Source organism: Lactobacillus sp. ESL0237 (assembly GCF_003692985.1).
GTDB lineage: Bacteria > Bacillota > Bacilli > Lactobacillales > Lactobacillaceae > Lactobacillus > Lactobacillus bombicola.
Genome location: NZ_REHE01000005.1, coordinates 1 through 57516 on the forward strand (window position 1 = coordinate 1; position 57516 = coordinate 57516).

58 protein-coding genes, 5 tRNA genes and 1 rRNA gene (1 of these 64 only partly in view) are annotated in these 57516 nt (G+C 34.9%); 52 read left to right on the forward strand and 12 right to left on the reverse strand.

The annotated features are described in order from the left end of the window. Nucleotides 1-8: 8 nt before the first annotated feature. The 6 genes from rrf (at nucleotide 9) to F5ESL0237_RS01175 (ending at nucleotide 3495) form a co-directional block, all read left to right on the forward strand. Nucleotides 9-125 (forward strand): 5S ribosomal RNA (rrf, locus tag F5ESL0237_RS01150). An 11-nt stretch (nucleotides 126-136) separates the two neighbouring features. Then, a tRNA-Asn gene (locus F5ESL0237_RS01155) sits at nucleotides 137-209 on the forward strand. A gap of 149 nt (nucleotides 210-358) precedes the next feature. Further along, nucleotides 359-1369, forward strand: coding sequence for a mannose/fructose/sorbose PTS transporter subunit IIA (locus tag F5ESL0237_RS01160; protein WP_122024412.1), 1011 nt, complete (start codon nucleotides 359-361; stop codon nucleotides 1367-1369). Between the two features lie 11 nt (nucleotides 1370-1380). Further along, entirely contained in the window at nucleotides 1381-2187 is an 807-nt protein-coding gene (locus tag F5ESL0237_RS01165; protein WP_122021280.1) for a PTS mannose/fructose/sorbose transporter subunit IIC, read from the forward strand. 26 nt (nucleotides 2188-2213) lie between these two features. After that, nucleotides 2214-3128: a PTS system mannose/fructose/sorbose family transporter subunit IID gene (locus tag F5ESL0237_RS01170; protein ID WP_090093517.1), complete on the forward strand. Its 915-nt coding sequence runs from the start codon at nucleotides 2214-2216 to the stop codon at nucleotides 3126-3128. Between the two features lie 4 nt (nucleotides 3129-3132). Then, nucleotides 3133-3495: a DUF956 family protein gene (locus tag F5ESL0237_RS01175; RefSeq protein WP_122021334.1), complete on the forward strand. Its 363-nt coding sequence runs from the start codon at nucleotides 3133-3135 to the stop codon at nucleotides 3493-3495. A 43-nt stretch (nucleotides 3496-3538) separates the two neighbouring features. Here the strand turns inward: F5ESL0237_RS01175 and F5ESL0237_RS01180 are convergent, their stop codons facing one another. Next, nucleotides 3539-4903: an amino acid permease gene (locus F5ESL0237_RS01180; RefSeq protein ID WP_122024413.1), complete on the reverse strand. Its 1365-nt coding sequence runs from the start codon at nucleotides 4901-4903 to the stop codon at nucleotides 3539-3541. Nucleotides 4904-5067: 164 nt separating this feature from the next. Between F5ESL0237_RS01180 and F5ESL0237_RS01185 the strand changes: the two genes are divergently transcribed. Continuing rightward, nucleotides 5068-5616, forward strand: coding sequence for a GNAT family N-acetyltransferase (locus F5ESL0237_RS01185; RefSeq protein ID WP_122021283.1), 549 nt, complete (start codon nucleotides 5068-5070; stop codon nucleotides 5614-5616). A 37-nt stretch (nucleotides 5617-5653) separates the two neighbouring features. Here F5ESL0237_RS01185 and galE read toward each other — a convergent pair whose 3' ends face one another. Beyond that, nucleotides 5654-6643 carry a UDP-glucose 4-epimerase GalE gene (gene galE / locus F5ESL0237_RS01190; RefSeq protein ID WP_122024414.1) on the reverse strand — a complete coding sequence of 330 codons (990 nt, stop codon included), beginning with the start codon at nucleotides 6641-6643 and terminating at the stop codon, nucleotides 5654-5656. 142 nt (nucleotides 6644-6785) lie between these two features. Here galE and F5ESL0237_RS01195 point away from each other — a divergent pair, with 142 nt between their 5' ends. The 5 genes from F5ESL0237_RS01195 to F5ESL0237_RS01215 all read left to right on the forward strand — a co-directional run bounded on the left by F5ESL0237_RS01195 (nucleotide 6786) and on the right by F5ESL0237_RS01215 (nucleotide 10065). After that, nucleotides 6786-7544, forward strand: coding sequence for an NADPH-dependent oxidoreductase (locus tag F5ESL0237_RS01195; protein ID WP_122024415.1), 759 nt, complete (start codon nucleotides 6786-6788; stop codon nucleotides 7542-7544). Between the two features lie 69 nt (nucleotides 7545-7613). Beyond that, nucleotides 7614-7686 (forward strand) — tRNA-Thr (locus F5ESL0237_RS01200). A 454-nt stretch (nucleotides 7687-8140) separates the two neighbouring features. After that, on the forward strand, nucleotides 8141-8830 hold the full coding sequence (locus F5ESL0237_RS01205; protein ID WP_122024416.1) for a hypothetical protein: 690 nt from the start codon (nucleotides 8141-8143) through the stop codon (nucleotides 8828-8830). A gap of 55 nt (nucleotides 8831-8885) precedes the next feature. Then, nucleotides 8886-9026 carry a hypothetical protein gene (locus F5ESL0237_RS08515; RefSeq protein WP_233551838.1) on the forward strand — a complete coding sequence of 47 codons (141 nt, stop codon included), beginning with the start codon at nucleotides 8886-8888 and terminating at the stop codon, nucleotides 9024-9026. Nucleotides 9027-9114: 88 nt separating this feature from the next. Next, on the forward strand, nucleotides 9115-10065 hold the full coding sequence (locus F5ESL0237_RS01215; RefSeq protein ID WP_122024418.1) for an alpha-L-rhamnosidase C-terminal domain-containing protein: 951 nt from the start codon (nucleotides 9115-9117) through the stop codon (nucleotides 10063-10065). Between the two features lie 206 nt (nucleotides 10066-10271). Here the strand turns inward: F5ESL0237_RS01215 and F5ESL0237_RS01220 are convergent, their stop codons facing one another. After that, entirely contained in the window at nucleotides 10272-11042 is a 771-nt protein-coding gene (locus tag F5ESL0237_RS01220) for a MerR family transcriptional regulator (protein WP_122024419.1), read from the reverse strand. Between the two features lie 173 nt (nucleotides 11043-11215). On the opposite strand from F5ESL0237_RS01220, the gene F5ESL0237_RS01225 reads away from it, so the two are divergent. Then, the gene (locus F5ESL0237_RS01225) at nucleotides 11216-11899 is read left to right on the forward strand and encodes a dihydrofolate reductase family protein (protein WP_122021289.1); all 684 of its coding nucleotides are present in this window, start codon (nucleotides 11216-11218) and stop codon (nucleotides 11897-11899) included. Nucleotides 11900-11936: 37 nt separating this feature from the next. Here F5ESL0237_RS01225 and F5ESL0237_RS01230 read toward each other — a convergent pair whose 3' ends face one another. Further along, nucleotides 11937-12899 (reverse strand): D-2-hydroxyacid dehydrogenase, encoded by a 963-nt coding sequence (locus tag F5ESL0237_RS01230; protein ID WP_122024420.1) that lies wholly within the window; start codon nucleotides 12897-12899, stop codon nucleotides 11937-11939. Nucleotides 12900-13193: 294 nt separating this feature from the next. Between F5ESL0237_RS01230 and F5ESL0237_RS01235 the strand changes: the two genes are divergently transcribed. The 5 genes from F5ESL0237_RS01235 to F5ESL0237_RS01250 all read left to right on the forward strand — a co-directional run bounded on the left by F5ESL0237_RS01235 (nucleotide 13194) and on the right by F5ESL0237_RS01250 (nucleotide 18344). Beyond that, nucleotides 13194-14024 carry a zinc ribbon domain-containing protein gene (locus tag F5ESL0237_RS01235; protein ID WP_122024421.1) on the forward strand — a complete coding sequence of 277 codons (831 nt, stop codon included), beginning with the start codon at nucleotides 13194-13196 and terminating at the stop codon, nucleotides 14022-14024. A gap of 11 nt (nucleotides 14025-14035) precedes the next feature. Further along, nucleotides 14036-15409 carry a zinc ribbon domain-containing protein gene (locus tag F5ESL0237_RS01240; protein ID WP_122024422.1) on the forward strand — a complete coding sequence of 458 codons (1374 nt, stop codon included), beginning with the start codon at nucleotides 14036-14038 and terminating at the stop codon, nucleotides 15407-15409. A gap of 426 nt (nucleotides 15410-15835) precedes the next feature. Continuing rightward, on the forward strand, nucleotides 15836-15985 hold the full coding sequence (locus F5ESL0237_RS08380) for a hypothetical protein (RefSeq protein WP_158592373.1): 150 nt from the start codon (nucleotides 15836-15838) through the stop codon (nucleotides 15983-15985). 267 nt (nucleotides 15986-16252) lie between these two features. Next, nucleotides 16253-17332, forward strand: a complete 1080-nt coding sequence (locus tag F5ESL0237_RS01245) for an AEC family transporter (RefSeq protein ID WP_122024423.1) — start codon at nucleotides 16253-16255, stop codon at nucleotides 17330-17332. A 13-nt stretch (nucleotides 17333-17345) separates the two neighbouring features. Then, entirely contained in the window at nucleotides 17346-18344 is a 999-nt protein-coding gene (locus tag F5ESL0237_RS01250) for an NAD(P)-dependent oxidoreductase (protein ID WP_122024424.1), read from the forward strand. A gap of 43 nt (nucleotides 18345-18387) precedes the next feature. Here the strand turns inward: F5ESL0237_RS01250 and F5ESL0237_RS01255 are convergent, their stop codons facing one another. Beyond that, nucleotides 18388-19074 carry a response regulator gene (locus F5ESL0237_RS01255; protein WP_122024425.1) on the reverse strand — a complete coding sequence of 229 codons (687 nt, stop codon included), beginning with the start codon at nucleotides 19072-19074 and terminating at the stop codon, nucleotides 18388-18390. Between the two features lie 2 nt (nucleotides 19075-19076). Beyond that, nucleotides 19077-20663, reverse strand: coding sequence for a sensor histidine kinase (locus F5ESL0237_RS01260; protein ID WP_122024426.1), 1587 nt, complete (start codon nucleotides 20661-20663; stop codon nucleotides 19077-19079). Between the two features lie 730 nt (nucleotides 20664-21393). On the opposite strand from F5ESL0237_RS01260, the gene F5ESL0237_RS01265 reads away from it, so the two are divergent. The 7 genes from F5ESL0237_RS01265 (at nucleotide 21394) to F5ESL0237_RS01295 (ending at nucleotide 28384) form a co-directional block, all read left to right on the forward strand. Further along, complete coding sequence (locus F5ESL0237_RS01265) at nucleotides 21394-22149, forward strand: DeoR/GlpR family DNA-binding transcription regulator (protein WP_122024427.1); 756 nt, start codon at nucleotides 21394-21396, stop codon at nucleotides 22147-22149. A gap of 23 nt (nucleotides 22150-22172) precedes the next feature. Further along, nucleotides 22173-22601, forward strand: coding sequence for a galactose-6-phosphate isomerase subunit LacA (gene lacA / locus F5ESL0237_RS01270; protein ID WP_122024428.1), 429 nt, complete (start codon nucleotides 22173-22175; stop codon nucleotides 22599-22601). Nucleotides 22602-22614: 13 nt separating this feature from the next. Continuing rightward, the gene (gene lacB / locus F5ESL0237_RS01275) at nucleotides 22615-23190 is read left to right on the forward strand and encodes a galactose-6-phosphate isomerase subunit LacB (protein WP_090093551.1); all 576 of its coding nucleotides are present in this window, start codon (nucleotides 22615-22617) and stop codon (nucleotides 23188-23190) included. A gap of 274 nt (nucleotides 23191-23464) precedes the next feature. Further along, nucleotides 23465-23821 carry a PTS lactose/cellobiose transporter subunit IIA gene (locus F5ESL0237_RS01280; RefSeq protein ID WP_122024429.1) on the forward strand — a complete coding sequence of 119 codons (357 nt, stop codon included), beginning with the start codon at nucleotides 23465-23467 and terminating at the stop codon, nucleotides 23819-23821. A gap of 18 nt (nucleotides 23822-23839) precedes the next feature. Then, nucleotides 23840-25594, forward strand: coding sequence for a PTS lactose transporter subunit IIBC (locus tag F5ESL0237_RS01285; RefSeq protein ID WP_122024430.1), 1755 nt, complete (start codon nucleotides 23840-23842; stop codon nucleotides 25592-25594). Between the two features lie 22 nt (nucleotides 25595-25616). Beyond that, complete coding sequence (gene lacG, locus F5ESL0237_RS01290) at nucleotides 25617-27035, forward strand: 6-phospho-beta-galactosidase (protein ID WP_122024431.1); 1419 nt, start codon at nucleotides 25617-25619, stop codon at nucleotides 27033-27035. A gap of 356 nt (nucleotides 27036-27391) precedes the next feature. After that, entirely contained in the window at nucleotides 27392-28384 is a 993-nt protein-coding gene (locus tag F5ESL0237_RS01295) for a tagatose 1,6-diphosphate aldolase (RefSeq protein ID WP_122021308.1), read from the forward strand. 44 nt (nucleotides 28385-28428) lie between these two features. Here F5ESL0237_RS01295 and F5ESL0237_RS01300 read toward each other — a convergent pair whose 3' ends face one another. Further along, nucleotides 28429-29190, reverse strand: a complete 762-nt coding sequence (locus tag F5ESL0237_RS01300; protein ID WP_122024432.1) for a MurR/RpiR family transcriptional regulator — start codon at nucleotides 29188-29190, stop codon at nucleotides 28429-28431. A 120-nt stretch (nucleotides 29191-29310) separates the two neighbouring features. Here F5ESL0237_RS01300 and pfkB point away from each other — a divergent pair, with 120 nt between their 5' ends. From pfkB to F5ESL0237_RS01360, 11 genes are all read left to right on the forward strand, one after another. Further along, on the forward strand, nucleotides 29311-30240 hold the full coding sequence (gene pfkB, locus F5ESL0237_RS01305; protein ID WP_122024433.1) for a 1-phosphofructokinase: 930 nt from the start codon (nucleotides 29311-29313) through the stop codon (nucleotides 30238-30240). 1 nt (nucleotide 30241) lies between these two features. Next, on the forward strand, nucleotides 30242-32161 hold the full coding sequence (locus F5ESL0237_RS01310) for a fructose-specific PTS transporter subunit EIIC (protein ID WP_122024434.1): 1920 nt from the start codon (nucleotides 30242-30244) through the stop codon (nucleotides 32159-32161). Nucleotides 32162-32821: 660 nt separating this feature from the next. Beyond that, nucleotides 32822-33502 (forward strand): SLAP domain-containing protein, encoded by a 681-nt coding sequence (locus F5ESL0237_RS01320; protein ID WP_122024446.1) that lies wholly within the window; start codon nucleotides 32822-32824, stop codon nucleotides 33500-33502. A 195-nt stretch (nucleotides 33503-33697) separates the two neighbouring features. Then, nucleotides 33698-34780, forward strand: coding sequence for an SEC10/PgrA surface exclusion domain-containing protein (locus F5ESL0237_RS01325; protein ID WP_122021311.1), 1083 nt, complete (start codon nucleotides 33698-33700; stop codon nucleotides 34778-34780). A gap of 63 nt (nucleotides 34781-34843) precedes the next feature. Next, nucleotides 34844-35359, forward strand: coding sequence for an N-acetyltransferase (locus tag F5ESL0237_RS01330; protein WP_122021312.1), 516 nt, complete (start codon nucleotides 34844-34846; stop codon nucleotides 35357-35359). Nucleotides 35360-35440: 81 nt separating this feature from the next. Then, nucleotides 35441-35512: transfer RNA gene (locus tag F5ESL0237_RS01335), tRNA-Gln, on the forward strand. A gap of 149 nt (nucleotides 35513-35661) precedes the next feature. Next, nucleotides 35662-36843 carry an aminotransferase class I/II-fold pyridoxal phosphate-dependent enzyme gene (locus F5ESL0237_RS01340; RefSeq protein ID WP_122024435.1) on the forward strand — a complete coding sequence of 394 codons (1182 nt, stop codon included), beginning with the start codon at nucleotides 35662-35664 and terminating at the stop codon, nucleotides 36841-36843. Nucleotides 36844-36900: 57 nt separating this feature from the next. Further along, a tRNA-Tyr gene (locus F5ESL0237_RS01345) sits at nucleotides 36901-36982 on the forward strand. A gap of 7 nt (nucleotides 36983-36989) precedes the next feature. Next, nucleotides 36990-37061, forward strand: a tRNA-Gln gene (locus F5ESL0237_RS01350). Between the two features lie 165 nt (nucleotides 37062-37226). Beyond that, nucleotides 37227-38345, forward strand: a complete 1119-nt coding sequence (locus F5ESL0237_RS01355) for a hypothetical protein (protein WP_122021314.1) — start codon at nucleotides 37227-37229, stop codon at nucleotides 38343-38345. Nucleotides 38346-38405: 60 nt separating this feature from the next. Beyond that, the gene (locus F5ESL0237_RS01360; RefSeq protein ID WP_090093596.1) at nucleotides 38406-39104 is read left to right on the forward strand and encodes a GntR family transcriptional regulator; all 699 of its coding nucleotides are present in this window, start codon (nucleotides 38406-38408) and stop codon (nucleotides 39102-39104) included. Nucleotides 39105-39140: 36 nt separating this feature from the next. Here the strand turns inward: F5ESL0237_RS01360 and tagD are convergent, their stop codons facing one another. Continuing rightward, nucleotides 39141-39527, reverse strand: a complete 387-nt coding sequence (gene tagD / locus F5ESL0237_RS01365) for a glycerol-3-phosphate cytidylyltransferase (protein ID WP_090093597.1) — start codon at nucleotides 39525-39527, stop codon at nucleotides 39141-39143. Between the two features lie 119 nt (nucleotides 39528-39646). Here tagD and F5ESL0237_RS01370 point away from each other — a divergent pair, with 119 nt between their 5' ends. The 11 genes from F5ESL0237_RS01370 (at nucleotide 39647) to trxA (ending at nucleotide 51070) form a co-directional block, all read left to right on the forward strand. After that, on the forward strand, nucleotides 39647-40384 hold the full coding sequence (locus F5ESL0237_RS01370; RefSeq protein ID WP_090093599.1) for a WecB/TagA/CpsF family glycosyltransferase: 738 nt from the start codon (nucleotides 39647-39649) through the stop codon (nucleotides 40382-40384). After that, a complete protein-coding gene (locus F5ESL0237_RS01375) occupies nucleotides 40381-41478 on the forward strand; it encodes a glycosyltransferase (protein ID WP_122021316.1) in 1098 nt (365 codons plus the stop codon). Before F5ESL0237_RS01370 ends, F5ESL0237_RS01375 begins: the two co-directional genes overlap by 4 nt. Before the next feature lie 65 nt (nucleotides 41479-41543). Then, nucleotides 41544-43022, forward strand: a complete 1479-nt coding sequence (locus F5ESL0237_RS01380; protein ID WP_122021317.1) for a nicotinate phosphoribosyltransferase — start codon at nucleotides 41544-41546, stop codon at nucleotides 43020-43022. Further along, a complete protein-coding gene (gene nadE / locus F5ESL0237_RS01385) occupies nucleotides 43019-43849 on the forward strand; it encodes an ammonia-dependent NAD(+) synthetase (protein WP_122024436.1) in 831 nt (276 codons plus the stop codon). The genes F5ESL0237_RS01380 and nadE overlap by 4 nt, the downstream gene beginning before the upstream one ends. Before the next feature lie 28 nt (nucleotides 43850-43877). Continuing rightward, complete coding sequence (locus F5ESL0237_RS01390; protein WP_118896639.1) at nucleotides 43878-44315, forward strand: GNAT family N-acetyltransferase; 438 nt, start codon at nucleotides 43878-43880, stop codon at nucleotides 44313-44315. A 269-nt stretch (nucleotides 44316-44584) separates the two neighbouring features. After that, a complete protein-coding gene (gene alaS / locus F5ESL0237_RS01395; protein WP_122024437.1) occupies nucleotides 44585-47224 on the forward strand; it encodes an alanine--tRNA ligase in 2640 nt (879 codons plus the stop codon). A 52-nt stretch (nucleotides 47225-47276) separates the two neighbouring features. Next, complete coding sequence (locus F5ESL0237_RS01400; RefSeq protein ID WP_090093608.1) at nucleotides 47277-47534, forward strand: IreB family regulatory phosphoprotein; 258 nt, start codon at nucleotides 47277-47279, stop codon at nucleotides 47532-47534. Beyond that, on the forward strand, nucleotides 47534-47962 hold the full coding sequence (gene ruvX / locus F5ESL0237_RS01405) for a Holliday junction resolvase RuvX (protein WP_090093610.1): 429 nt from the start codon (nucleotides 47534-47536) through the stop codon (nucleotides 47960-47962). The genes F5ESL0237_RS01400 and ruvX overlap by 1 nt, the downstream gene beginning before the upstream one ends. Before the next feature lies 1 nt (nucleotide 47963). Continuing rightward, nucleotides 47964-48269, forward strand: coding sequence for a DUF1292 domain-containing protein (locus F5ESL0237_RS01410; RefSeq protein WP_090093612.1), 306 nt, complete (start codon nucleotides 47964-47966; stop codon nucleotides 48267-48269). A gap of 49 nt (nucleotides 48270-48318) precedes the next feature. Next, nucleotides 48319-50673 carry an endonuclease MutS2 gene (locus F5ESL0237_RS01415; protein ID WP_122024438.1) on the forward strand — a complete coding sequence of 785 codons (2355 nt, stop codon included), beginning with the start codon at nucleotides 48319-48321 and terminating at the stop codon, nucleotides 50671-50673. Between the two features lie 85 nt (nucleotides 50674-50758). Continuing rightward, nucleotides 50759-51070, forward strand: coding sequence for a thioredoxin (gene trxA / locus F5ESL0237_RS01420; RefSeq protein ID WP_122021322.1), 312 nt, complete (start codon nucleotides 50759-50761; stop codon nucleotides 51068-51070). Between the two features lie 77 nt (nucleotides 51071-51147). Here the strand turns inward: trxA and mscL are convergent, their stop codons facing one another. Then, nucleotides 51148-51522: a large-conductance mechanosensitive channel protein MscL gene (gene mscL / locus F5ESL0237_RS01425; protein WP_118896636.1), complete on the reverse strand. Its 375-nt coding sequence runs from the start codon at nucleotides 51520-51522 to the stop codon at nucleotides 51148-51150. Between the two features lie 67 nt (nucleotides 51523-51589). Continuing rightward, entirely contained in the window at nucleotides 51590-51997 is a 408-nt protein-coding gene (locus tag F5ESL0237_RS01430) for a YslB family protein (protein WP_122024439.1), read from the reverse strand. A 79-nt stretch (nucleotides 51998-52076) separates the two neighbouring features. Between F5ESL0237_RS01430 and murI the strand changes: the two genes are divergently transcribed. Then, a complete protein-coding gene (gene murI, locus F5ESL0237_RS01435; protein ID WP_122024440.1) occupies nucleotides 52077-52865 on the forward strand; it encodes a glutamate racemase in 789 nt (262 codons plus the stop codon). A gap of 14 nt (nucleotides 52866-52879) precedes the next feature. Beyond that, nucleotides 52880-53494 (forward strand): XTP/dITP diphosphatase, encoded by a 615-nt coding sequence (locus F5ESL0237_RS01440; protein WP_122021324.1) that lies wholly within the window; start codon nucleotides 52880-52882, stop codon nucleotides 53492-53494. A 42-nt stretch (nucleotides 53495-53536) separates the two neighbouring features. Here F5ESL0237_RS01440 and F5ESL0237_RS01445 read toward each other — a convergent pair whose 3' ends face one another. Further along, complete coding sequence (locus F5ESL0237_RS01445) at nucleotides 53537-54346, reverse strand: mechanosensitive ion channel family protein (protein ID WP_090093625.1); 810 nt, start codon at nucleotides 54344-54346, stop codon at nucleotides 53537-53539. Between the two features lie 111 nt (nucleotides 54347-54457). On the opposite strand from F5ESL0237_RS01445, the gene F5ESL0237_RS01450 reads away from it, so the two are divergent. Together F5ESL0237_RS01450 and F5ESL0237_RS01455 are read left to right on the forward strand one after the other, a co-directional pair. Then, nucleotides 54458-54883: a DUF948 domain-containing protein gene (locus tag F5ESL0237_RS01450; RefSeq protein ID WP_122021325.1), complete on the forward strand. Its 426-nt coding sequence runs from the start codon at nucleotides 54458-54460 to the stop codon at nucleotides 54881-54883. A gap of 27 nt (nucleotides 54884-54910) precedes the next feature. Then, a complete protein-coding gene (locus tag F5ESL0237_RS01455) occupies nucleotides 54911-55300 on the forward strand; it encodes a DUF1269 domain-containing family protein (RefSeq protein WP_122021326.1) in 390 nt (129 codons plus the stop codon). 61 nt (nucleotides 55301-55361) lie between these two features. Here the strand turns inward: F5ESL0237_RS01455 and F5ESL0237_RS01460 are convergent, their stop codons facing one another. Then, nucleotides 55362-56468 (reverse strand): aminopeptidase P family protein, encoded by a 1107-nt coding sequence (locus F5ESL0237_RS01460; RefSeq protein WP_122021327.1) that lies wholly within the window; start codon nucleotides 56466-56468, stop codon nucleotides 55362-55364. 145 nt (nucleotides 56469-56613) lie between these two features. Here F5ESL0237_RS01460 and F5ESL0237_RS01465 point away from each other — a divergent pair, with 145 nt between their 5' ends. After that, nucleotides 56614-57516, forward strand: partial view of a substrate-binding domain-containing protein gene (locus F5ESL0237_RS01465; RefSeq protein WP_122024441.1) — the 5' portion only. 99 nt of this gene lie beyond the right edge of the window; 903 of the gene's 1002 nt are visible here — the first part of the coding sequence; its start codon is at nucleotides 56614-56616; the stop codon falls past the right edge of the window.

Below are 57516 nucleotides of genomic sequence, written 5' to 3' on the forward strand. Positions count from 1 at the left end.
AAAAGAAGTACGGTGGCAAGAGCAAGAAGGAAACACCTGTAACCATGCCGAACACAGAAGTTAAGCTTCTTAACGCCGAGAGTAGTTGGTGGGAGACTGCCTGCGAGGGTAGGACGTTGCCGTGCTTTTTTAATATTCCGGCTTAGCTCAGTTGGTAGAGCGCTTGACTGTTAATCAAGATGTCGTCAGTTCGAGTCTGACAGCCGGAGCAAGGTTAAAAAAGAAGGTCATTAGACCTTCTTTTTTTGTTTATGAAAATTAAATTAGTGGCACTAAAAGTTTAGTGAGTGCGTGACTTAACCGCTTTTAAAAGGTACAATATAAGTATATATATATTTTATTTAAAGGAGGAATTTTCATGGTAGGAATTGTATTGGCAAGCCATGGTGGCTTTGCGGATGGAATTGCTCAATCTGCAGAAATGCTCTTTGGCGAGCAATCCAATTTTGCTCATGTCATTTTGAGACCTGATGAGGGACCAGATGATATTAGAGGAAAAATGGAAGAGTCGATTTCTTCATTCGATAGCCAAGATGAAGTACTGCTATTAGTTGATTTATGGGGTGGTACTCCGTTTAACCAGGCTAGCGGATTACTTGAAAGTCATCCATCCTGGGCAGTGGTTTCTGGAATGAATTTACCAATGGTCGTTGAGGCTTTAACACAAAGAATGACTAATCCAGAGGCTAGTGCTCATGAAATTGCAACAGCAATCATTGCTCCAGCAAAGGATGGCATTAAGACCAAGCCGACTAATTTGATGTCTGAGATGCAAACGCAGACAGTTGCTTCATCAGATAAATCTGAAGAAATTAAGAATAAATCTATTCCAGAAGGAACAGTAGTTGGTGATGGTCATATAAAATATGTATTGGCTAGAATTGATTCACGTTTATTACACGGACAAGTTGCCACAGGTTGGATTCCAGCAATGCATCCAGATCGTGTAATTGTTGTATCAGATCGTGTTGCTAAAGATGATATGCGCAAAAGCATGATTCGTGAAGCTGCCCCTGCTGGTGTTAAAGCGCATACCGTACCATTACAAAAAATGGTGGAAATTGCTAATGATTCGCGCTTTGGTAATACTCATGCTTTACTTCTTTTTGAAAATCCAGAAGATGTATTAAAAGTAGTTAAGGCGGGAATCGACATAAAAACAATCAATGTGGGTTCAATGTCATATAGTGTTGGTGATGTAAATGCTAATAACGTTTTATCGATGAATCAAGAAGATGTAGACACTTTTCGTGAACTTGAAAAAATGGGTATTAAGTTTGATGTGCGTAAAGTGCCAAATGATAAACCTGGCAACATGGATGCAATTTTAAGTAAAGCGCAAAGTTTGCTTAATGAGCAGAATAAATAGGGGAGTATAATATGAACACTATTCAAATGGTTTTAGTGGTTCTTGTTGCCTTTCTTGCAGGTATGGAAGGTATTTTGGACCAGTGGGAATTTCATCAACCTTTGGTTGCTTGTACACTAATTGGTTTAGTAACAGGACATTTAGATTTAGGTATTATTTTAGGTGGGCAATTACAAATGATTGCCCTTGGTTGGGCTAATATTGGGGCTGCTGTTGCTCCAGATGCAGCTCTAGCATCGGTTGCATCTGCCATTATTTTAGTTCAAAGCGGACAAGGTACTAAAGGAATTGGAATGGCAACTGGTATCGCAATGCCTTTAGCAGTTGCTGGTTTGTTTTTAACAATGATTGTCAGAACAATTTCAACTGCTATTGCACATATCATGGATGCTGATGCTAAAAAAGGTAATTGGCGCAAAATTAATATGTGGCAATGGATAGCAGTCTGCTTACAAGGATTAAGAATTGCTGTGCCCGCTGCATTGCTCTTGGCAATTCCAGCTTCAACGGTTAAATATTGGCTAGGCTTAATGCCAACTTGGCTTAACGAAGGTATGTCAATTGGTGGTGCCATGGTTGTAGCAGTGGGTTATGCAATGGTAATTAACATGATGGCAAGCCGTGAGGTTTGGCCATTCTTTGCGATTGGGTTTGCTTTAGCTGCAATTAAGGACTTAACTTTAATCGCTTTAGGTGCAATTGGTTTAGCAATGGCCTTAATGTACTTAGCACTTGAATCTCAAGGCAATAACAATAATTCAAGTACAAATAATGAAGGTACCGGCGATCCACTCGGCGATATTATTGATGATTATTAAAGTGATATTTAGAGGAGGAGTTTATTATGGCTGATCAAAAAATAAAATTAACTAAAGCCGATCGCTTCAAAGTCATGTGGCATTCACAATTTTTGCAGGCTTCATGGAACTATGAAAGAATGCAAAATGGCGGTTTTGCTTATTCCCTAATTCCAGCATTACGAAAGTTATATCCTAATCAAGAGGACATGGCGGCAGCACTAGAGCGCCATTTAGTATTTTTTAACGTGCACCCTTATTTGGTTTCACCAATTTTAGGTGTTACCTTAGCTTTAGAAGAGGATAAAGCTAACGGTGCTCCGGTTGGTGACGAAGCAGTCCAAGGAGTTAAGGTTGGAATGATGGGTCCCTTAGCTGGGGTTGGTGACCCAGTCTTTTGGTATACTGTGCGTCCGATCGTTGGAGCATTAGGTGCTTCAATGGCAATTCAGGGCAACATTTTAGGACCAGTTTTATTCTTTGTTATATGGAATGTAATTAGAATTGCCTTTATGTGGTATACACAGGAATTTGGCTATCGGGCAGGTTCAGCGATTACTAATGATATGTCAGGCGGATTACTGCAAAAGGTAACGCGTGGAGCGTCCATGATGGGAATGTTTGTCCTAGGTTCTTTAATTGAACGCTGGGTCAATATTAAATTTACGCCAATTGTTTCCCAAACGCCAATTCAAAAGGGCGGTTACATTGATTGGAATACTCTGCCAGCAGGTGCTAAAGGAATCCAACAAGCTTTAATTGCTCAAAGTAATGGTTTATCCTTGACTAAATTTAAGGTAACTACCTTGCAAAATAATTTGGATACCTTGATTCCTGGTTTAGCTGGTTTATTATTAACCTTCTTGTGTATGTGGCTTTTGAAGAAGAAAGTATCCCCAATAGTGATTATTATTGCTATTTTCATTATTGGTGTTGGCTTACACGTTTTGCATGTACTCTAATAAAATGGTTGAATCAAGTAACAACAAGGTTGATTTTACTACTAGTGCAACATGGTTTCGGGGAATTTCAACTTATGGCAAAGCCATGATTGGAAATAAAGCATTTGAATTTTATAATGATCGTAATATTTCTGATTATGTCCAAATTCCATGGGCAGAAGTAACTTATATTGTAGCGGACGTCCATTTCGGTGGTCGATATATTCCAAGGTTTGAAATTCGAACGAAAGTAAATGGTAAATTTATTTTTTCTACACGAAATAATAAGAAAACTTTACGTGCAATTAGAAATTATGTTCCAGCTGACCGAATGCGGCAAGCATTGGGGTTATGGCAAAAAATAAAGCAAAGGTTGATACATAATTAAAAAATCTTAGATCAAAAGATCTAAGATTTTTTGTTATCTATGTTTATTCTTGATGGCGAATTTTAACTAAACTAAATAAAATAATAAAAATTAATAGTGCGGCAATCATTGCAATTCGATTTTCTGGCAAAAAGAGTAATAAAATAATCATTATGATAAAGAAGGCCAGAGTAGCAAAATCTAAATAAGGAAACCATGGCATCTTAAAATCAGTCAAGTCTTGTTCCTTTGTTTGTTTACGATATGCAATATGGGTAAGCAACATTAGACACCAAATAATCAAGAACATACTAGTTGAAGTCGAAGAAATAAAATTAAATGCATTATTTCCAATTAAAATGATAACTAAGGGAGCTAATTCCATTAAAACAGCAGATAGGATAAGTGCGTTTTGTGGAAGTTTTCGGTGTAACTGGCCAAAAGTATGGTTCCACTTACCTTTGCCTTGATAGGTAACCGAGAAAAGTAGTCTACCTGCACTGTACAAAAAACTATTAGTAGCTGAAACAGCTGCGGAAATTACTACAAAGTTAATTAGTGAGCCAGCATTTTGGATACCAGTTGCAGCCAAGGTTTGGACAAAAGGACTGGAGTTAGTCGCAACCTTATTCCAGGGAATTACGACTAAAATCGCCACAATTGCTAAAACATAAAATAAGATGATTCTCATAGGTACTTCGTTAATTGCTTTTTTTATGGTTTTGGCTGGATTTTGGGCTTCGGCTGCAGTTAAACCAACTAGTTCTACGCCGACAAAACTAAAGATAACCATCTGAAAGCCAGCGAAGAAGCCAATGCTACCTTTGGCAAATAGGCCACCGTGACTGTTTAGATTGGCAAAAGTAACTGGCCCCAGACTAGTTTTGCTACCTGTTAATAAGAGGTAAAAGACTAAAATGACGAAGGCAATAATTGTTACAATTTTAATAATTGCAAAACTAAATTCCAAATTACCAAAAAAACGAGCGGACAGTAAGTTAATAATTAATAATACTGCCACCGTTATTAATCCAGGTAGCCAAGTTGGCAGTCGAGGAAACCAATATTGGAAATAAATTCCTAGAGCAGTCATTTCAGCCATCCCCAATGTGACCCAGCTAATCCAATAAAGATAACCTGAAATCAGACCTATATCTTTACCTAAGTATTTTTTGATAAAGTCGATGTAGGTATGCTTTGACAAATCTGAAACAATTAGTTCACCTAGAGCACGCATTAATAAAAATAAAAAAATTCCCACAATAACGTAAATTAAGAGGACACTTGGACCAGCTCGGCGGATACTATTGCCGACACCTAAAAATAAGCCGGTGCCGATTGTTCCGCCTAAGGCAATTAATTGAATATGGGCGTTAGTTAGGGTTCGTTCATAACCACTATTATTGTTTTCTTCATCTTTTTCATTCATTAGATTTCTCCGAAACTATAAAATATTACATTGATATTACAATAGTCGATTATAGCATTTATTAAATTGACATGCTTATATAAAGATGAGATTTTTTTGAGTTGACAATTATTTTGATAATTGTATGATGAGTTTAATTAAGGATTTATTAAAGGAGATAATCAATGTTTGTTTTAGCTACTTTTTCGTTGAACAATTTATCCATTAAGTTAGTTTTCCCGGAAACAAGTCATGCGCAAAGTTTATATAATCTTATTGAGCAGGATCGATCAGAATTATCACGCTTCTTGCCTTGGGCGAATGAAATAAATGCGCTTCAGGATGAACTTGCTTTTATTAAGCTTATGCGAAGTGAGACCGCGGAATATAAAAAATTGGCATTAGTGATCCTTGTGAATAACCAACCAGCGGGTATGGTTGATCTGCATGATATAAAGCTAAATCATCAAAGTGCGGAAATTGGTTATTGGCTTGGCCAGAAATATCAGGGTAAGGGCATTATGACCGAGGTAGTGAGACATTTGATAGATATCTCTTTTTCTGAGTTAAAATTACACCGGTTAAACCTCTTGGTCGATCATCGAAATAAAGCTAGTAGAGCAATAGCCCAGAGACTAAAATTTGACCACGTTGCATTATTGAAAGATGAAGTAAAAAATCACGACCAGTTTTGTGATATAGATTTATATACCGTGATTAATTCTACCAACTAAAAATTGTACTGGTAATATTTACCAGTACAATTTTAGTTTAATCTTCATAACCATGAGGATGAGCTTGGTGCCATTGCCATGCACTTGCAATGAGATCTTCAGCACTTTCAAATTGGGGCTGCCAATGTAAGATGGTTCTAGCTTTAGTAGAATCAGCAACAAGACTATCCGGATCACCGCTACGTCTTGGTCCGATTGTGTATGGAATCTGAATTCCGGTAACCTTGCGCGCAGCTTGCAAAATTTCTAAATTGGAGTAGCCGTGTTCAGTACCTAAATTAAAGACATCTGATAGGTTAGTTTTGATTAAATATTGTAGTGCTAAAATATGAGCATCGATTAAATCGGTTACTTGAATGTAGTCACGTACATTAGTACCATCGTGTGTATCATAGTCATCCCCAAAAATGGTGAACTTATTATCACCCTTAACAGCACTATTTAAAATATTGGGAATAAGATGTGTTTCAGGTGCATGGTCTTCACCTGTTTGTCCATCGTTTGATGCCCCGGCAACGTTAAAATATCTTAGTGCAACTGATTTAATACCATCAGCTTTGTCGGCCCAGTGCATGATTTTTTCCATCATTAATTTGGTATCACCATATGGATTAATTGGATTTAATGGTGAATCTTCAGTAATTGGTAACTTTTTAGGGATGCCATAAGTCGCAGCACTAGAAGAAAAGACCAGGTAATTCACCCTTGCATCCCGCATTGCCTCAAGAAGGGCAATCATTCCCCAAACATTATTATCGTAATACTTGAGGGGGTTTTTCATTGACTCTGGTACTAGTGAATAGGCTGCAAAGTGCATAACAGCATCAATTTTTTCATTACGCAGAATTTGACTTACTAAAAATTTATTTTTAAGGTCGCCTTGATAAAACTTGGCGCGATTGTCTACAGCCAGACGATGACCTGTGTATAAAGCATCAAGCACAACTACTTCGTACCCGTTATCCAGTAATTGTTTAACTGCATTTGAACCTATGTAGCCGGCTCCACCAATAACTAATATACGCATTTTTGCCTCCATTTTTGTAACCGTTTAAATAGATTTTAGCATAAATTGGTAAATTATTTATATAAATTACTACTAATTGACACCAGGTAGTTTTTGCACTACATTAATTTTAAGTAAGTCAATTCAGAGGGGAAGTAAGCCAATGATTCACAATTCAACCATTGATCAGCAAATTAATCACAGATCGATTAGAAAGTTTAAAGCTCAATCGTTAACAACCGAACAATTAACAACCTTATTCACAGTTTTTCAGCATACGGCTACAAGTCTATTTATGCAAAATACGACTCTCTTGCACATTACTGATGAGGAAAAACGAGCAAAAATACGGCAATTGTGTAACCAAAAGTATGTAGGGGCAGAAGGCGACTTATTTATTTTTATAGTTGATCTGTATCGTAATCAGCAGATTCGCCAGCAACTAGGTCAAGATGATGGTCGAGTGCATACAACTGATCTTTTTATGCAAGGAATGGACGATACCTTACTTGCATGGCAAAATGTGGCTAATGCGGTGGAAAGTATGGGACTAGGTTATGTGCCACTGGGGACAATTAATGACCATCCACTAGCACTACTTGAGGTGCTGGATTTACCGAAACTAACTTTTCCTGCACTGGGGATGCAGGTAGGGGTCCCCAATCAAAACCCACAATTAAAGCCACGTTTACCCCTAAAATTCACTACGTTTGAAAATAATTATCCACAAAATTTCAATGTTGCTGAGTTAAAAGACTATGACCAAACTGTGGAAAAATATTATGATTTACGAGCAACTAATCACCGCATTGATTCTTTTACCAAACAAATAACCGGGGCCAAGTTGGATAATAAAAAAATTGATCGCGACCAGTTACCTCAATTGCTGCATCAGCAGGGCTTATGTCTTGACTGGAAATAATAAATAAAAGTCATTCATTTGATTGCATGACTTTTTTTGTTTTGGTATAATTTGAATGTTACAAAAAGCGCTGATTTAGCTCAGTTGGTAGAGCGTTTCCCTCGTAAAGAAAAGGTCGCCAGTTCGATTCTGGCAATCAGCATTTTTAATAGTAATTCAAAGTAATCAACCTTGATTTATCAACCTTTTTCGAAGATAAGTTAAGGTTGATTTTCGTTAATAAAGGTTCTCATGCACAAAAAATGTACAAAGAAAAAAGTTGTGTGTACGAAAAAGTCATTAGAGGCAGACTAGAAGACGATATAATGGGCTTTGTGCCCGCTATTTTTTGTACCTAAAAATTTATTAATCTTCAGAATTCTTAAATCTGGTAGTAGACTAATTAGCTTGAAATTATTTAGCAAACACTCGGTATATATTCTTATAGTGTGGTAGCATGGGAGTATAATTTTATTCGCGGAATATTTTTTTAATAATTTAGAATGGGGCAGATTCCAATAGCTGTTGATATTAGAAAGGAAAGAAGGATAGCTTTATAGCAATATGAGGGATACTTGGATTTTTCAAAGAAGTAACTGATTTTTTAGAGGTGTTAAATGAAACTTACAGAATATTCTGGAATTAATAAAATAACTTTAGATGATTTCTTGTCTTTAGATGAGGAACAGACTATAAGGTTTGATTTTTTAACGCAAGGGAAAGAAGCGGATTGCACCGAATTAACAAATAGTATTTATCATAAGCTTTTTCCTTGGTTTGACGAAAAAAATCATGCGGGTGATACGTTGAATACTTATAGAATAGCGGTAAAAAAGTACTATGGTAGTTACTATCGTTTTTTAGATCGAAAAAAACAGTTAGAAATTATTGGTATTATTAAAAAATATACACCACATAATAGTGACCAGATTTTTGAGTTTGAGGCTACTGATAAGAACGGTCATTCATATTATCAACTATGTAATAATTATCAATTAGGTAATTTTTTTATTTTGCCAGTTCATGGTGGAATTAATCCTAAGAGGGCTCGAGTGCCATACAATGATTTCTTTGATAAATTTTTAATTGTATTGAACGATTTTTATTTTAAAAATTTTACTACCTATACTGATTTTATTGATAAGAACTACTTATGGAGTTTTACAGAAAAGGGTACTAAGGATAATATTTCACTACAAAAATTATCAGGTAAATCAACTTTTGAAGAGTATGTTTTATCAATTACAGATATTGTTAAACAGCGAGGCAAAGAACTGTATGCTCTATTGCATGTGGATGCGAGGTAGAGCACAGCGAATAAATCGTCTACTACAAAACATTAAATGGAGGCAGCGTGGCAATATGTTGTCTATTCCAACTGATTGTCTGCAATGTGAACGTGTAGGTTGGACCTGTGATATGCAAGTTTCGCACCAGCTGCAACTTTTTATTATGATACTGAAGATTTTTACCAAAGTACGCTTGATTTTAAAGGTATTTTGAGTCCAGCTGGCTGGGGCGATGCCACTCATCATGGTACCTTGGACTCTGTATCAAAGATATGGACACAAGGAAATATTGCTAGAAAACTATGATGAAGTGGCATAATTATAGTGTAAAAATTGCTGCTGCAGATAAAAAGGGCAATGACTGTTACATTTTGGATACTACTTTTCACTATGGTGATTGGATGTTTCCAAGTATGATGATTGGAAATCCAGATTCGATGAAGTCAGCTAAAGCAACTAAAGATTTAGTTGCGAACGCATTTTTAGCACACTCTGCAATACTTCTTGCTAAAATAAGCAACCTTTTAGGTGAAGATAGTAATCAGTATATTGAATATGCTAATAAGGTAAAAATAGCCTTTACTAATAAATTTGTAAAAGCTGGCAAGTTAACTAGCGATTATCAGGGATGCTATGTTTTGGCACTGGCGTTTGATATGGTTGAAGACCATAATCTTAAACAGCAATTGTTAGCTAGGCTAGTAGAACTAATACATGATAACAATGACTGCCTAGATACTGGCTTTTTGTCTGTTCCATATTTATTAGACGTACTAGTTGATAATGATGAAATAGAATTAGCTAAGCAATTATTTTTACAGGATAAGTGCCCGTCTTGGTTATATGAAGTTGACCATGTAGCTACTACTATTTGGGAATCTTGGGCGGGGATTCAACCTGATGGTAAAGTAGGGACATTTTCCTTTAATCATTACGCTATGGGGCGTGTCCTTGATTGGTTTATAAGAAATGTTGTTGGTTTAAATGTAATCAAGCCAGGATATAAAGAAGTTGCAATTAACCCGAAGTTCAAAGGCATAGTTAATGATTTTCAAATGAAGTATTTAAGTGTAAATGGTTTATTTACTATCCAACTTAGGAATGGGATATATAAATTTAGCATTCCTGCAGGATGTAAAGCCACTATTTATCCGCCGGATACGGATAAGTTTTTAAAAAAGTATCCACAAGCAAGTGTTGAAAATACAAGAATCACAGTGAAATCAGGTACTTATCAATTTCTAATAGCTTAAGCTAGGAGAAAGTAGTATTCTTTTGATATGATGCATGGTGGTTAAAAGAATGCTTGATTCAATATTGGATTATTAGATGATCAATTTGTCTTTAAGTTCGACTTATAACTGTCTTTTAGGCTACTTCTGCTAACCAGATAAGATTTAATCAGACAAAAAGGACAATTTGTAAAAATAACAAAATGTCCTTTTATTTATTAAGCTCTTTAAGCATAATAATTAATAATATCTTTTAAAGTTTGGGCGGCACCTTCCATACCAGTACCCTCTTCATAGTATTTCTTAAATCGTTCATCACAAACATACATTGTAGCCAAATTTTTGTGATTCGTGGATGAATATAACTGGCTAGGCCACATCATCTGTAAATATTCTTTATGTAAAGTAAAAAGTTGTTTAGCAGCAGTTTGTTGGAAATCAGTAGTACCAACTAGTGGCTTTAACTGAATCAAAATTTGTTTAGTGATTTGTTCTAAATGATCAAATTCTTTTTTGGACAGAGCATAGACTTTTTGCTTACTCGTATCAATAAGATCATTACCATATTTAGTACGAATTTCTTTGCCATACATTTTTTCATTATCATTAATTTTTTGCATTTTAAAGGCAATAAATTTTTCTTGATCGCTCATGTTCATGGGTGTTTTTCCTTTCATCGATGTAAGTGTTTGATCTAGGTTATCAATCAATGCCGTTAATCGGTTTTTCTCAGCTATTATTTTTTGACGTTGTTGTTTTAAAGCTTGGTATTGGATTGCAGTAGAACTTTGCATGATTTTTTTGATTTGCGCTAAAGGCAAGTCAAATAATCTTAAAAACATTATCTTTTGTAGTTGATCAACTTCGGCCTTGTCATAATAACGATAATTATTTTTAGTATTACGACGGGCAATTAGTAGTCCCGTCTTATCGTAAAAACGCAAAGTTCTCGTTGAAATTCCTGTTAATTTAGCTAATTCGGTGATTGAATACGACATAATTAAATCTCCTCACTTACATTTTGAAGTATAATTGTTGACGCTACGTCAAGGTCAAGGGAAATATAGCAATAAATTTAAATATTTTTAACTCAGGTAAAATATTCTGTTCTCTTCTTGACTTCAAGTATACTTGAAGGATTATATTTGATTTAAATTAAAAGGAGGCAAAAATGGATAGAGCAAAAGTAGTAGTTCATATGTATGTCACGATTGACGGTAAAATTGATGGTAAATGTGATAGCCCTGCGTCAAGCAAATATTATAATGATGAACTATTTGTTTTAAGTAATGCTGATGGCAATGGTCGGCGGACGATTCAAATGTATGCTGCTCCTGAAACACTTGATTTGAGTCAATACAGTACTGCTGGAATTAAGTATGAAGATTGGCTACCTGATATTGAATCAGCGACTTGGGCTGTTGCCTTTGATCGTAAGGGAAAATGTGGTTGGAATAAAAATTATTTTCTATATCATAATCAACAAATGCGAGCAATTGAAGTTGTTACGAAAAAGGCACGAAAAGAATATTTGTCCTTTCTGCGTACAATGGAAATCCCCTATATTGTTTCTGGAGAGGAGAATTTTAACTTAAAGGAAGTTTTAGTTAAGCTAAGAGCGCATTTTGGCATTGAAAAATTAGCTCTTTGTGGTGGTGCTAGAATTAATGGTGTCTTTTTAGAGCAGCACTTAGTCGATGAAATTTCTCTCGTCATCTCGCCATATGTCAATGGTGACCGCGAGATTAAGACTACTTTTGAAACAACTAGTAGAATTGATGATCAATTTAAAATAGATTTTATCAAAAAACTGCCAGACGGCGGATTACATTTAATTTTTAAAAAAGGTGAATAAAAATAAGCTGCAAAGATTAATTTTGCAGCTTATTTTTTTAATTAACGACATTAACGGCTTTTCCGTTTAAGAAAGCTGATAAGTTGTTGATTGTAATATCTAACAGGCGCTTACGTGTTTCTTTTGGTGCCCACGCAATATGTGGTGTAATGTAACAATTTTTTGCAGTTAAGAGCGGACTGTTTACCGGAATTGGTTCTTGCTCGGCAACATCAACACCAGCTGCTCCAATTTTACCATTATTCAAAGCGTGAGCAACATCTTGCTCGTTAATCAACCCCCCGCGTGCTGTATTAAGTAATAGAACGCCATCCTTCATCTTGGTAATTGCTTCTCGGTCAATCATTTCAGTTGTTTCAGGTGCTTGTGGCACGTGAAGACTAATAATGTCGGCTTGTTGATATAATTCATCCAGACTAACTTGTTTTACGTAGTCTGGAAGATTTGTTTTTGGCCGATGATTATAAAAAATAACGTTCATTGCAAAGGCATGGGCGATTTCAGCGACTTTTTGAGCGATGCTGCCAAAGCCAATTAATCCCATTGTTTTACCTTGCAGTTCGATTAATGGTTTTGCCCAAAAAGTAAAATCAGGATTGTTGCTCCAGCGTCCCTCGTGAACCAGTTTATTGTGCAAACCAACTTGGCTAGTGATTTCAAGGAGTAGAGCAAAAGTAAATTGTGCTACTGCATCGGTGCCGTAAGTTGGAATATTAGTAACCGGGATGTTAGCTGCCCGTGCAGCCGCAGTATCAATCACATTGTACCCGGTCGCGGTGACTCCAATGTATTTAAGATTAGGTGCTTTGGTGATAACACTTCGATTTAATGGTGTTTTATTAGTTAATACTATTTCGGCATCACCGATTCTGCGCAAAATCTCGCCGTCATCATCAACTGGTGTTCGATCATAAATGGTACATTCGCCCAACTGCTTAAGGGGTGTCCAATCAAGGTCACCGGGGTTTAAGGCATAACTATCTAAATTTACAATTTTCATTTTTTAACCTCATTTGTTCATTTTTAACTTCTAGTTTACTACAGTTTGCAAAAGTACCAACTATGAAGCAGTTCAATCCAGCCTAATACTACAATTTGACAGTAAAAATAGATAATTTTACAATGAATTAGTGTTCTGCCTTTTTAGCTTTTTTTATATATAGTTTAGTTATTTGGGTAAAAGACAAAGTGGGAAGAAGATGTTTTACTATCCAATATTGCTATTCCAGATTTTGGGAGCTGATGAAAGTAGTTAATACACATATAATGTTGTTATAAATGTAAGGAGCAAGTAATGAAAAAGTGCCCTAATTGTGGTGCCCTGATGGAAAATGGGGTTAATTTTTGTACTAAATGCGGTAGCGATTTACGTTCAATTACGTTAGAAAAAGAGCCGGAGCAGGCTACTACTGTAACTAAAAAAACTGCACCAGTTGTGGCTGAAGTTAATCAGCAACATGTTAATTCTGGTAGCTATTTGCAAAATTATTGGGAATGGCTGGTTGAATCATGGAAATGTCCCGCAACTAGCAATTTAGCTGCTCAAAGCTGGTACGGCTGGGTAACAATTTTAATTGAAGATGTTTTATTTGTTACTGGATTATATTTCTTTGCTAAGTCAGTTATTACCAGTGCAATTGGCTTAGTCAATCATTTCGGGGGCGATACTAGAAGTTGGGGCAATTTTGATATTTCTTTTGGCATTGTCTTTCGGGTATTTTTAATTGTCCTGATTTTCCAAGTTATTGTGATTGGTAGTCACTTTGTGGCATATAAATTTATTTATGATGAGCAAATTAATCTATTAGATTTTGTTAACCGCGGTATCCATGCTAGTAACCTAAATTTGATTTTGACAGTCATTTTCTTTTTATTAATGGTTTTAGGACTTAATAGTATCAGACTTACTTTATTTTTAGTTTTACTATTATTTGGTTTGTTCTTTATTGGTCAAGAAGTGGCCTTGCTAGCAAATAACGGTGCTCGACGGGATAAAGCATATGGTGCTTTGCTTGCTTTTGGTATTATTTTTATTTGTAGTTTGGTAATGAACTCACTTATTTATAATTCCGTTTTACGGTCAATTTTTAATCAAATTATTTCAGGTTTTAATGGTTCAATGTAGATGGTGTAAAGATGAATAAAAATGAATTTTGTCCAAATTGTGGACAACCAGTTAACGAAAACGAGGAGTTTTGTTCCAACTGTGGCGCAAAGCTGTCTAATAATAAGCAAAGTCGGCAGGAATACCGAATGGATCAGACGCCCCGGCAAGCTGCTAACAATAATCCGCGCCAGCCGATGAAAAAGAAAACTAAGATAATTTTGAGCATTGTGGGCGTTTTGGTTGTTGCTTTCATTGCTTTTTATGCTTGGGGCTCAAATCATTATCAACGGAAAAATCAAGTTGATCAGATTACTGCGTATTTAAAAAATCCGCGGGCAAATTTAGCGGACTATGTTACCTCGGATAATCCTAGTGTGCATGTCACTAATGTGGCTTTGAAGCCAACGCAAAATTATTATTTTGATCACAGTAGTGATGCCGATAAGATGGCAGAAGCTTTTAAGTATGGTGATACTTATGAAGACGTTTCGTTAGTACAGTCAGGACGGTACTTACTGTTTTTCCCTAAATATACGTTAAAATTTAAGACTTTTACACCACATATTAAGACTAATCATGCCAATTCGACGATTTATGTTAATGATGAAAAAATCGGTGGGGTTAATGGTAGTGGTGAAAGTTATTATAAGCAGGTACAGCCACTTTTTCCTGGAAAATATCATATTGTAGTTAAATCGACTGCTGCTGGTCATAAGTTAACTGCTGATAAAAGCGCCAATATTTTTTCAAATAGTGCAATTAATATGAATATCAAGACCGTCAATTTTACGGTTAAAAGCTCTCCTGGTGCGGATGTCTATATTAACGAGAAAAAAGTTGGTATGTTAGATAAGAACGGCGAAAAAGTATTTAACGAATATCCTGCTACGGATGACATGAAGATTTATGTCATGATGAAGGTTGACGGCAAGGCAATCAGATCAAAGGTAGTTGATTATGATGATCTAGGCTTTGATGATGACGATGATAGTAGTAGTAATGTCGTTAAGCCTGAATGGCCGGGCTTAATCAGCGAGGATGATGCCAAAAATATCTTGGAAGACAACTTTGAGGATCCAGCTGAAGATGCATTTGTTGGTGGCGCGGAAAATAAGGGTTACCAAGAACTGCATGAGCAGATTGGTAACTTTAATGACAATGACGAAATAATTTCTTATGATATGGATTGTAGCATTGTTTCCATTTCGCCTGCGCCAGATAATAGTAGTAATGTTGTCTATAAGATAACTTACACTTTTGAGCATGATGATTATGAGCATAAACAAGTAATGCTATATTCTGGTTGCGTCTTCCACCAAAATGGTGATGACGATGATGCTTCACAAAAAATTAAAGCAATCGGTAATGGAAAGATTATCAGTGATAAAAAGTATAATAACTAAGCTAATAGGGCACATCACATGTGATGTGCTTATTTAGTTTCAAATTACATTGATGAGTAAATTGGCCAAGATAAAAGATCATCAATCTATTAAATTTCAAAATAATAGGAGAACTTAAAATTAATAAATTGCGTAAGAATTATCATGAAAAAAGCAAGTATTGTTCCACTATTTTTTAAAGGAAATTTCCTTTTTTGGAATACTGCATATGTGTTTTCATTAAAGAGTGGGCGAAAACTTAATCTTAAAGACTATCCTGAACTTAATAAATTGGGTTACTGAATTAAGGTTAATGATTAAACTAATTAACGGGTATGGTCACTTTTAGGGCTTCCGGCGTTTAGCTAAAAATTTTGTCGAATAACAGGGCTTCAACCAGATGATTTTTACGTAAATTTAGTTTCTGGTTCAATCATTGGCATATCTTTGGCAATTCAAACTTATGCAGCACCTGGAGCAGCAATTTTTGCTGTGGTAATGGCAGCAATTATGTATGCCTTTTTTGAGCAATCGCCAGTTCATAAGAAGGTAAGCCATGTAGCAGAGCAAGAAGAAGACGGCTTTGATGAATTTTAAATAGCTCATACAAAAATAATGTTAAGAAGCATTCTATTTTGTGAAGATCAAATAGGATGCTTTTGTTTTGTTTTTTTATTCACATATTCTACTAGCTTGAATTTTCCGACAAATGCAAGTTACTTTACTGGTAAAATTGTTCGTTTATATTTACTTGATTTCGCTTACATAAGTTACAAAAGGTTACATTAATTTACTATTATTATCAAAAATTGAGGTTAAAACTAAAATATATTGTGAAATATGTAATTAATTAGGAGGAGAAAGATGAATATTGCGAAAGCGATTCAAGTGACATTTTCCAATGTTGCGATAGTTAGCTCAGTAACATCAACAATTTTTATTATTTTATTGGGTTTTTATTTACGTAAGCGTAATATCTTTACAGAAAAGTATGGTAAGCTTTTATCTAAGATTGTTTTAACAGTTGCGCTTCCGGCTTTGGCATTCAACTCATTTATGCAGCCAATTAATGGTGAAACTTTTTCGCAAGGGATGAATGTGTTAATTTGGGGAATTGTAATTTATATTATTTTGATTTTGGTAACCCCAATTTCTTATGCCAAGTATCCTAAAGATAAGCGGGATGTTCTAGCAATTTTAACCACTTTTGGTTCAACTACCTTTTTTGGAATTCCAATTGTTGGTGCGGTCTTTGGTACCAAGGGCATAATGTATAGCTCGATTTTTAATATTGGCTACCGAATTTTTTTATATTCTTATGCTTATATTAAGATGTCTGGCTTGAAAATGAATGCAAGCAATATCAAAAAAATGTTTGTCAATCCGGTGGTAATTGCTACTTTTTTGGGACTGATTATGTGGCTAGTGCAAAATTATATGCCACAGGTTGCTGTAAGACAAGCTGTTAATGGCATAATTAATCCTGGTGCACCAATAATTAAGGTTGCCTTTTACCGAATTGATCAGACTGCAATTTGGTTGTACAAACCACTGCAATATCTGGCTAACCTGGCATCACCACTTGCTTGGCTATCAATCGGTGCTACTTTAGGTTCGACTTCATTTAAAAAAGCTGCGGGAAACAAGACTTCTTGGTATTACAGTTTTAATAAGGTTGTCTTAGTACCACTGCTTAACTTGGTAATACTGGTCATCTTAAATGTGACTAACATCTTACCGATTAGCTATGTTGCCTTAGGTACAATCATTATTATGATGGCTACGCCAACCGCTGCCGTTGCTTCGTCTTATGCGATTAGCTTTGATCGTGAGGCGGTATTATCGTCCAATGCATCCTTTGTATCGACAATTTTAGCGGTAGTGGCAATGCCATTTTGGATTGCCTTTCTCGGTGTTCTTAGTCAAAGCGGATTATTTCATTAATTAGGAGGTTTTTATGTTTAAAATTGTTGCTTATGGCGTACGTGAAAATGAAGTAGATTACTTCAAGAAATTAAATAAATATCATTATGATGTGCAATTGGAATCTGAATTGTTAACTCACGATAATATTGAAACTGCTAAAGGCGCAGATGCTGTTTTGTTACGTGCCAATTGTAAGGCAGACGCACAAAACTTGGCGAAATTAAATGAGTGGGGCATTAAATACGTCTTTACTAGAACAGTAGGTTTTAACCATATTGATCTTAAGACTGCCGCCAAATATGAAATGAAAGTTGCTCGTGTTCCGGCATATTCACCATACGCCGTAGCCGAATTGGCAATGACCTTAGGAATGATGCTCTTTAGACATACTGCTTTGGCAGTCGATATGACCAGGCAGGGAAACTTTAGTGTTTCGACCGCCACTTTTTCTGGGGAAGTTCATTCAAGTACTGTGGGAATTATCGGAACTGGTCGAATTGGGGCGACTGAAGCGCAGCTATATAGTGGAATGGGAACCAAAGTCTTGGGCTATGATCCTTATCCAAGCGACTTCGCTAAACAATATGTTGAATTTGTTGAGCAGGATGAATTGCTAGCAAAATCAGATATTGTTTCAATCCACGTGCCGTATTTCCCAGGTCAAAATGATCGTTTAATCGATGCGGACTTTTTAAAGAAAATGAAACCAACTGCTGTTTTGGTTAATACGGCGAGAACACAACTTGCTGATTATCCTGCTATTATTAAGGCAATCACTCAAAATCAAATTGCTGGTTTTGCTAGTGATGTTTTACCGGACGAAGTTGAAGTGCTGGGACATGATTTTAAAGGCAATATCACTAATGAACTGACTAAGCAGTTAGTTGATTTATATCCTAAGGTTCTACTAACTCCGCACATTGGTTCTTACACGAGTCCAGCTTTAACGGATATGATTGCAGTCAGCTATGAAAACTTCCACCAAGTTTTAGAGACAGGTAAGACTGATAACGACGTTAAGTTAGACTAAGTTAATACACAAAAAAGCGAGCTATCAACTGATAGTTCGCTTTTTATTTATTAGCTTTGTAAAGTTTAATTGGTCGACCTACTTTTAGGTAATGGGTTTTGATTGTTAATTCATTAGTTTTTACTAAATAATCTAAATACTTTTTCGTGGTAATCCGTGAGAGTTTAGACTTACGGGCAATCTCCTGATTAGAAAAATAATCGGGTGTTTCTGCGATGATTGCCTTTATTTTGTTAAGAGAAAAATTTGATAGTCCTTTAGGCAAGGAAGTAATTTCTTTTTCTCCAGCAAAATCTTGTGTAATGAAAATCTGATCGAGTTCAGTTTGCGATAATTGTCGATCTTGGTTTAATACCTCATTATATTTTAGAAAATGCTCAATTGCCTTATGGAATCGCTCAAAAGAAAATGGTTTTACCAGGTAATCGAGTACGCCATAGTTTAACGCTTGGTTAACGCTTTGGCTATCTTTAGCAGCTGATAACATGATTACATTCGGATGGAGATTGTGCTCAATAAATAAGTGAAGAAGCTCAGTACCTGAAATTTTAGGTAAATAAATATCGAGTAAGACCAAATCAAGCTGCATTTTTTGCGCAAGGGCTAAAGCTTTATCTGCCCTATCTACTTGATAAAGCTGCATTTTTGCGGGCGGAATTATTTTCATTAGGTACTGTTTATCAACTGAATTGACCATGGGGTCATCTTCCACAATGAGAATCTGTAACATTTTTATTCCTCGCTGTTAATCGGTAATTCAAGATAGAAATTGCTACCATGTGGATTACAAGGTGTAATGTCAATATAGCCGTGATGATTATCGACAATTTGCTTAACTAGCATTAAGCCGTAACCATGACCTTTACCTTTAGTAGAATATTTTTGCTTAAAAAGTTGTTCTCGGACAGCAGGAAAAATACCACTACCGTTATCGGTCACTTCTATAATCAGGGTCGTACTTTCGGTATCATAATTAAGTTCGAGTTTAATGGCACCACTGGTATCAATGGCAGCTAAGGCATTGTCGATTAAGTTACCCAATATCTTGATCAGATCAAGATTTAATTGGTCTGAAACAATTGCTTGTGGCAGATAGGAATCAGGAGTAAGTGTCAAAGTCACTTTTTGCTCTTTAGCCTGATTAATTTTACCGGTTAAAAACCCGACTAAAGCTGGTGATTCAATCTGCTGGTTTAGCTGGCCAAACTCTTGCTGGTAATTAGCATTAACTTTGCCAATAAAATTAGTAACATTATCATATTGCTTTAATTCAATCATACCGTAAATTGCCTGTAATTTATTGCGAAATTCATGCGATTGCGCTCTAAGCGCTTGAATGTATTGCTCACTTCCAGCTAATTGTTCAGACAGTTGTTGGTATTTGGATTGATCTTGCAGTAGAGCAATTTGGCCATAAGTTTTGTCATGGTAAACTAGCCTACTAGTGGATACAATGTATTCTTTAGCGTTAATTAAGAGCGGAACATTGGTCTTATTTTGTGAATGATTATGATTAAAAATTAGTTTAGCTAAATTGGAATCTAGTGCAGTACCCACTTTAACTGCTGGAAATGTTTTTTTAGCTAAATAATTGGTTGTAATTACGATGTTTTGTTCATTAACGGCAATTAAGATTTCATCAATACTATCAATAATAGCGTGTAGTTCCGTCAGCTTGGTAGCAATTTCATTTGGTTCCATATTAAAAAGAGATTTTTTAATCCTTTGCGCTAAAAAAAGTGCCAAAATTATGCCAGCACATAAAGCAAATAATGAACCAAGAATAACCGCTTTTTGAGCAGATAAAATTGCCCGGTTAATTGAGCTATCGGTTAGGCCAACGCAAACAATGCCAACTTGTTGTTTGTTCTTGAAAACAGGCACAAAGATGCGGTAACCCGTTCCTAAAATACCTTTGCGATGTGAATAATGGCTTTTACCAGTGCTTGATTTTTTAGCATCTTGCGGAGAACTAAATCTTTTGCCAATCCGACTAGTATCAGGGTGGGAGTAGCGCATTAATTTCCGATCTAAAATGACAACGAAATCAACATGAGATGCCTGTGTGATTTGATTGGCATATTTTTGCAATGAATTATTTTGGGTGGGCTGGGGATGCTTTTTTAGAGTTTCCTTAACGGTTGCATCTTGAGCAGCAATTCTAGCAACTCCAGCAATTTTCTCTTTGATTATTTGCTTTTGACTCTGTTTGACATGGTATGAAGCGATACTGCCAGCAGTAATAACAAAAATAACTGTTGTTAAAAAAACTAGTAAAACAGATTTAGTTCTTAAGCTAAAGCTTGATTTTCGTGGCATGTTTTTCCTTTTTATATCGTTACAACTGATTACTATTAGTATAAACTACTAAATCATAAAAAAGCTTAACCAAAGGAAAATTTTATCAAGTGCTTAAATAAATAACTAAAATATCTTTTAAACTAAAAATAGCAGTCATAACTGATAGTTACCAAGCTATACTTAAAGTTATATTGATGTCAAAAATTGCAAATTGAGCTAATAGAAGTGTTTAAAGGTGACTAATGTAAATAATATCGGGTTACTAAATTCACTAAGTGAATTAATCAATTCTCATTATGATAGTGGCAATCACGCAATTGTTAGTGGAAAATCTCTCCCGGTTAGACCAGGTGACTGTTAATGAAATTATCAATCATGCTTAATGTTTTTGCAATCTGTTGTCAGACACTTTTGCGAAAAATCAGCTTATTCAAGTTTGATTTGAAATCATCGCTTTCTAAAATAATTTTCCCCATTGATTACTGTTTCTACTTCTGGAAAATACGCTGAAATTTTGAATGATTTTTTACGAGAATTATCGGGAGACAAAATTTTGTAAAGAAGCCATTGATTTAATAATTTTTGAACAACATGATATAGAATAGATTTAGAAAGAAGAAATAACTTGCAGCTAATTATTCTTAATCTGTTTATCAAACATGTTCAAACATTGACAAACAAAATAGAACAATTATACTAAAAGATGAACTAAGTTAGTTGCTTAATCTAGTTTAAAAAGTAGGTAACCATGTTAAAAAGTGAAAGATTAAAGACGATTTTACAGATAGTAAACACGCAAAAGTTTGTAACAGTTGATGAATTGGCTCAAGCCCTCAAGGTGTCTGATATGACAATTAGGCGGGATCTAAATGAATTGCATAAGTTCAACAAGATTATGCGTATTCACGGTGGCGCGCAGATTTTATCAGACCAAAGCCGTATTGAAAAAAGTTACAAACAAAAAAGAGAGATTCATAGTAAGGAAAAGATTGAAGTTGCCAAGCGCGCCTGCAATCTAATTCATGAAAATGATTCAATTTATGTTGGTCCGGGCACTACTTTAGAATTAATGGTTGCTAACTTGAAAGTTAAGCATCTCAGGATAGTGACTAATTCACTGCCAGTTTTTGAAGTGGCTAAAAACAGTCCTAATAATTATGATCTGATCATGATTGGCGGTTCTTATCGGAGAATCAGTGGTGCTTTTTTAGGGGCTCTTGCTAATAGTGAACTTGCAACAATGTCTTTTTCAGTCGGCTTTGTAGGTGTTAATGGCATTAAAGATACTTCTATGACAACAGCTAACTTAGAAGAGGGTCAAACCGAGAAAATCGGATTAGATCATTCACAAGTTAAATTGATTGTGGCTGATTATTCTAAATTGGATCACAGTGATTTTCATCAATTTTATGACTTGCGCGATGTTGATGGTTTGATTACTAATCATGGTATCGATCCTGAATTGGAAAAACATTATAGTCAATTTACAACTATTTATAAATAGTTGTTTTGAGAGGAGTTTTAGCTATGAAAGTTGTTATTGGTAGCGATCAGGCTGGCTTTGACTTAAAGGAAAAAGTCAAGCAGTACTTGGAGGATTACAATTATGAGGTCTTGGACGTTACAACAAAAGCAGCAGCAGATTTTGTTGAATCTAGCTTGCTAGTTACACGTGAAGTACTGGATAGCGGTATTAAAAAAGCCATCATGTTTGACGAATATGGTGTAGGATCGGCAATGGCTTCTAACAAGGTCAAAGGGATGGTTACCGCAAATGTGAACGAGGAAAGAACTGCCCACATGACAGCGATGCACAACGGTGCCAAGGCTATCGCTTTGGGAAGTGGCATTGTTGGTGAAAAATTAGCCTATTCGATCGTGCAACATTATCTTGATACTGATTATGCTGGCGGACGGCATCAGATTCGGCTAAACATGTTAGAAGAAATGATCTAAAGGAGGGCTAAAAATGTTAGATAATGATCGACCACAACCAGAATTTGTTGATCCTAAAATTGATAAGCATACGGTGATTGCCTTGGGTAATGACCATATTGTGACTGCAATTAAAATGGCTATTTCTGATCACCTTAAGGATGAGGGCTATCGTGTAATTGATGAAGGTACACATGACAACACAAGAACTCACTATCCAATGTATGGTAAACGCGTGGCAGAAGACGTTGCTGATGGTCGTGCTGATCTCGGCATCGTTCTTTGCGGGACAGGCATCGGTATTTCAACGGCTGCTGATAAAAATGAGGGTATTCGAGCAGCGATGGTTGGCGATGCTACCCAAGCTGAATATGCCCGCCGTGAATTAAATGCAAATGTTATTGGCTTTGGCGGTATTGTCCTTGGACGTGATTTCATTTTTGATATTGTAGATTCATTTTTGAATGCTAGGTATGCCCCAACTGACGATAACCGCAAATTAATTACTAAAATTGATGGTATTGCAAAGCCAAATCCTGATCAAAAGGATAATGTTCACTTCTTTGATGAAGAAAATAAGAAGTGGGCTGAAGGCGTATACCACGACTAATAAAAGTAAATAAAAAACAAAATTTAATCGCACACAAATACAAAAGATCATGCAGAAATTGTCGTGGTCTTTTTTTGTACTCGGTAAGGCAGAGGGAAATTTGTTTAATAAAATCAGAATGAGAAACAAAGTTTCACTATTTCAATTTGTAGAAAATTAAGAAAATTGGTTGCAATTTTGAATCCGGTTACATATAATATCAATAGATAATCAAACAAAAACTAACATATTCGAACAAAACCGAAAATTTATTTAGTATGAAAAGGAGAGAAAAATGGTTACAAGAGAAGAAATATCAATGGCAGGCTTTGAAATTGTTGCATATGCGGGAGATGCAAAAACTGCACTAATGAATGCATTAGATGAAGCACAAAAAGGCAATTATGATAAAGCGCGTGAATTTGTTAAAAGTGCAGATGTTTCACTTAACGATGCCCATAATTCCCAAACCAGGCTAATGAGTAAAGAAGCCAGTGGTGAGGAGATGGAAACAACCTTTATTATGTCTCATGGCCAAGATACTTTGATGACTACGATGCTCTTGAGAGATCAGGCTAAGTATTTTATCGATTTATATGAAAAATACAATATTACCCTTAAAGAACTTGAACAATTAAAGAAAAACGAGTAATAAGAAAAGAGGATAAGTATGAATGTCGTAATAAAGCAAATTGAAAAAGCCCAACCGCTTTTTCAAAAAATAGCTGCAAATAAGTATTTACGGGCAGTTAGAGATGGATTTATTGCTCTAATGCCGATCATTATTTTTTCGAGTATTTTTCTCTTAATTGCCAATGTACCCTTGATTTGGCACTTTGCATGGCCCGTTAAAGTGGCCAATGCGTTAAATATGTTTTATAACATGTCAATGGGTGTTCTAGCATTGATGGCTTCTTCATCCGTGGCCAAAGCTTTAACTGATTCGTTAAACTTAGATCTACCTAAAATCGCACAGATTCCAACAATAGGTGTGCAGTTTACAGCACAGATTTCATTTATTTTGGTTGCAGTAGATACTTTGACAGATAAGCTAAATAATATTTATTTTGCAATTTCAATGATTGGTACTAAAGGCTTGATTTGTGCATTTCTTGTAGCATTTATTGTTCCTAATGTTTATTATGTGTGTTTTAAAAATCATATAACGATTAAGTTGCCGAGCGCTGTACCTCAAAATATCGCAAGTGCTTTTGAAAATATTATTCCCTTTGCAATAAGTACCGGTTTCTTCTGGGTGTTTTCCTTGGTATTTAGGGCACTAACCGGAACCAATTTAGCTACTTGGATTATTCAAGTTCTTTCTCCGCTGTTCACGGCTGCGGACGGTTATGTGGGTTTAGCAATTGTTTATGGCGCAATGGCTTTCTTTTGGTTTATTGGTATCCAAGGACCATCAATCGTTGAACCAGCTGTAACCGCAATCTATTTGAGTAATGTAGAATCAAATTTAACTGCTTGGAAAGCAGGAAATATTGCTGGTGCTAACCATATATTGGCGCAAGGTACGCAATATTTTGTTGCAACCCTTGGAGGAACTGGCGCAACCCTGGTTATTACTTTGATGTTTGCTTTTTGGGCCAAATCTAAGGAGCTAAAAGCTGTTGGTCGCGCCGCGTCTATTCCGGTACTATTCGGTGTTAATGAACCAATTCTTTTTGGGGCACCGCTAATCTTAAATCCAGTCTTCTTTATTCCTTTTATATTAACACCAATCGTTAATGTTTGGCTCTTCAAAATTTTTGTTGATATCTTCCATATGCCTGGTTTTATTTATAATCTGCCATGGACTACGCCAGGTACGTTGGGTCTTATCATGGGAACCGGCTTTTCAATCGCTGCAATTGTCTTATCTATTGTATTGTTGGTTGTTGATACGGTAATGTATTATCCGTTCTTCAAGGCCTATGATATTCAGAAGTGTAACGAAGAAAAGCAACATGCTGAGGAAGATCAAAATGATGCAAATTCTACAGCAGTTATTTCTCATAATGAAGAAACAGCTGGTGAAGTAAACACAATAAATGATGGTCAAACAGCTAAAGCAGGTTTATCTAGTAAGATACCACTTTCAAAAACCAAAGATGGTAAAGAATTAAATGTCTTGGTTCTGTGTGCAGGTGGCGGAACTAGTGGAATTTTAGCCAAGGCCCTAAATAAGTTGGCAAGTGAAAATTCATTGCCTTTATCGGTGGCCGCTACATCGTTTGGATCACATCATGATTTACTAAGCGGTATGGATATTGTTATTTTGGCTCCTCAAATGCATGCTATGAAGGATGAGCTTGAGAAGGAATGCAAACAGAATAACGCTAAAATGATTACTACAACTGGTAAACAATACATTAATATGACACAACATGCTGATAAGTGCTTAGACTTAATCATCACAAATATTTCAGATTAAAGAATTAATGGAGAAATTGACAATGAGTTTATTAAATAGAGTACAAAAATTACCTAATGACTTTGTATGGGGTGGTGCTACAGCAGCCTATCAAGTAGAAGGAAGTACAAAAGTTGATGGGAAGGGAGAAACAATGTGGGATGCGTATTTGCGCAAGCAAGGAAGGTTTTCTCCTGACCCAGCCAGCGATTTTTATAATCGTTACCCCGAAGATATTAGATTGGCCAAGAAATATGGCTTGAATGCAATCAGAGTTTCAATTGCCTGGACGAGAATTTTTCCACAAGGTTATGGTTCTGTTAACCAAAAAGGGGTAGATTTTTATCATAATTTGTTTAAAGAATGTCTTGATAATGGTATTGAACCATATGTCAGTCTTCACCATTTTGATAGTCCAAAGAATTTGTTTGAAGATGGTGATTGGCTTAATCGTAAAAACATTGATTACTTTGTTGATTATGCCAAGTTCTGCTTTAATGAATTTAAGGAAGTTAAGAACTGGTTTACCATTAATGAATTAATTTCACTTGCTTACTCGCAATACATTGCAGGTACCTTCCCGCCTAATCATCACTTTGATGTAACAAGTGCTATCCAAGCAGAGCATAATGAACTGCTTGCTCATGCTCGTGTGGTTAACTTGTATAAGAGTATGAATTTGTCAGGACGAATTGGGTTAATTCATGTTCTGCAGCCAGTTTATCCAATCTCTGACTCCGAAGAAGATAAGAATGCGGCAAAACTTGAGGATGCCTTCCTAAATAAATTTTTACTTGATGGAACATTTTTAGGTTATTATTCTAAAGACACTATGACTTCGATTAATGAAATATTGCGGTTAAATAATGCCCACCTAGATATTCAAGATGGTGATCTAGATATTTTAGCTAAAGCTGCGACTCAAAATGATATTTTTGGTTTAAATTATTATCAAAATCAATTTATTAAGGCTTATCAAGGTGAGAGTGAAAATCACTTTAACGGAACAGGTGCTAAAGGGACATCATCCTTTAAATTTAAGGGTGTTGGCGAAATAGTTAAGAAACAGGGTGTATCGACTACTGATTGGGACTGGAATATTTTTCCTAAGGGACTTTATGACGTTTTACTTCGTGTTAATCATGACTACCCCAACTGTCAAACGATTTATATTACCGAAAATGGCTTAGGATACAAAGACCAATTTGATGGTACAGATAAAATTATCGATGACCAGCCAAGAATCGATTTTATCGATCAGCATATGGATGCACTTCTTAAAGCAAAAAATAAGGGCGTCAATGTACAAGGATATTTTGTTTGGTCACTCCAGGATCAATTTTCTTGGGCTAATGGCTATAATAAGCGGTACGGATTATTTTACGTTGATTTTAAAACCCAAAAGCGTTATATAAAGAAGAGTGCACTTTGGTTTAAAGAACTAGCGGACACAATGAAATAATATTTTAGGTAGGGATATATTGTATCTCTATTTTTTTGTCTGTAATAATATTGTTATATTATTTTGCTTTAGTAGTTTTTTTTCTGACGTATTTGTGCGTGGATCCAACATGTATCTTAGCGTATAAGTGAATGTCATAAAAATGCTCCAATAATTAATTAATATGACTGATTTTGTAAAAATATTTTAAATATAGTAATAAGTAATAGCAAATATAAAATATTTATAAATTAAGTAAAACTTTTCTAAATTTAGTCATTATATGTAAATCTTTTCAAGTATATTGATAGCGCTTTAATCAATAGCTAAATAAGTATATAATTGCAATGTGCGATTAAAATAAAAGGAGATATATAATGAGAACAATTACTTCTACCGTTGCTAAACATATGGAAAATTTATCAACTGAAGATGGTATCATTAGTGCATTAGCAATCGATCAACGTGGATCGCTTAAAACAATGCTGGCCGATGCAGCAAATAAACCAGCAGATGAAACAACAATTGTTGATTTTAAAAAGGCCGTTTCAAGTGAACTAACACCGTATGCTTCATCAATATTGACTGATCCAGAATACGGTCTTCCTGCTACTAAAGTTAGAGATAAGAATTGTGGTTTACTGCTTTCTTATGAAAAAACTGGTTATGATACAACTGTACCTGGTAGAATGCCTGATTTAATTGAGAATCAATCTGGGTTACGAATTAAGAATGAGGGTGGTGATGCAATCAAATTTTTAGTTTATTATGATCCAGACGAGGGAGAAGAAATCAATGATAAAAAGAAAGCTTTTGTTGAAAGAGTAGGTGCTGAGTCAAAAGCTAATGAATTGCCATTTTTCTTAGAAATATTGACTTACGATGCTAAAATTAATGATACTAAAGGCGAAGATTTTGCTAAAGTTAAGGCTAATAAAGTTATTGCAACCATGCAAGAGTTCTCAAAACCTCAATATAATGTGACGGTTTTAAAGGTGGAAATTCCCTTTAATCTTAAGTATGTTGAAGGCTTTAATGGCGATAACAACGTTATTTATACTCAAGCTGAAGCTAAAAAATTATTGAAAAAGCAATCCGAAGCAACCGATCTACCCTATATCTTCTTATCAGCTGGTGTAACAAGCGAGGAATTTATTGCTGAGATTAAAATGGCTGAGGATGTGGGAGCAAAATTTAATGGCGTTCTTTGCGGGCGAGCTACCTGGAAACCAGCGATTAAACCGTTTGCTGGTGAAAGTGAAGAAGCTGGCCGTAAATGGCTTGCAACTAAAGGTAAGGAAAATATTGAAAATTTAAATAAAGTGCTCAGCGGTGCAAAATCCTGGCGTGAAAAATTAAAAATAGAATAATTAAACAGTATAGGAAAAGCCATCTATATATATAGATGGCCTTTTTATTTGCTTTCATAAAAACCAGTTCTAACAGAATAAGCATCACTAAAAATACGTGTCATAATTTGTAAAGGTAAGCGTGAACGCACCTCATATTCAGGAAAATAATTTGTTTTTGACATATATCCGATAAATGACATGGTGGAATAAGGCATGATACTTCCGGCTGGATTGGTAGTAAAAGTTAGAGTTGGTATTTCATTTTTATTCAAAATGGCTGCTGCTGCAACTAGTTCTTCGGTTTCGCCATTTAGAGTAATAAAAATTGCAAGTGCATTAGGTTTAATTTTACTAGCTATAGTTTTAATAATATTTGGATCAGAATGAAATTCACAATATTTCCCAGTTAACTGCAACTTAACCATTAATTCATTGGCAATTGATTCTGATAAACCTCTGGCAAAAATATAAATAATTTTTGCTTGTCTAGTTAATGAAATACTATCTTCAATCGTGCTGTAGCTAAGATTATGGAGGGTATTATTCATTTCAATCTCGTTTTTAGTAATGACATGACGGATTTTATCGTCAGCGTCATTTAAGACGCTAAAGGCAGAGTTTGATTTACTCTTTAATTTTAAAGATTCACGGTAAGAAGTATAACCGCTATAGCCCATTTTTTGCATTGTGCGTACGATTGTCGCAGTAGATACATTTGCGAATTGACTTAATTTAACTATTGACATTTTTGCAATTTGTTCAGGATTATTTTCGACAATGTTCCATAAGTGGAGTTCAGCAGAACTGAGTTCTTTAGTTGGCATTGATTTACCTCATTTGTAAAACTTTTTCTATATTATAAAAGTAAACGCTATCATTAAGAAAAATGTTACAACAAATTATCTATATAATAAAGTAAAAGTCAATAAAAAGGAGTGAAAATTTTGATTTATACAATAACTCTAAATCCGGCAATTGATTTAGTGATTGTGACAAAAAAGTTGGAACCTAAGGTAGTTAATAGAACTGAAAAATTTGAGTTACAACCAAATGGTAAAGGCGTTAACGTATCATTTATTTTGAAAAAATTAGGTATAGATAGTGTTGCTACTGGTATTGGTGGTGGTTTTACATTGGATTATATCGTTTCTGGATTAAAGGAAAAAGGTATACAAACTAATTTTTTTAAAGTTAAGGAACCAACTAGAGTTAATGTTTTTACAAATGTCATTGACGAAAATACTGAATATAAAGAGGTAAATCCGGGACCTATAATTAATCAAACCGTTCAGGATAAATTTTTGCAGTATCTAACCACTAATTTGGTAACTAATGATATTGTAGTGATTTCTGGAAGTTTTTCCAAGGGAATTAAACCCAATATTTTGGTTGAAATTGCTAAAATTGCTAATAATAAGAAAGCTAAGTTAGTTATCGATAGTAGTTATGCGGCAATTCTTGATACTTTGCCATTTCAACCATTTTTGCTAAAACCGAATGATGCAGAATTAGCAAAACTTTTTAACTGCAAGGAAAAATTAACTAAAAAGAAAATCGTAGAATTGTCACAAAAATTAGTGGCAGGTGGTTGTAAAAATGTTTTGGTTTCTTTAGGGGCACAAGGAGCAGCATTAATTAATGATAATCGCATTTTATTTGCCAATGCGCCCAAAATCAAAGTAGTCAATTCAGCTTGTGCAGGCGATACAATGCTGGGAACTTTTATTGCTCTATTAGAAAAAAATAAATCAGTTGAAGAAGCTTTAAAGATGGCGGTGGCGGCAGGTAGCGACACTGCAAGCAGAATTGGCTTAACTAAGTTTGCTTTAGATGAATTATTACCACAGATTTCAGTAAAAGAAGGGGTGTATTAATATGGCAAAATATGATTTGGTTGGTGCAACAGGTTGTGCTACTGGTGTTGCGCATACTTTTATGGCCGAAGAGGCCTTGGAAAAGGCCGCGAAAAAGCTGGGCTATACGATCAAAATTGAAACTCACGGACAAACTGGGGTTGAAAACCATTTGACAGCTGAAGAAATAAGAGAAGCTAAAGCTGTAATTATTGCATCTGATATAGATGTTGATACTGATCGTTTTGCAGGTAAAAAGTTAGTTGTAGTTCCTGTGGCTCATGGATTAAAGGAACCTGAAGAGTTGATTAATCGTGCATTGAATGCACCTATTTATAAAGAAGGTCAAAATTCGGGTAATTCTGATATGATTAGTGAAAATAACCAAAGTGTAGGAAACAAATTGTATACATCACTAATGAATGGTGTATCGCATATGTTACCATTTGTTGTTGCAGGTGGTGTTTTGATTGCAATTTCCTTCTTCTGGGGAATTAATTCGGCTGATCCTAAGAGTAGTGAATACAATCAATTTGCAGCTATGTTAAACACAGTCGGTAGTACGACCATGAATTTGATGGCTCCAGTCTTAGGAGCATATATAGCAGAAGCATTAGCTCAAAGAACAGGTTTTGTTGTTGGATTAGCTGCTGGTTTTATTACATTTAATGGTGGTGGTGGATTCTTAGGAGCTATTGTTGGTGGTTATTTAGCAACAATTGTGGTTTGGGGATTACAAAAATTATTTAAACCATTACCAGATGATAAATTTCGCGGCTTAAAATCAATTTTCCTATTTCCAGTTCTAGGAGTTTTAATCACTGGTTCCATCATGTATTTATTAAATACACCGATTAAAGCGATTAATGTAGGTATGATGACATGGCTCAAAGGTTTTGAAAACACTAATCCAATTTTACTGGGAATCATTGTCGGAATAATGTGTGCATCTGATTTTGGTGGCCCAATAAATAAGGCTGCCTATGTTACAGGAACAGTTTTACTTGCTCAAGGTAATTATTTCTTTATGGCTGGTGTTTCTGCCGCATGTATTGCTCCACCATTAGCTACAGGATTCGCTGTTTTAATGAATCCTAAAGCATATTCTAAGAGCGAAAAAACAGCAGGTTATGTTAACTTTTTGCTAGGATCAACTCATATTACTGAAGGTGCTATTCCATTTGCTGCAAAACATCCTTTATGGAATATTCCAGCTTTTATGGTGGGATCAGCAATAGCAGCAGTATTGACATATATTACTAAAATTAGTGTTCCTGCACCTCACGGCGGTTTTATTGTTTTACCATTAGTTAACAAGCCCCTTTTATGGGTTTTATGGATTATAATAGGTTCAATTATCTCTGGTGTTTTATTGGCACTAATTGCTGGACGATTCGCAAAAAAAGATACAGTATCCGCTGAAAATAGTGTGATAACTACTTCTTCTAAAATAAAAAATGGAACCTCAGCAATAAATGAGGAAACATTTGATCCAAGTGATATCTTAGAAATAAGAAATATTAAAACAGATGTTGATATACCAAATCGTGATGAGGCTTTAAAATATTTAGCTGATTTTGCAGTTAACAATAATTTAGCTAATGATAGTAAAAAGGTTTATGCCAGTTATGCTAACCGTGAACAAGAAGGTTCGACAGGTATGACAGATGGTTTTGCAATACCACATGCTCAATCAGCTGCAATTGAAAAATCAGCAATGCTAATTCTTAAATTAAAGCATCCAATAGACTGGCAATCACTAGATGGACAGAAAATTGATATAGTAATTTCATTTTTGATTCCACAAGTTGATAGTAATGAGCACCTAAAATATTTGTCGAATACAGCCAAGTTGCTAACTCATGAAGATTTTATTGCTAAGCTAAAGATTGCTAATACGGCTCAAGATATTTTTAACTTGTTTAAAAATACTAAAATTTAAAATATGGATTAATAGAGGAAAAATCAAAGTGTTTTTCCTCTATTATTTTTTATAAATATAATTTGTACCATATATTTCCTTTTGAGATAACGATATTAACTTTTTTGTAAATAAAAAGCTTTCTCAAAGAGAAAGCAAAAGTTAACAACTTTAATTTTTAATCTTCGACTTTTTTGGCTTCAGCCAAGGCCTGCATGATTGAATCATTTTTAGAATGACAATCTTTAATCATTTGCCAGTCTTGTTCGCTTAATTTAACGATATACTTACTCAATTCATTCACCCTTTCTTTGAAATCTCAACTTTTATAATAGCACTTTTCATGATTAAAGAAGAAAAGCAAAAATAATATTTTTCATTTATGTTGCAAAATTAGAGGTTTAGTTAGAATATACCGATAGAAAACCTTTGTTCTTGTATATGACAAGTATATTTGCAATCTTTACTGGGACTTAATTTTTAGTTTGGCATGAATGTGAAGCAAATGTTACAAGTATGACATTATCTTTAACAGAAGTAATATTTTTTTAAAGCCTGAGTGATATTCCTGTTATAGTTCTGCAATTTAAACACTGTAGTATGTAGGCAATCGAATTGATTAATGCATGTTTGTCAATTTGATGAGGAAATGATATGAAATTTGATAAGGAGAGAATTTTTTTGAAGGTAAAATCAATCTTAGTTAAATCAGCAGCAGTAGCAGCATTATCTGTTTCAGGCGTTGCGCTGATGAACAGTACCAAAACTAATACTGTTCATGCAGCTACCGTTGAAAATGATGCAGCAGTTGTAACTGTGAACTATGTTGAAGGAAATGGTATTCACGTTTGGAATAGTTACGAGCAGCCTGAAGCTACTGGACAAATTTTACCAAGTAATTCATCTTGGAAAGTCATAAAAACTGCCTATGATCATAATGGAGAAAAATGGTATGATTTAGGCAAAAATCAATGGGTAAAAGCAGAATACGTAAATTCAGGCTATTATCCAGTAAATATAAATGAAACTGAAACTCAATCTCAATCTCAATCTCAAGTAACAGTAGAGTCTGATAGTTCTACTGTTGCTGCAAATAATAATCCTACCAATGCACAGAATGAGACAATGGTTGGAAATGATGCAGAATCTAGTGCCAAGGCCTGGATTGCTAATCGTGAATCAGGTAGCTCATATAGTGCACAAAATGGTCAATATATTGGCAAGTACCAATTAGCAGCTGCGTATCTAAATGGCGATTATTCCGCTGCTAATCAAGAACGTGTTGCCAATCAATATGTTGCTAGTCGTTATGGCTCATGGGCAGCGGCTAAACAATTTTGGCAAGCAAATGGTTGGTATTAATTGTTTTAAATAAATTCAATATACAAAACAGGAGCTAGTTAACCTTATTAGCTCCTGTTTTTGCTATAAATTATAAAATAACTTAAATAATAGTTATAAAAATTAATAATACATTGGCAATAGTTATTAATTAGTTTTAAAATTATTTAATAATGATGAACAAATTATTTAAAAGATACTTTTGAGGAAAATTTAATGAAAAAAAGCCAAGCTACTATTGTAATAGTTAATATCATTTTTTCAGTAATTATTTCAGTCAAATTTGTAAATAAGCCACAGGAAATAATCGCGACTACAGTTAATAGATATGTAAAAACTAAAGCAAACGAAAAGGCCAGACTTTATAACAGTTCAGGTAAATTATCGCATCTATATGCTATGCCTAAAATAAGATATCAGTATAGTGAAAAAAAGAAATTAGGACGAAAGAAACTTTTGGCCTATAAAATAGGAAATAATTCTCAGTGGCTTCTGGCAAAGGATGCTCAGCTGGTCAAACAGAGTAAAGTAAAAGCACGAGTTAAGCCTAATATTAAAAAATATGTGCGAGCAACAATAAAATTACCGCAAGGTTATACTAAAAAAGAATTGTTAAAGGCCTATCAGGGAAAAGCTAGTCAAGCTTTTATTAATGCATCAATGTATGGTATGAAAGCAAACGATTTTAGTCGGTTAAAACTTGGGGAAAATGCCAAAGATAAAAATACAAAAGTAGATGTAGCTAATCTCAGCGCTGATCAATTGGCTACACTTAGTTCTTTTTCCTTACGGTTAATTAATGAAGCTAGAAGGGATTTAAAGTTAAAGCCATGGCGAGAAAGTTATGGTGCAAGTAAACTGGCTGACGATATAGCCAGAGAGTACTTTGTTAATAATAGAACTATTAGAGAAAGTCATTATATAGAGGGAATTGTGCGGGCTTGTCATAAAAATGGATTGAACTTTGACAATAATTATATTGAAGATATGGCGGGCTTTTATAATCATAATCAAATAATGACCATGACGGAATTAAAACAATGCGTCTATTTTGGCTTAAAGCAAATGATTTTTGGTTATGTAGGTAGTGGTGAAGCTGGACGTTTTGACCGCAGTAACTATAAAGAATGGGAACATGCTGGAGATTTATTTAACACGCAAGGCTCTCTATATGATGGCGATTATAATTATTTTGGCTTTAGTATTTCTGTTACAAATAATATTTGTTCAATGCACTTTATCAGCATACCAACCAATGTTGTTAAAAATAAAAAATATAATTTTGCTTTTAAACCCTAAGATAAAATTAGTCTTTACTGGATTAAATTTTTATAGTGAGAATTAAGGTGTAAAGGAAAAAATATGGCAATTTATCTTCAACAAGCAACAAATAAAGATATCACAAAAATTATGCAAATTATTAATCAAGCTAAGCAGTTATTAAAAGAAGATGGTAACCCTCAATGGCAGAATGGACGGCCAAATCAAGAAATAATTACAATGGATATTGTAAAAAAACAAGCTTATTGTCTAATGGTCGATCAACAAATTGCTGGTATTGCAATTTTACAAACGACTCCAGAAACTACTTATGCCAAGATTGATGGAGCATGGAATCAAGAGCACCTGCAATATGCAACAATTCACCGAATAGCTATTTCAGCTGATTTTCGTGGACAGCATTTAGGCCAATTTTTTATGTCGAACTTGATTTCACAAGGAAAATTAAAGGGGATTAACAATTTTAGAATTGATACCCATCCTGTTAACTTAAGAATGCAAAAGTTAATTAAAAAAACAGGTTTTAAATATCGTGGAACTGTTCAAATTGACCAAACCAAAAATGGTCTGCGCTATGCTTATGAACTTAACCTATAAAAAATTATTTTTTGCTTGACTTAGAAGCAATAATTTCATATACTATTTATCGTTGAGTGACAAGTAAAAGCTCAAATGAATTGGGTTATAGCCAAGTGGTAAGGCACTAGTTTTTGGTACTAGTATGCGCTGGTTCGAATCCAGCTAACCCAATTGTTCATACGAACACCCAACCCGAAAATAGACAGCTAGCTGTCTATTTTTTTGCTTTTAAATAATTGATGGTATTATGAAAAAATAGGTAGAAAATAATTGTAGTTAAATGTATAATTGATGAAAATATAAAGAGGATAGGTGAAAAAATGGTTGATTTGATAAAATACATGAAGTCTGGCTTAACTGATATTCCCCAAAATTCAATTTTGAAATTTTCAGATTATGCCAGTAAAATTCCTGATGTAGTTAAGTTTACTATTGGTGAACCTGACTTTGACACTCCTGAGCATATTAAAGAAGCTGCTCAAAAAGCAATTGTACAAAATCACTCACATTATGCGCCATCAAACGGGACAATAGGTTTACGACAAGCAGTGGGGACATTTTTAGCTCAAAAGTATGGGCAAAAATATGATCCTGAAACTGAAATTTTGGTTACTAATGGGGTAACTGAGGCAATCTTTGATACAGTAATTGCAACTCTAAATCCAGGCGATATTATGGTTGTGCCTACTCCGATATTTCCATTATATATGAGTGATGCCAGAATGATTAGTCAGCAAATTAAAGTTGTTGAAATCGATACTTCAGCGGATAACTTTAAATTGACGCCTAATAAATTACAAGCGGTACTTGATCAATATGGGGATCGCGTGCGCTTATTAATAATGAATTATCCAAATAATCCAACTGGTGTGACTTATAGTCAAGCGGAACTAGATTCTTTAGCCGATGTGATTCGTGATAAGCCAATCTTTGCATTATGTGATGAAATTTATAGTGAACTTTGTTATGATCAAGATCATGCATCAATGGAAAAAACTCTACACGATCAAGTTATTTTACTAAATGGTGTTTCTAAATCTTGGGCAATGACAGGTTATCGCATTGGTATTATTTGCGCACCAAAAAATATTGTGGCACAAATTGCAAAAGTTCATCAATTTATAGCCACTACTGAGCCTACACCAATGCAGGATGCAGCTGAAGAGGCTTTTAAAAATGGGATGAATGATGCACAATTAATGAAGGCAGAGTTTAAAAAACGACGCGATGTTTTATATAACGGGTTGACTAAGTTAGGTTTTGCTTGTGTTAAACCTCAAGGAGCCTTTTATATTTTTGCTAAAATTCCTGCTGGGTTTGAGCAAGATGACAATAAATTTATCTATGATTTAGTTGATAAGGCTCATGTTGCAGTTACTAGCGGTTCCTGTTTTGCCCAAGCAGGAGCGGGTTATATTAGATTCTCTTATGCGGTTTCGATGGCACAAATTGATGAAGGACTAAAGCGTCTTGAAAAATATATAAATAAAAATAAAAATTAAGCAAAAAATTGCTTGCAATTATGCACGTTTTTCGGTAATATAATTTACGTGCGTAACGGAGGAGTAGCGAAGTGGCTAAACGCGGCGGTCTGTAAAACCGCTCTCTCTGAGTTCGGCGGTTCGAATCCACCCTCCTCCATTGTCACTGGGTTATAGCCAAGTGGTAAGGCACTAGTTTTTGGTACTAGTATGCGCTGGTTCGAATCCAGCTAACCCAATAAGATAATTGATTTAAGGCAGCTGTGATAGTTGCCTTTTTACTTGCTTTTATGCAAAAATATGCGGCAATGGTTTAAGGACTACTTGTACTTACTATAATTTAATAAAGTAAGCACAAATAGCAGGAAGTGGACGTTGATTTTTTCATTAAAAGGAGAATTTTTATGGCTAGACTAGTTAAAGTTGGTGCTAGTATTGAAGAAACTAATTGGCATGAGGCTTTAAAGGATCTCAGAACAGATGATGTTCTCCTTTTGGAACCTGGATTTTATGATTTACCACAGGGGATACTTTTTTCTGATATTACAATTAAAGGTACGGGAACCTTGCCTGAAGATACAACTATTTTAGGCTGCATCAATGTGGCCAATGACAGTCGATTTGTCAATTTAGAAAATCTTTGTCTCAATACTAATGATGAAGCAAATAGTTTGTATATTCCTCCTAAAGCTAATACATATTTGACTTTACGTAATTGCATAATCAAAGGATATGGGGATGATACAGCGGTAATAGCTTGCAACGGCAAAGTAACGTTAGAGTTATACTCAACAATTATTTTAAATGGATCAGTTTCTCTATTTGCTGATGCCGATTTTCGTTTAGAAATGAATGATTCTACAATTGAAAATGTTGTAAAAGACGTTGCGGCTTTGGCTCTTGAAGGTCGTGGTACAGCAATTATCAATAATTCACAGATAAATGGTAGTATTGAAACATATGATAATTCCAATATAGAAATTAATTTTAATAATTCACAGGCAAATACATTATTAGTTCAAGGCGAAGTTTGGTTAAATATGCTAAATAGCGAACTTTCTTTTCAAGATGATACTTGCCTGTATATTACAGATAGAACTTGGGTTAACATTGTTGGTTGCAATTTTAAGGGCTGCGTTTATCTAGATTCTAAACCACACGTGATTATTCAAAATAGTCAAATAGATCGTTTAATTGGTGTTAACGAGGCCCAACTAACGATTATTAATTCACTTATACTTAGTCATACTGATTTTCAAGATAAAGCAAAATGTAGTGCACGCCAAACGACTTTTAATGGTGGACTTGAATATCAGTATTTTTTAGCATTGGGCGATGATGCAGAGTTTGAGGGGCGAGATTTGATTTTTAATTCTAATGGAGCTCATTTAGCGGTAAAAGATTCTGCCAAATTAAGTGCTAGTGTCATTGCAACTAGTGATGAAGAAATTACAGTAGAGCGTAGCTATGAAGCTAAATTCAAGCTTTTGGGAATGAAGTGGATTACTAAAGAAAATAATTAAAAATAATATAATTATTATTTTTAATTTAGCCTATAATACTGGTATAGTTGGGGGTGCAAAATGGAAGAGCCAATGTATATTAAAATTCATAATCAAATTAAGCGTGAAATTGAAAGTCATATTTATAAGGTTGGCAGCAGGATACCATCTGAACGGCAACTTGCTCTTAAATTTGGTGTTTCTCGGATGACTTTGCGCCAAGCAATAAAAACTTTAGAAGATGAAGGAATTTTAGAACAAAGACTGGGTAGTGGCACCTATGTCGCAAATCAAAAAGTACAAGAAAAAATGTCGGGTATTATGTCGTTTACTGATATTACTCATGCCAACGGTCAAATTCCTTCTAGTAAGTTAATTTCATATCGTGTTGGTAAGCCTTCTTTATCGGAAATGGAACGATTGCATTTGGCTAAAGATCAAACAATTTTACGCATGGAACGAATTCGTTATGCCGATAATGTGCCAATTTGCTATGAAGTTGTTACAATTCCCCATAAATTGATTTTAGGCATGTCTAAAGAAAATATATCAACGCATTTATATCGTACGTTAGAGCAAAATGGCTATGAAATTGGTCGCGTAACCGAACATATTTCTGCCGCAATTGCGAATGAAAATGCGGCGCGCTTACTTAATGCTAAAAAAGGTGAAGCTTTAATTACCCGTTTACAAGTAACAGAACTTTCATCTGGAGAGCCATTTGAATATACAAGAGCAAGTTATGTAGCCGATCGTTTTGAATTTACATTTTCTAAATAAAAAAGCTTTAATTAACCCGTAGGTAATTAAAGCTTTTTATTTTAAGTCATTTTTGATTTTAGTCGTTGAAATACCCGGTGTTCGCGATAGATAAGTTACTTGACAGTATGGCTTTAAAAAATCAAATTTACCCTGCCAGTCACTTCCCATAACAAATAAGCTAATATCGTATTTTTGAATATCAGCAATTTTTTGATTCCAATCTTGTTCGGGAATGACTTCATCAACGTAGCGAATTGCTTCTAAAATATATTTTCGTTCAGCAAAATTATTGTATGATTCTTTATGCTTTTGTAGTTCGTTAAATTTATCTGTTGAAAGGCCAACGATAAGGTAATCGCCCATTTCTTTGGCTCGTTGAAGTAGGCGAATATGACCATAATGCAATAAATCAAATGTTCCATAGGTGATAACTTTTTTCATATTAGTGCTCCTATTAATTGACGAATTAATATTATCATATTTATAGAAAAGGTAAAACATGTCACGTAAAGTTTGATAGTTTGCTAAAATATAATAAATGGAACATGGAGGAATTTGTCATGGATAAAGTGAATGTTCTAGGTGTTGACTTTGATAATAAATCTTTTCAACAATTCCAAAATGAATTTATTGGCAAAATTAATGCTCATCAATCGACTTTGGTTGTGACTGCTAATCCGGAAATTGTTATGGCTACTAATGAAAATCCAGAATTTATGAAAATTTTAAAATACGATGCAGATTACATTACGGCTGATGGGATTGGAATTGTTAAGGCAGCAAAGTATTTAGGTAACCCAATTATTGAACGAGTTACTGGCTATGACTTATTTACTTGGTTAATGTCATTTGCCAATGAACGCAACTTACGAGTTTACCTAATTGGGGCTGAGCCTAGTGTGATTGAAGCAACTAAAGCAAAAATTATTCAAGAATACTCTGATATTCAGTTAGTTGGTGCAAGGGATGGCTATTTTAAAGAAGACTTAGAGTTAGTTGCTTATCAAATTGAACGAACAGAGCCAGACCTTGTTTTTGCAGCTTTAGGCTCACCTAAACAGGAACAGCTTTTAGCCCTTTTGCGCAAAAATTTGTTACCAGCTTTGATGATGGGGGTGGGAGGAAGCTTTGATGTCTTTTCAGGCAAAGTCAAAAGAGCACCGCAATCCTGGCAAAAGTTACACCTAGAATGGTTATATCGTTTGTTAAAAAATCCTAGCCGCTTTAAACGGATGCTAGTTTTACCTAAATTTGTCCAAAAAATATACCAATCTAAAAAGGAACAGAAAGTGTTATGAAAATTTTGCATGTAAATGCAGGTCTTGAAAATGGCGGTGGGCTAACCCATATTGTTAATCTACTTAGGCAGGCTAAAGCGGCGGGGCAAGATTTCACCTTATTATGTTTGGCTCCAGGACCTGTAGCTAGTGCTGCAGCAAATGCCCAACTAAATGTGCATGTTTTAGGGGTGAATAATCGTTATGATTTAACTGGACTTAAGCGCTTGCGTACCTTTATTAATCAAGGAGAATTTGACATTGTGCATACCCATGGTGCGCGCGCTAATTTATTTGTTGCCTTGATTAAGCATAAAATTAAGGCCAAGTGGTGTGTAACAGTCCATTCAGATCCATATCTCGATTTTGCAGATCACGGTATATTAGGTCATGTATTTACAACAGCCAACTTATACGCCCTTAGACAAGCAGAATGTGTTTTTGCAGTGACCCAAAAGTTTGCCCAACTTTTAGTAACAAGAGCCAACTTAGACGCGAATAAAGTACACGCTATATATAACGGAACAAAATTTCATGCTAATAGTGCAATTCCTGTTAAAGAAGAACATCAGTGCTTTAATCTTGTAAATGTTGCCCGCACAGAAAAAGTAAAGGGGCAAGATTTATTATTAGAAGCACTAAAAATAATTAATAATCCCAATGTTCATTTATATATTGCTGGTAATGGTACCCAACTTGCAAGTTTGAAAAAATTGGCGCAAAAGTTAGAGTTGACAAAGCAAGTTACTTTTTTGGGATTTATATCACAAAAACAGTTGGAAAATTTATATCGCAAAATGGACTTAGCTGTTTTAACTTCATATTCTGAGAGCTTCCCTTTGGTTTTACTGGAAGCTAGTGATAACCTTTTACCACTACTTTCGACGGCTGTTGGTGATATTAAAATGATGATTCCAGATAAGCAACATGGTTTTATTGCTACTGTGGGTAATATTAATTCAATTGCTGCTAATTTAAAAAAGGCAATTGAATTATCAAAAGAACAGTTATCGCAAATGGCGCTAAGCGAAAAAGAATATGTAGCCAGTAGATTTTCATTAAAAAAACAACTTGAAAGTATTTTAAAGGCTTATGAAGTACTTTTGGCAGAATAACTAATTGTTTAAAAAGTTAGAAATGTTTATAATAAAGCAAAAATTAGTTGGAATTAGAGGAAATAATGTTTTATCAAGAACTAGGGCAAGACGATTCTTTGACTCTGCATACAGATTTGTATGAATTAAATATGATGTATACGTATTTTAAAAAAGGAATTGCACAGCGAAAAGCCGTTTTCGAGGTTTATTATCGGCAAGAGCCTTTTGGTAACGGCTATTGTGTCTTTGCTGGTTTAGAACACGTGATTTTATACTTGCAAAATTTAAAATTTAAAGCAAGCGATTTACAATATTTAAAAGAAGAAGTTGGCTATGATGATGATTTTATTGATTATTTACGTCACTTCGAAATGAAATTAACCTTACGTTCAATGCGTGAAGGTGAAATCGTATTTGCTAATGAACCTCTTATGCAAATTGAAGGTCCTTTAGCACAATGTCAATTAGTTGAAACGGCCATATTAAATATTATAAATTATCAAACTTTGTTAGCCACTAAAGCAGCGCGAGTTAAATTAGCTGTCCAAGGTGATGGGGTAATGGAATTTGGGACAAGACGGGCCCAAGAAACAGATGCCGCTCTTTGGGGAACACGTGCTGCATATATTGGCGGCTTCGATTCAACCAGTAACGTGCGAGCTGGTAAATTATTTGGTATTCCGATTTCTGGTACCCACGCACATTCATTGGTGGAAGCTTTTGGTAATGAATATGAAGCGTTTAAAGCTTACGCTGAAACGCATACCGATTGTGTATTCCTAGTTGATACCTATGATACTGTAAGAAGTGGAGTTCCTACGGCGATTCGTGTAGCTGATGAAATGGGTAGCAAAATTAATTTTCAAGGGGTTCGCATTGATTCAGGTGATATGGCATATATTTCTAAGCAAGTGCGACGAGAATTAGATAATGCTGGCTATAAAGATGCAAAAATATATGCTTCAAATGACCTTGATGAAAATACGATTACTAGTTTAAAGATGCAGGGGGCAAAGATTGACGTTTGGGGAATTGGTACGAAGTATATTACCGCTTATGATCAACCAGCTTTAGGAGCGGTTTATAAACTAGTATCAATTGAAGATGAAAATCAGCAAATGCGTGATACCATAAAAATTTCATCTAATGCAATTAAAGTGTCAACTCCAGGTAAAAAACAAGTATGGCGTATTTCGGCTAATACTCAGAAAAAGAATGAAGGTGACTGGGTTTGTCGTGCCGGGGTTGATCCTCGCCAATTTGATTCATTATTTATGTTTCATCCAGAATATACTTATATTAATAAAGTGGTAACAGATTATACAGCTGAGCCACTTTTAAAAGAGATTTATATTGATGGCCAACTAATTTATCAACAACCACAATTAAATGAAATTAAGGCGTTCTGTGCAGCAAATTTGGATGGCTTATGGGATGAATACAAACGTAGCTTGAATCCGCAAGAATATCCCGTTGATTTGTCGCAAGAACTTTACGATAGTAAAATGAATTTAATTCAAGATATTCGCCATCAAATTGCTAAAGGAGATGCAAATAAATGAGACCCTTACAAAAAGAGATAGTTGACTATGAGCATGTTTTACCAAAGATTGAACCGGAAAGGGAAATACGGCAATCAGTTGATTTTTTAAAAGAATATCTAAAAGCTAATCCTTTTTTAAAAGCTTATGTATTAGGAATTTCTGGAGGCCAAGATTCAACTTTAACTGGTAAATTATGTCAAATAGCAATTACCGAAATGCGGCAGGAAACAGGGGATAAATCCTATCAGTTTATTGCTGTACGTCTGCCTTACGGCGTGCAGGCTGATGCTCAAGATGCAGCTGATGCGGTTGCTTTTCAAAATCCAGATCAAGATTTAATTGTTAATATTAAACCAGCCGTTGATGCAATGTTCGCTAGTTTAGTTGCTACTGGTCAAAAAATTACTGATTTTAACAAAGGCAATATTAAAGCACGTCAGCGAATGGCTATTCAATATGCTATTGCCGGGGCCAATCATGGTGCTGTAGTGGGGACAGATCATGCTGCTGAAAACTTTAGTGGTTTTTATACTAAATATGGTGACGGTGCTGCAGATATAACACCGTTATTTCGCTTAGATAAGCGGCAAGGTAAACAATTATTAAAAGAACTTGGATGTCCGAAGCATTTATATTTAAAAGCACCAACTGCTGATTTAGAGGAAAATAGACCTAGTTTACCTGATGAAATAGCTTTAGGTGTGACTTATGAGGAAATAGATGATTATTTAGAAGGACGCGAAGTTTCTACTGAAGTGGCAGAAAAAATCGAAGCATTGTGGCGTAAAAGTGAGCATAAAAGGCATTTACCAGTTACAATATTTGATAACTTTTTTAAAGAGTAGTTTGAATTGAAGGGAAGCTTTATTAATAATGATAAGAAATGCTAAAGTGTCTGATGCAGATGCTATTCAAAAATTAAATCAAGCCGAGTTAGGGTATGATTATGCTATAGAGAAAACAGCGGCTAATCTAAAGAAACTGCTGTCGGACTCTAAGCATCACTTATTATTGGTTTTTGAAGACAATGCTACTAAAAAAGTTGTTGCTTACCTGCATGCTGAACTATATGAAGAAATTTATTTTGATCCAATGTATAACATTCTAGCACTAGCGGTTAGCCACTCCTATCAACAGCAGGGCATCGGGACTAAACTGATGGGTGAGCTTGAGAAAAGGGCAATTAGTCATGGTATTAATGAAATAAGACTGAATTCTGGTGAACAGCGAATTAAGGCGCATCAGTTTTATGAAAAATTAGGGTATATTACTAATAAAAAGCAGAAGAGATTTGGTAAAAAGTTAATTTAAGTGGTTTTAATTTAGCTACTTAACATTGACAAAGATTGTGCAAGTAGTACAATTATTTTTAACTTAAGATATGTTTTTTAAATTAGCAATTCACAGAGAGGATCGAAAGCTGAGAATGATTTATTGCTACTTAAGAAATGCTCCTTATGTTTTTTATTAAGATTAAATGAAGAGGTAACAAGCACTGTTGCAATTGAGGTGGTACCGCGTTTTGAGCGTCCTTAAGTTTGGCAACAGTGTTTTTATTTTGTTATAAGGGAGAAAATTTGATGAAGAAATTGACAAGTTCAGAATTTAGGCAAATGTTCCTGGACTTTTTCAAAGAGCACGGTCACATGGTTTTGCCCAGTCAATCACTAATTCCACAAGATGATCCAACGCTACTTTGGATTAATTCAGGTGTGGCAACCATGAAAAAATACTTTGATGGTTCAGTTGTACCTAAAAATCACCGAATTACTAGTTCACAAAAGTCAATTAGAACTAATGACATCGAAAATGTTGGTAAAACTGCTCGACACCAAACTTTCTTTGAAATGCTAGGTAATTTTTCAGTTGGTGATTACTTTAAAAAAGAGGCAATAAGTTGGGCTTGGGAATTTTTAACCAGTCCAAACTGGCTTGATTTAGACAAAGAAAGACTATATTGTACCGTTTATCCCAAAGATACAGAAGCATACCAAGTTTGGCTTGAAGTTGGTATGCCAGAAGATCATATTGTAAAATTAGAAGAAAATTTTTGGGATATTGGTGAAGGACCATGTGGTCCTGACTCTGAAATTTTTTATGATCGCGGTCAAGAAAATAATGATGTTTCAGAAGATGATCCAGAAAATTTCCCTGGTGGAGAAAATGCTCGTTATTTAGAAATTTGGAATATTGTTTTTTCACAATTTAATCATTTAGCCGATGGTCAATATGTTGATCAACCACATAAAAATATTGATACGGGTATGGGCCTAGAACGGGTTTTATCAATTTTGCAAGATGCACCGACCAATTTTGAAACCGACCTATTTTTACCAATCATTCACGCAACTGAAAAAATGAATCCAGGTAAAGAATATGGTAAAGTAGCAGCTGATACAACTTCATTTAAAATAATTGCTGATCATGTTAGAACCGTCAGTTTTGCTATTGCTGATGGGGCTTTGCCCTCTAATACAGGACGTGGTTATGTATTAAGACGCTTAATTCGCCGTGCTGATTTAAATGGCCAACGCCTAGGTATTAAAGGAGCTTTTCTTTATAAGTTAGTTTCAGTTGTCGGTAAGATAATGGAGAGTCATTATCCACAAGTGACTGAACAAAAAGACTTTATCGCTAAGGTCATCAAGAATGAAGAAGAACGTTTTCAATTAACACTAGAATCTGGGCTGACTTTACTTGATAATTTGATTTCCGAAGCAAAAGAAAATAACAGTAAGGTTATTAAGGGCCAAGATGCTTTTAAACTATTTGATACTTATGGTTTTCCATATGAACTAACCTTTGAAACTGCTCAAGATGCTGGCTTAGAAGTAGATAAAGCAGGTTTTGATGCCGAAATGAAAGTGCAAAAAGCTCGTGCTCGTGAAGCGCGTGGTAATTTACAATCAATGGGCGAGCAGAATGAAACTCTAATGAATTTAAAGGATAAATCTGAGTTTGAGTATGGCGTTTATGAGGAGCATCATGCCAAATTAATTGATATCATTGTTGCTAATCAATTAGTTGATCGAGCAGAAGGTGATCAGGCAACCTTAATTTTTGATAAAACTCCGTTTTATGCTGAACGTGGGGGACAAGTTGCTGACCATGGAAATATTTATGATCAAGATGGTAATCTGGTAGCTCAAGTAACAGATGTTCAGCATGCCCCTAATGATCAAAATATGCATTTCGTAGATGTTATTTTACCCTTGGAAAAGGGTAAAGAGTACACTCTAAAGATTGATCGTGCACGGCGAGAAGGATTGCGTCATTCACATACAGCTACGCACCTATTGCACGCTGCTTTAAGAAGTATATTAGGTGAACATACTCATCAAGCTGGTAGCTTGGTAGAACCGGATTATTTACGCTTTGATTTTACGGCGATTGAACCAATGACTGCCCAAGAAATTAAATCTGTTGAGACCTTAGTCAATCAAAAAATTTGGTCAGCAATTGAGGTTGAAACTAAAATAACTGATCCAGATCAAGGTAAAGAAATGGGTGCCTTAGCCTTATTTGATGGCAAATATGGCGATCAGGTGCGGGTAGTTAGAATGAGTGATTTTTCAATTGAATTTTGTGGTGGTACTCACTGCGCCAATACAAATCAAATTGGAATTTTCAAGATTACTTCTGAATCAGCCATTGGTGCAGGTCATAGAAGGATTGAAGCTGTGGTCTCTAAAAAGGCTTATGAGTATTTAGCACAAAGATCGGAATTGCTTGATCAGATTCAATCTACTGTAAAATCAACCAAATCGGAAAATATTATTGACAAAATTACGAGTCTTGAGCATGATTTACACCATACGCAAAAGCAAGTGGAAGATTTAAATATGCAAATTAATCAAACTAAGGCGGAAGAAATTTTCAATGATATTAAACAAATTGGGGATTTAACTATTATTGCTCAAAAAATTGATGCCAATGGAATGAACGATTTGCGTGAGCTTGCAGATACTTGGAAAAATAATGCTAAGTCAGATATCTTGGTTTTGGCTGCCGCTAATTCTGGTAAGGCTAATATGATTATTAGCTTGAACCAAAAAGCATTAGATAAAGGGCTCAAAGCGGGTGATTTAATTAAGCAAGCTGCCCCTATCTTTGGTGGTGGCGGTGGTGGTCGCCCTAATATGGCTCAAGCAGGTGGTAAAAATCCAGCCGGTCTGGAAGATGCAATTCAAGCGGTGATTGAGGCGATTTCTCAAAATTAATTAATTGAGTTTACACTTTTTTTCAAGTAAAATTGTGTTAGGAGGAATAACTATGAGTTCGCTAGATAAGACAATGCATTTTGACTTTAATGAGAATAAAGGCAAGAATATTTATGATACCCTACAAGATGTTTATAATGCCTTGGAAGAAAAGGGTTATAATCCAATTAATCAGATTGTTGGCTACTTATTGTCTGGTGATCCAGCTTATATTCCACGGCACAATGATGCGCGTAATTTGATTTTGAAACATGAGCGTGATGAGATTATTGAAGAACTTGTAAAAAGTTATCTTGGCAAAAATAAATAATGCGTTTAATAGGTTTAGATGTGGGATCAAAGACTGTTGGGGTAGCAGTAAGTGACGCATTGGGTATTACTGCGCAAATGGTTGAAACTATTATGATTGATGAGAATCGTTATAATTTTGGTATGCGCCCATTAAAAAAAATTGTCCGTAAATATGAGGCAAATGGTTTTGTATTAGGATTACCCAAAAATATGGATGGCTCTGCAGGTGCATCAGTTGCGCGTAGTAAGGCATATGCCGAAAGACTAAAAGCAAAGTTTAACTTACCAGTTTACTTTTCTGATGAGAGATTGACCACAGCTCAATCACAAAGAGTTTTAGTTGAAGAAGCTGGGGTACATAATCGTCATAAGCAAAAAGCAATAATTGATCAGATGGCGGCAGTTTTGATTTTACAAAATTATTTAGATCTAAATCGAAAGGATTAATATGACACAAGAAGTTCACGGTGAAGACCGTCAAATTACCTTAGTTGATGATAAGGGGAATGAAGAATTATACGAAATTTTATTTACCTTTCATTCAGATGACTATGACAAGTCTTATATTTTACTTTATCCAGCTACTTCTAGCGAAAGTGATGAAGTTGAAGTATTAGCATTTAGTTACGATGCTGATGAAGCAGGAGATGTAACTAGTAGTGATTTGCATGAAATTGAGGCAGATGATGAATGGGATATGGTTCAAGGAGTGCTTAACACATTTTTGGACGATGACCGTTTAAGTGGTGAATAAATTAAAAACTGGCCTGGCCAGTTTTTTTTATTGATAGAGAATTTTAGGCATGGATAATAAGACATTAAAGACTTTAGAATTTGCTAAAATAACAGAAAAATTGCAACTACAGGCAATTACTGAACCAGCTAGAAAAAGAGCAGCTACTTTAACGCCAAGTATAGATTTTAATCAAGTTAAACTCGCTCTTCAGCAAACATTAGTGGGTGCAAATTTATTACGTATTAAAGGGCAACTACCTTTAACCGATTTTGCTGATGTAACACCAAGTACTAAGCGCTTAAGGATTAAAGCAAATTTAAATGCTCAAGAATTAGGCAATTTGCTGCTGGTACTAACATTAGCCAGTGATGTAAATGATTTTTTAGTGGAAATTGATGAAGAAGATCTAGATTTAACAGCTATTGCAAGTATTCTGGATAATTTAGAAATACCGGAGTATTTGTTTAGTGAACTTAAAAAAGCAATTGAGTTCGATGGAACTATACTTGATACTGCTTCAACCAAACTAGCTCATTTACGTTACGAACTAAAAAGTAATGACCAAGAAATCAAAAAAAAGCTGGATGGTTATCTTAAAGGTAATACGAGTAAATATTTATCTGAACAAATAGTTACTATTCGTGATGACCGCTATGTTATTCCAGTTAAGCAGGAATATCGAAATAAATTTGGTGGTGTTGTTCATGATCAAAGTTCCAGTGGGCAGACTTTATTCATAGAACCAAGTGCGGTCTTGAATTTAAATAATCATCAACAGAATATGCTTGCGCAAGCAAAGCAGGAAGAACGACGTATTTTACGTAATTTATCTGATTTAGCACGCCAAGAAGTTGATTTGATTGATCAGATTGCTGCCTCCCTGGTAGAACTGGACTTTTTGCAGGCTAAAGCGAAATTAGCTTATGAGATGAAGGCAACCGAACCAAAATTGACAACTGATCATTCATTGAGTCTTTTAAAAGCACGCCATCCACTGATTAATTCTGCAACAGTAGTCGCAAACGATATTTATTTAGGAAAAGATTTTGATACGGTTCTAATTACGGGTCCCAACACTGGGGGTAAGACAATTACCTTAAAAACTGTGGGGCTACTCCAACTGATGGCTCAGGCTGGGCTATTTATTCCGGCAGCAGAAAATAGCAAGGTAGGAATTTTTAGAGATATTTGTGTCGATGTTGGCGATGAACAATCAATCGAACAATCATTAAGTACTTTTTCGTCTCATATTAACGGAATCATTAAAATGATGAAAAAAGTTAACGATGAATCCTTAGTCTTAATTGATGAAATTGGTGCAGGAACTGATCCAGAAGAGGGCGCTAGTCTTGCTATAAGTATTTTAGATTTTTTCCGTCATAAAAAGGCTAAAATTATGGTTACTACGCATTATCCTGAATTAAAACTTTATGGCTATAACCGACCTAGAACAAGCAATGCTTCAATGGAATTTGATTTAAAGACTTTAGCGCCAACTTATCATTTACAAATTGGAATTCCTGGTCATAGTAATGCTTTTGCTATTGCACGCAGATTAGGGATGCGTGAAGATGTTGTCAAAAATGCTGAAAGCTTATTAGATGAAGATAATGCTGATATCAATCAGATGATCGAGCAATTGACTAAGCAAACTAATGCGGCTACGGTAGCGCGTAACCATCTGGAGTCTTCTCTTGATCGGTCTAAAAAATTAGAAATAAAACTTGAGCATGCTTTAGATTGGTATAATCAGCGCGTGCAAAAGCAACTTGAGTTTGCTCAAGAAAGAGCTGATGAGGTCATAGCTAAGAGCCGTAAAAAAGCTGACCATATTATTGCACAGTTAGAGCAGCAACAGGGTAATATTAAGCAAAATCAATTAATTGCTGCTAAAGGTGAATTGAACCAATTAAAACAACAAAATGATAATTTGATTCATAACCGGGTATTACAGCGAGAAAAACGACGGCACCAGGTTAAAGTAGGTGATCAAGTTAAGGTTTTATCATATGGTCAAGTTGGCACAATAGCCAAAAAATTAAGTGAGCATCAGTATGAGGTGCGACTCGGAATTATTAAAGTTAAAGTCAGTGATCAAGATATCGAAAAGACTGAATCTTCTCATAATTCTAAGGCTAAGGCAAAGGTGTATGCAGTCAGTGCGAAGCGTCGCAGTAACGCTAAAAGTGAATTAGATTTACGTGGCCAGCGTTATGAAGAAGCTATGAATAATCTTGATCTTTATCTTGATTCTGTCCTTTTAGCAGGACTCGATGTAGTTACAATTATTCATGGTATTGGTACAGGTGCAATTAGAAAGGGCGTTTGGCAATATTTACAATCAAGTAGGCATGTTAAGAGCTATAATTATGCCCCAGCAAATGAGGGGGGAAATGGTGCTACAATTGTGCATTTAAAGTAAAAACATTTCACTTGTAAAAAGTAAGCATAATGCTATAATTACATTATCAAAGAAAGATTTAATGTATTATTGGTGAGGTATGACTATGGTAGATGAACTAACAGATCAAAATTATGAAACAGAAACTAAAGATGGTGTTGTACTGATTGATTTTTGGGCAACTTGGTGTGGACCATGCAAGATGCAGTCACCAGTAATTGAAGAACTAGCTGAAGAGCGGCAAGATGTAAAATTTACCAAAATGGATGTCGACCAAAATAAAGCGACGCCTAGTTCATTAGGTATTATGGCTATCCCGACGCTTGTTATTAAGAAAAATGGTGCGATTGTTGACAGATTAACGGGTTATACGCCTAAGGCTAAACTCAATCAAATTTTAAATCAGTATACAGATTAAGAGCTAATAAATAACCCTAAAATTATTATGATTTTAGGGTTATTATAATTGGCTTTAAACTTTTACTAAGTAGGATTTTAATTGCTTTTTTCTTTTAATAGATCACGAATTTGTTTGAGGTAATCTTCTGTAGATGGGCCAGCTGGTTGTTGCTGCTGTTCATCATGTTTGGTAACTTTATTAACGGCTTTAACGAGTAAAAAAACAATAAATGCAATGATTAGGAAATTAATTACTGTATTAATAAATTCACCATATCTAAATGTTGCTCCGCTAACTTTAAGAACTAAATTGGATAAGTCAATTTTACCAATAAATAGGCCAATTAATGGATTAATTAGATTGGTTACTAAGGAGTTAACAATATTAGTGAATGCTCCACCAATGATTACACCAACTGCGAGATCAATTACATTTCCTCGTTCAATAAATTTTTTAAATTCTTTTAACATTTTTGCACCTCCATTTAATAATCATATTGCAAAAACACCAAAAAATTAAATAGATAGACTTAAAAGTTTAGCTAAACTTGGTAATTAGTTGAACTTTTTTTTGCTTTTCATCAATTTTTTGTTCACATTCAGTAGTACGATTAGTTTCATTTTGGAAAGCTTCTGCAATGATGCCAGCTTCTAATGAAAATTCATTAATTCCACTATTTAGCCGATCAACTACACTTTGTCCTGTTAATTCCATTAATAATTCTGTACGTCGTTCTTTGATTTTAGTCAAAATACCGAATCCTGTAGTTGAAAAAAAACTATTAATATCGTCAAAGGAGGCTAGATCATATTTTCTAGCAATTCTTTTACCAGCCCAATAGAGAATTTCATTATTATCGCTCCCTAAAATTGTTGGTAAAAGAAAGTCACGGTATAATTGATTGACAAAATAGATATGTTCATTTTGTTGGTTGTCGTTGTGCATAAAGAATTCATCCCTTTTATTTTCTTTTATTTTACCGTAAAATTGATGGAAGTAGAAAGAATTTAGGGAGATTTATGATATGGATAAGCGACCAATTGGGTTATTAGATTCTGGTGTTGGCGGATTAACAGTAGTTAAAAAAGTTATAAAAAAAATGCCGAATGAAAATATAATTTTTGTAGGTGATAACGCTCATATTCCATATGGTAATAAATCACAGGCCGAAATTATTTCGTTGACGTTAGCAAGTGTGAATTTTTTACTAAGTAAAAATGTTAAAGTAATAATTTTTGCATGTAATACTGCTACTGCAGTAGCCATGGATATTATTCAAAAACAAATTAGTCCTAAAATTATTGGTGTAATTCCGGCGGGGGCTAAATGTGCAATCAATGCTAGCCAAAATCAAAAAATTGCTGTTGTTGCAACGCAAATGACCACTAATCTTCATGCGTATCAAAAAGAGATTACTAAATACGCCCCAAAAATAGAGGTAACAGAAGTCGCTGCGCCGCAGTTAGTACCATTAATTGAGAATAATGCTAGCCATAGTGAATATGATAAGGCATTATCTGAAATATTATTGCCTTTACAAGCAGTTGATTTTGATACCTTAATTCTTGGTTGTACTCATTATCCAATTATTCGTTCAGAATTTGAACGTCAAGTTGGTTCACATGTACAGGTGATTGATCCTGCAGATCAAGTGGCACAATACACATATAACTTGTTAAAAAAAGAGCATTTATTGAATGCTAACTTAGCTGTAGCCCAGCATGAATTTTATACGACGGGTAAAGTGGAGAAAGTTAATGAATTGGGTCGATTAGTATTAAATGATTCTAATTTTCAGGCGCAACAAATATAAAGAGGAGAAGACAGGTGAAAATTTTATTTGCAACGACTAATCAGGGAAAGGCTAGAGAATTAAGGGCAGCTTTCCAAAAGAATGGCTTTAAGCTAGATATAATAACAAATAATGATTTATCTAATCCACCAGTTGTTGCAGAAACGGGAACAACCTTTGTCCAAAATGCAAAATTGAAAGCACATGCTTTAGCTGATTTTAGTCAAATGGTGACTATTGCTGATGACTCTGGGTTAATGGTTGATGCGCTTTATGGAGCTCCAGGTGTCCGTTCAGCTCGATATGCTGGTGAAGAACATAACGATTCCAAAAATAATGCTAAGTTATTGGCAGAATTGGGTGGAGTTCCACTTGAAAAGAGAACAGCGCATTTTAATACGACGATTATTGTATCTATGCCTAACTTTTTTGATCGAGATTTAGTTGTTAGTGGGCAGTGTACAGGACAAATTTTGCTATCTCCGCGTGGGGCTGATGGCTTTGGTTACGATTCCCTTTTTTATGTTGCTGAAAAGGGCAAGACATTTGCTGAGATGACCTTACTAGAAAAAAATAGTTTGTCACATCGAGGAAAAGCAATTAGCAAATTATTAGCAATCTTTCCAACCTGGTTAGCTCAATTTGAATAAATTAAAAAAAACAGGTTTACTATAAAGTACCTGTTTTTTTGATTAACTAGCTAAGGTAATATTATTTTGGGATAATGTTGCTAAATATGCTGTTAAATAGCGATCACGCACAACTTGTTCACAGCCAGTATCAACTTGAAAGTGGATGACATATTTTATTGTTTGGGCTGTTTGCTCTGTAATACCAATAATTTGGGGCTTTTGAATAAGTGAGTCATGAGAAATAGTACCGTTGACTTTTTTAATCAGAGCATTAACTTTATTGAAGTCATTATCGGCTTTTAGTTGTAACTCAATATCAAGACCAATCCCGCCATGGGCTAGATTTTGCACAATTGATATATTTCGGTTGGGAATATAAATAATTGATCCATCAGTAGCTTGTAGTCGTGTAGTACGTAATCCCAATTGAATTACAATGCCTGTTTGATTATTAAGTTGGACTAAATCACCAACATCGAATTGGTCTTCACTAAGAATAAAAAAACCATTAACTAAGTCACTAACAAAACCTTGTGCTCCCATACCAATAGCTAATGAAAAAATTCCAGCACTAGTTAATAAAGTTCCAACAGGAATACCCAAAATTGATAAAACAGCAAACAAATAAAAGAAAATCACGGTATATTCAAAAATACTAGTAATTAAGGTTGCTACAGTTCGTGTACGTTTATTTTGTGGCTGTCTATTATGCTTTAAATAGTGACTAATTACTTTTTTACCACATTGATCAATAATATAGAAAACAATAGTTGAAATAGCTAACTGCCATAAAACTGTAAGTGCTTGTTCGCCTAATCTATCCCAATTAAACTTTAATACTCTTTGATTTATTTGAAATGACTTATTCATAATTTCTACCTTTCATATATTTATATTAACTATAGCAAATTATTACATATAGATTGAGATTAACCTATTTTCATGCTAGACTTTTTCTAGGTACAGAATTGGAGGTAGAAGATGATAATTTCCTATGGTGCACTGGCAGGTTTAATTGCGGCAGTCGCATTATTAATTTTAGTACTTTTTACAATACCAGTACTTATTCGTGTTGCAAAAGCAGCCAAGGAAGTAAATAAAACAATCCAGCTTACCAATGAATCCATTCAACAAGTAACAAAAGATGTTGATGAATTACTCGATCAAACTGGTGATTTGCTAGATAAGACCAATGTTTTAATGGCAGATGTTAATGTAAAGATGAAAACTATGGATCCGGTTGTTCAAGCAGCCGCTGATTTAGGTGTAAGTGTTTCAGATGTTAATGCTTCTTCGCGGCGGATGGCAAAAAAAGTCAGCAATTTTCATTTGAAACGTAACGGTGTAATGTCTTCGGCTTTAACTTCGGTATTTGCCAGACGTAGGCGCCGTAAAGGCAAGGACTAATAAATTAAGTAGAAGGAGTTAATTTTTATGAAAAAACTTACAAGTTTTATATTTGGTACAATTATTGGTGGTACTGCAGGCTTTTTAGCTGGTTCATTATTAGTTTCTGATAACCAGATTGATGAATTAAAGAAAAAGGTTAAAAATAATGAAGCCGTTCAAGATTTAAAGAAGAAATACGATAATGGAACAGAGGTTGTTAAGAATCAGTTGGCTTCATTTCCCAAAAATGTTGAAGATGATTCAGAGTTGAAAGATTTTGATGATATTGTCATTGATAATTCTACTGACGCAGTTGCTGCAGTGCAAGATCATGCAGAAGATTTAGTTAGTGACTTACATCATGCTGAGAATGTTAATAATATAAATAAGCCTGATGAAACATATGGTTCAAATGATTCATATGTTAGACCATAGAAGTATCTAAAAATGCACGAGAAAAAATTTTCTCGTGCATTTTTTAATTATAGCTAAATAATTAATCTTTTAATGGTAAAATTTTTAATTCTTTACTGGTATGAGTAAAGGGTTCATAGCCATTTTTAGTTACAACCCCGCAGTCTTCAATTCTGACGCCAGCAACATTTGGTATATAAATTCCGGGCTCAATAGAAAAACACATGCCCTCTTCGATAATTAAATCATTGCCTTGAACGATTGAAGGATATTCATGGACTTCCTTACCAATGCCATGGCCCAAACGATGAATGAAATATTCACCATACCCTGCTTTAGTAATAACGTCGCGGGCAACACTGTCAAGTTCAGCAGCAGTCATTCCAGGACGAACTGCGTCAATTGCTGCTTGTTGAGCTTCACGATCAATTTCATATATTTCTTTCTGTTTAGCTGTTGGTTCTCCGTAAGCTACCGTTCTGCTTGAATCAGAGGCATAACCATTATGCATTGTGCCTAAATCAAATAGAACTAATTCATTTGGCTTAACGGTATTCATTGTAGGTCCAAGATGGGGATTGGCCGCATTAGCTCCAGTTTGCACAATAGTTTCAAAGCTTTCGTGCATAACGCCTTTTTGCAACTTAAGTTGATAGTCAATTTGTCCAGCGATATAGCGTTCAGTAACGCCTGTTTTAATAGCGTCAAAGCCGATTTGAAAAGCAAAGTCAGCTTCGCGACCAGCGGCTTGTAACTCCGCAATTTCTACTGGCGTTTTATACAAACGAATTTTAGCAATAAAATTGGATAGATCGCTATCAAAATTAGCATCTGGAAATTGCTGATGTATTAATTGATAATGAGAAACAGACAAATTATTTTTCTCTAACGCCCATCTTTGATATGCTGAAGTTCGGCTTTTTACTTTGTCGGCAATGAGCGCCCAAGGATTTTCGGAGTCAAGATAGCCATAAACATCACCATCCCAAGCTGAATTTTTAGCTTCTTCGACATTTAATGCAGGAACAAATACAAAGGGTTCATGATCCTTAAAGGCTATTAAGCAAAAAATCCGCTCATGTGGTTCCATTTCATAACCAGTAAAATAAGCGATTGTTGTTGGATTAGAAATGTAGGCGATATCGTTGCCAGAACTTTGTAACCATTCTTGTAATTTATTTAAATTCATGATTATTCCTTTCAATCAATTGATTAATTAAAAGAAGTATACCATGTTCTTTATATGAAAAAATGAAAGAATAGTTGTAAACGTTTGCAATTTTTGGAAAAGCATGCTAAATTTGATACTAGTATTTTTAAAACGGGGGAAAAGGATGCGTAAACAAGATATTACAATTTATGATGTTGCTCGTGAGGCCAAGGTATCTATGGCGACCGTTTCAAGGGTTGTTAATGGCAATACCAATGTACGTAAAGATACCAAAGACCGAGTAATGGAAGTTATCAAGCGCCTGCACTATCAGCCTAATGCTGTAGCACAAGGTCTTGCTTCTAAACGAACAACTACAGTTGGTTTAATTGTACCTGACTTAACTAATTTATATTTTGCAGAACTTTCAAAAGGAATTGATGATATTGCTTTGCTTTATAAATACAATATCATTATTACGAGTATTGAAAATCAATTGATGCGAGAAGATCAGGCAATTCAAGGACTATTAAATAAACAAGTCGATGGCGTTATTTATATGGCTGATAATTTGCCTAATGAAGCTGCTGAGGCCTTTAAGCGGACTGATACACCAGTAGTTTTAGCTGGAACAAAAGATCGCCATAAAGAATTCCCTTCTGTTTCGATTGATTATCAAAAGGCAGATACTGAAGCTTTAAATCTCTTTTATAATGATGGCAGAAAAAATTTGGCGCTTGTTTTAGATAATCCTGATACATTTGTTAATGCCGAAAATAGGATTCCTGCTTATAAAAACTTTATGAAGAAGAATAATTTGGGTCCAGAGCATATTTATACCAATATTAAAGATCATTCGGATGGTTACAATTTATTTTCACAATTGCAAGATGATCATATTGATGGTGTTCTAGTTACTCGTGATGTTGCTGCAGTGGGTATTCTAAATTCTGCAATTGATGCTGGTAAAAATATTCCCAAGGATATGGAAATTGTGACAGCAAGTGCGACACAAATTGCTTCTGTTGTTCGTCCAGCTATAACCGCAGTGCGTCAACCATTATATGATATTGGTGCAGTAGCGATG

Bases quoted from the DNA above. Each gene is read 5' to 3' on its own strand.
- F5ESL0237_RS01160 (WP_122024412.1), top strand. From the start codon at position 359: ATGGTAGGAATTGTATTGGCAAGCCATGGTGGCTTTGCGGATGGAATT.
- F5ESL0237_RS01165 (WP_122021280.1), top strand. From the start codon at position 1,381: ATGAACACTATTCAAATGGTTTTAGTGGTTCTTGTTGCCTTTCTTGCA.
- F5ESL0237_RS01170 (WP_090093517.1), top strand. From the start codon at position 2,214: ATGGCTGATCAAAAAATAAAATTAACTAAAGCCGATCGCTTCAAAGTC.
- F5ESL0237_RS01175 (WP_122021334.1), top strand. From the start codon at position 3,133: ATGGTTGAATCAAGTAACAACAAGGTTGATTTTACTACTAGTGCAACA.
- F5ESL0237_RS01180 (WP_122024413.1), bottom strand. From the start codon at position 4,903: ATGAATGAAAAAGATGAAGAAAACAATAATAGTGGTTATGAACGAACC.
- F5ESL0237_RS01185 (WP_122021283.1), top strand. From the start codon at position 5,068: ATGTTTGTTTTAGCTACTTTTTCGTTGAACAATTTATCCATTAAGTTA.
- galE (WP_122024414.1), bottom strand. From the start codon at position 6,643: ATGCGTATATTAGTTATTGGTGGAGCCGGCTACATAGGTTCAAATGCA.
- F5ESL0237_RS01195 (WP_122024415.1), top strand. From the start codon at position 6,786: ATGATTCACAATTCAACCATTGATCAGCAAATTAATCACAGATCGATT.
- F5ESL0237_RS01205 (WP_122024416.1), top strand. From the start codon at position 8,141: ATGAAACTTACAGAATATTCTGGAATTAATAAAATAACTTTAGATGAT.
- F5ESL0237_RS08515 (WP_233551838.1), top strand. From the start codon at position 8,886: ATGTTGTCTATTCCAACTGATTGTCTGCAATGTGAACGTGTAGGTTGG.
- F5ESL0237_RS01215 (WP_122024418.1), top strand. From the start codon at position 9,115: ATGATGAAGTGGCATAATTATAGTGTAAAAATTGCTGCTGCAGATAAA.
- F5ESL0237_RS01220 (WP_122024419.1), bottom strand. From the start codon at position 11,042: ATGTCGTATTCAATCACCGAATTAGCTAAATTAACAGGAATTTCAACG.
- F5ESL0237_RS01225 (WP_122021289.1), top strand. From the start codon at position 11,216: ATGGATAGAGCAAAAGTAGTAGTTCATATGTATGTCACGATTGACGGT.
- F5ESL0237_RS01230 (WP_122024420.1), bottom strand. From the start codon at position 12,899: ATGAAAATTGTAAATTTAGATAGTTATGCCTTAAACCCCGGTGACCTT.
- F5ESL0237_RS01235 (WP_122024421.1), top strand. From the start codon at position 13,194: ATGAAAAAGTGCCCTAATTGTGGTGCCCTGATGGAAAATGGGGTTAAT.
- F5ESL0237_RS01240 (WP_122024422.1), top strand. From the start codon at position 14,036: ATGAATAAAAATGAATTTTGTCCAAATTGTGGACAACCAGTTAACGAA.
- F5ESL0237_RS01245 (WP_122024423.1), top strand. From the start codon at position 16,253: ATGAATATTGCGAAAGCGATTCAAGTGACATTTTCCAATGTTGCGATA.
- F5ESL0237_RS01250 (WP_122024424.1), top strand. From the start codon at position 17,346: ATGTTTAAAATTGTTGCTTATGGCGTACGTGAAAATGAAGTAGATTAC.
- F5ESL0237_RS01255 (WP_122024425.1), bottom strand. From the start codon at position 19,074: ATGTTACAGATTCTCATTGTGGAAGATGACCCCATGGTCAATTCAGTT.
- F5ESL0237_RS01260 (WP_122024426.1), bottom strand. From the start codon at position 20,663: ATGCCACGAAAATCAAGCTTTAGCTTAAGAACTAAATCTGTTTTACTA.
- F5ESL0237_RS01265 (WP_122024427.1), top strand. From the start codon at position 21,394: ATGTTAAAAAGTGAAAGATTAAAGACGATTTTACAGATAGTAAACACG.
- lacA (WP_122024428.1), top strand. From the start codon at position 22,173: ATGAAAGTTGTTATTGGTAGCGATCAGGCTGGCTTTGACTTAAAGGAA.
- lacB (WP_090093551.1), top strand. From the start codon at position 22,615: ATGTTAGATAATGATCGACCACAACCAGAATTTGTTGATCCTAAAATT.
- F5ESL0237_RS01280 (WP_122024429.1), top strand. From the start codon at position 23,465: ATGGTTACAAGAGAAGAAATATCAATGGCAGGCTTTGAAATTGTTGCA.
- F5ESL0237_RS01285 (WP_122024430.1), top strand. From the start codon at position 23,840: ATGAATGTCGTAATAAAGCAAATTGAAAAAGCCCAACCGCTTTTTCAA.
- lacG (WP_122024431.1), top strand. From the start codon at position 25,617: ATGAGTTTATTAAATAGAGTACAAAAATTACCTAATGACTTTGTATGG.
- F5ESL0237_RS01295 (WP_122021308.1), top strand. From the start codon at position 27,392: ATGAGAACAATTACTTCTACCGTTGCTAAACATATGGAAAATTTATCA.
- F5ESL0237_RS01300 (WP_122024432.1), bottom strand. From the start codon at position 29,190: ATGCCAACTAAAGAACTCAGTTCTGCTGAACTCCACTTATGGAACATT.
- F5ESL0237_RS01310 (WP_122024434.1), top strand. From the start codon at position 30,242: ATGGCAAAATATGATTTGGTTGGTGCAACAGGTTGTGCTACTGGTGTT.
- F5ESL0237_RS01325 (WP_122021311.1), top strand. From the start codon at position 33,698: ATGAAAAAAAGCCAAGCTACTATTGTAATAGTTAATATCATTTTTTCA.
- F5ESL0237_RS01330 (WP_122021312.1), top strand. From the start codon at position 34,844: ATGGCAATTTATCTTCAACAAGCAACAAATAAAGATATCACAAAAATT.
- F5ESL0237_RS01340 (WP_122024435.1), top strand. From the start codon at position 35,662: ATGGTTGATTTGATAAAATACATGAAGTCTGGCTTAACTGATATTCCC.
- F5ESL0237_RS01355 (WP_122021314.1), top strand. From the start codon at position 37,227: ATGGCTAGACTAGTTAAAGTTGGTGCTAGTATTGAAGAAACTAATTGG.
- F5ESL0237_RS01360 (WP_090093596.1), top strand. From the start codon at position 38,406: ATGGAAGAGCCAATGTATATTAAAATTCATAATCAAATTAAGCGTGAA.
- tagD (WP_090093597.1), bottom strand. From the start codon at position 39,527: ATGAAAAAAGTTATCACCTATGGAACATTTGATTTATTGCATTATGGT.
- F5ESL0237_RS01370 (WP_090093599.1), top strand. From the start codon at position 39,647: ATGGATAAAGTGAATGTTCTAGGTGTTGACTTTGATAATAAATCTTTT.
- F5ESL0237_RS01375 (WP_122021316.1), top strand. From the start codon at position 40,381: ATGAAAATTTTGCATGTAAATGCAGGTCTTGAAAATGGCGGTGGGCTA.
- F5ESL0237_RS01380 (WP_122021317.1), top strand. From the start codon at position 41,544: ATGTTTTATCAAGAACTAGGGCAAGACGATTCTTTGACTCTGCATACA.
- nadE (WP_122024436.1), top strand. From the start codon at position 43,019: ATGAGACCCTTACAAAAAGAGATAGTTGACTATGAGCATGTTTTACCA.
- F5ESL0237_RS01390 (WP_118896639.1), top strand. From the start codon at position 43,878: ATGATAAGAAATGCTAAAGTGTCTGATGCAGATGCTATTCAAAAATTA.
- alaS (WP_122024437.1), top strand. From the start codon at position 44,585: ATGAAGAAATTGACAAGTTCAGAATTTAGGCAAATGTTCCTGGACTTT.
- F5ESL0237_RS01400 (WP_090093608.1), top strand. From the start codon at position 47,277: ATGAGTTCGCTAGATAAGACAATGCATTTTGACTTTAATGAGAATAAA.
- ruvX (WP_090093610.1), top strand. From the start codon at position 47,534: ATGCGTTTAATAGGTTTAGATGTGGGATCAAAGACTGTTGGGGTAGCA.
- F5ESL0237_RS01410 (WP_090093612.1), top strand. From the start codon at position 47,964: ATGACACAAGAAGTTCACGGTGAAGACCGTCAAATTACCTTAGTTGAT.
- F5ESL0237_RS01415 (WP_122024438.1), top strand. From the start codon at position 48,319: ATGGATAATAAGACATTAAAGACTTTAGAATTTGCTAAAATAACAGAA.
- trxA (WP_122021322.1), top strand. From the start codon at position 50,759: ATGGTAGATGAACTAACAGATCAAAATTATGAAACAGAAACTAAAGAT.
- mscL (WP_118896636.1), bottom strand. From the start codon at position 51,522: ATGTTAAAAGAATTTAAAAAATTTATTGAACGAGGAAATGTAATTGAT.
- F5ESL0237_RS01430 (WP_122024439.1), bottom strand. From the start codon at position 51,997: ATGCACAACGACAACCAACAAAATGAACATATCTATTTTGTCAATCAA.
- murI (WP_122024440.1), top strand. From the start codon at position 52,077: ATGGATAAGCGACCAATTGGGTTATTAGATTCTGGTGTTGGCGGATTA.
- F5ESL0237_RS01445 (WP_090093625.1), bottom strand. From the start codon at position 54,346: ATGAATAAGTCATTTCAAATAAATCAAAGAGTATTAAAGTTTAATTGG.
- F5ESL0237_RS01450 (WP_122021325.1), top strand. From the start codon at position 54,458: ATGATAATTTCCTATGGTGCACTGGCAGGTTTAATTGCGGCAGTCGCA.
- F5ESL0237_RS01455 (WP_122021326.1), top strand. From the start codon at position 54,911: ATGAAAAAACTTACAAGTTTTATATTTGGTACAATTATTGGTGGTACT.
- F5ESL0237_RS01460 (WP_122021327.1), bottom strand. From the start codon at position 56,468: ATGAATTTAAATAAATTACAAGAATGGTTACAAAGTTCTGGCAACGAT.